Source organism: Paracraurococcus lichenis (genome assembly GCF_030657435.1).
In the GTDB taxonomy this organism is placed as follows: domain Bacteria; phylum Pseudomonadota; class Alphaproteobacteria; order Acetobacterales; family Acetobacteraceae; genus Paracraurococcus; species Paracraurococcus lichenis.
This window is the reverse complement of record NZ_JAUTWS010000006.1, coordinates 1-56,664: the sequence shown is the minus strand read 5'-3', so window position 1 is coordinate 56,664 and position 56,664 is coordinate 1. Positions and strand designations below refer to the sequence as shown.

Genomic DNA, 56,664 nt, shown 5'->3' with positions numbered 1-56,664 from the left:
CTGGATGGTGACGTCGAGCGCCGTGGTCGGCTCGTCGGCGATCAGCAACTTCGGGTTGCAGGCCAGCGCGATGGCGATCATCACGCGTTGCCGCATGCCGCCCGAGAGCTGGTGCGGGTATTCCCGCACGCGGCGCCGCGGCTCCGGAATGCCGACCAGGGTCAGCATCTCCACCGCCTTGTCCTCGGCCTGCTTCGCCGAGAGGCCCTGGTGCAGCCGCAGCGTCTCGCCGATCTGCCGCCCGACCGTCAGCACCGGGTTCAGCGAGGTCATCGGCTCCTGGAAGATCATGCTGATCTCGTTGCCGCGGATGTCGCGCATCTCGCGGTCCGAGAGCTTCAGCAGGTCCCGACCCTGGAAGCGGATGGAACCGGCGATCTTGCCGGGCGGCTCCGGGATCAGCCGCAGGATGGACATGGAGGTGACGGACTTGCCGCACCCCGATTCGCCGACGATCGCCACCGTCTCGCCGGCATTGACGTGGAAGGAGACACCGTCGACGGCGCGGTTGATCCCGTCCGGCGTGCGGAAATGCGTCTGCAGGTTCTCGACCTCGAGAAGCGGGGGCATGCGTCAGATCCTCTTCGCCATGCGCGGGTCGAGCGCGTCGCGCAGGCCGTCGCCGAGCAGGTTCACGGCGAGGACGGTGATGGACAGGAAGACGGCGGGGAAGAAGACGATGTAGGGCTTGACCTGCCAGAGCGCCCTGCCCTCCGCCATGATGTTCCCCCAGGAGGGGATGATGGGCGGCGTGCCGGCGCCGATGAAGGAGAGGATGGCTTCCGTGATCATCGCCGCGGCGCAGATATAGGTCGCCTGCACGGTGATGGGCGCCAGGGTATTGGGCAGGATGTGCCGCCAGATGATGGCCGGCGTGCGCGTGCCCGCGGCGACCGCGGCTTCCACATAGGGCTGCTCCCGCAGCGACAGCACCACGCCGCGCACGAGGCGCGAGACGCGCGGGATCTCGGCGATGGTGATGGCGATGATGACGTTCTGCACGGAGCCGCGGGTCAGCGCCATCAGCGCGATGGCCAGCAGGATCGGCGGGATGGACATCAGCCCATCCATCACCCGCATGATGATGGCATCAGCCATCCGGATATAGCCCGCGACCATGCCGATCGCGAGGCCGACGACGGAGGCGAGGATCGCCACCGAGAAGCCGACGATGAGCGAGACGCGGGCGCCGTACAGCACGCGCGAATAGACGTCCCGGCCCAGCATGTCGGTGCCGAACCAGTACATCGCCGAGGGCTCGCGCGTCCGCCGCGCCGGCGCCAGCGCCGTCGGATCGACGGTCCAGAGCAGCGGCGCGAAGATGGCGACCAGCACCATCAGCAGCAGCAGGAAGGCGCCGATCGCCATGGTCGGATGCCGGCGGATGAAGCCGAGGAGGCCCTTCCGCGGCCTCACCGGCGGCATCACGTCGGGCATCGGCGTGGCGGCCGCGACGTCCTGTTGCGTGGCGGCGGGCGGGGAGAGGACGGTCGCGGAGGCCATCAGTACCGGATCCTCGGGTCGAAGAGGGTATAGGCGAGGTCGATCAGCAGATTGACCAGCACATAGACGAAGCTGAACAGCAGCACGACGCCCTGGATGACCGGGTAGTCCCGCCGCAGGATCGCATCGACGGTCAGCCGGCCGAGGCCGGGGATGGCGAAGACGCTCTCCGTCACCACGGCGCCGCCGATCAGCAGGGCGATGCCGATGCCGATGACGGTCACGATCGGCACGGCGGCGTTCTTCAGCGCGTGCAGGAACAGGATGCTGGTCTGCCCCGCCCCCTTGGCGCGCGCGGTGCGGATGTAGTCCTGCTGCAGCACCTCGAGCATGGTCGCGCGGGTGATGCGGGCGATGAGCGCGATATAGACGCCGCCGAGGGCGATCGCCGGCAGGATCAGGTTCTCGATCCACGGGAAGAAGCCGTTGCTGAAGGCGGTGTAGCCCTGCACCGGCAGCCAGTCGAGCTCGAGCGCGAAGACATAGGCCAGCAGGTAGCCGACGACGAAGACCGGCACGGAGAAGCCGAGCACCGCGAAGGCCATGACCGCGCGGTCGATGATGGTGCCCTGCTTCCAGGCCGCCAGCACGCCCATCGGCACGGCGATGCCGACGGCGAGCAGCAGGGTCAGGATCATCAGCGACAGCGTCGGCTCGATCCGCTGCGCGATCATGGTGGTGACCGGCAGGTTGGTGAAGATCGAGGTGCCCATGTCGCCGTTGAGGATGCCCCAGACCCAGGCGCCGAAGCGCACGAGATAGGGCCGGTCGAGGCCGAGCGAGGCGCGGATGCGCTCGACATCCTGCGGCGTCGCCTGGTCGCCGGCGATCACCGCCGCCGGGTCGCCCGGCGCGATGTAGAGCAATGAGAAGACGAAGAGCGCGACCAGCGCCATCACCGGGATGGTGGCCAGCACGCGGCGGATGATATAGGCGAACATCGTGTCAGTTCCCCGCCTGCGTCACGCCTTGCTCACCCCCCAGGGCACCGGGAAGGGGCCCTTGGCGATGCCCGAGACGTTCGAACGCCAGGCCTGGTAGGTCAGGAAGAAGCCGGTCGGGACATAGAGCACGTTCTCGACCGCAGCCTTGTTCAGCCGCGCGATGGCGGCCTTCTCGGCCTCAAGATTCGGGGCGTCGAACCAGTTCGCCACCTCGGTCTCGACCGCCGGGATGTCGGGCCAGCCGAACCAGGCCTTCTCGCCATTGCCGCGGATGGCGATGTAGACGGCCGGGTTGATGCAGTCGGCGCCGGCATGCCAGGAGTGGAACATGCTCCAGCCGCCCTGCCCCACCGGGTTCTTCATGGCGCGGCGCTGGCCGGTGGTGCCCCAGTCGGTCGCCACGAAATCCACGTTGAAGCCGATGCGCTTCAGCAGGTCGGCGGTGACGTCGCCCTGCGCCTTGGTGATCGGCTGGTCCTGGGCGACGATGCAGGGCACCGGCTCGCCCTTGTAGCCGCTCTCGGCCAGCAGGCGCTTCGCAAGGTCCATCTTCGGCGGGCCCTTCAGCATCTCGCCGCCCTCTTCGGTATAGAGGGGCGTGCCGGGGGTGAAGTAGCCGCCGAGCGTCTTCCAGAGATTGTTGTCGTCGCCCACCAGGGCGCGCATGTAGTCCTCCTGGCTCAGCGCCGCCAGGACCGCCTGCCGTGCCTTCAGGGTGTTGAAGGGCGTGGTGGTATGGTTCATCCGGAAGGTGCCGATATTGCCCAGCGGATCGGCGATGTCGACGCGGATGTTGCGGTTGCGCTTGAGCGTCGGGACGAGGTCGGTGATGGGATTCTCCCACCAGTCCACCTCGCCGTTCTGCAGCGCGGCGGAGGCCGTGGCGGGATCGGGCATGACGAGCCACTCGATGCGCTCGACCAGCATGCGCTTCCCGCCAGCGAGCCAGCTCGCCGGCTCCTGCCGCGGCTGGTAGTCGGCGAAGCGCTCGAACACCGCCTTGGCGCCCGGCACCCATTCGTCGCGCTTGAAGCGCATGGGGCCGGAGCCGATGTATTCGTTGATCTGCTGGAAGGGATCGGTCTTGGCGATCCGCTCCGGCATGATGAAGGCCATGGGCGTGGAGTTCTTGCCCAGCGCCATCAGCATCTTCGGGAAGGGCTTCTTCAGCACCCAGCGGAAGGTCCGGTCATCGACCGCGACCAGGTCCTGCTGCAGCGCCTTCAGCATCAGGCCCATGGAATCGCGCGCGGACCAGCGGGTCAGGCTGGCGACGCAGTCCTTGGCCAGAACCGGGCTGCCGTCATGGAATTTCAGGCCCGGCCGCAGGCGGAAGGTCCAGGTCAGGCCATCGGCCGAGACCTCCTCGGACTCCGCCATCTGGCGCTGCGGGCGAAGCTGCTCGTCGAAGCCGTAGAGCGTGTCCCACACCATCACGGCGGCATTGCGGACGACGTATTGCGTGCCCCAGATCGGGTCGAAATTCGCCAGATTGGCCTGCGGCACGAAGCGCAGCGTGCGCGCGGCGGCGCCCTGGGAGAGCGCCGGCGCCGGCAGCCCACCGCACAGGGCCAGGCCACCGGCCGCGGCGCCGGCCTTCAGGAACGTCCTGCGATGCATCCCTCGTCTCTCCCAGCATCCCCCCGGGCGCCTCCTACGCGCCCGGTTTCGTGCCAGCCTGCCTCAGCCTTGGGCAGCGCGCCAGCACCCCCGAAGGGAGGCCAAGGGGCGGGCCGCGACCGGGCGAGGGCTGGCCCGAACTCGATGCCAGGACTTGCACGCGGCATGCCATCCATGCCGCGCTGCGGCATCAGCCGCGGCGGACGCTCCAGAACACCGCCGGGCCGCCGGTGACGATGCCGGTCAGGCTGCGGCGATAGGCCATGGGCGGCCGCAGCAGGCCGAGCGGGACGAAGGGCGCCTCCTCCCAGACCAGGGCCTGCATCTGCTCGGCGATGCGCTTCTCGGCCGCCTGGTCGGGCGCCTCGAACCAAGCCTCGCGCAGCGCCTCCCGCCGCGGGCTGCTCGCCCAACCGAACCAGCCCTCGGTGCCGTTGCCGCGCAGAGGTTGATGGCTGCCGGGGACGGAGACGTCGAGCCCTTCCCAGGTCGTGACGAAGATGTTCCAGCCGCCCTGCTCCGGCGGCTCCTTCTTCGCGCGGCGCTGCACCAGCGTGCCCCAGTCCATCACCTGCGCATCGACATTGAAGCCGATCCTTTTCAGCGTATCGGCCGCGACCTCCGCCATGGCGTTCAGCGTCGGGAAGTCGCTCGGGACCAGCAGGACCACCTTGCGGCCGTCATAGCCCGCCGCGCGCAGCGCGCGCTTCGCGGCATCGAGGTCGCGCGGGCCGGTCAGCGCCTCCAGCCCCGCCTCATTCGCCAGCGGCGTGCCCGGCGTGAAGGCACCGGCCGGCACCTGCCACAGCGCCGCATCCTCGCCGAGCGCGGCCTGCATGAAGCTCTTCTGGTCGATCGCGGGGAAGACCGCGCGGCGGATCTCCGGCCTGTCGAAGGGCGGGTGCAGGTGGTTGAAGCGCAGCATGCCGAGCGCCCCGGCGGAATTCACCACCTCCACGGCGATGTCGCGATTCTTCCGCAGCAGCGGCAGCAGGTCGGCCAGCGGCGTCTCCCACCAGTCCACCTCGTTGTTCTGCAGCGCGGCCGCGGCGGTCGCCGCATCGGGCATGATCCGCCACTCCACGCGGTCGAAATGCACCTGCTTGCCGCCGGCCAGGAAATCCGCCGGCTCGTCGCGCGGGACGTAATGCGCGCTCCGCTCATAGGCGGCGAGGCTGCCGGGCACCCATTGGCTGGCACGGAAGCGGAAGGGGCCGCTGCCGACATACTCCGTGATCTGCTGGAACGGGTCCGTCTTCGCGACACGTTCGGGCATGATGGCGCAGAGATTGGCGGAGGGCTTGCCGAGCGCCCAGGCGAGGCCCGGCCAGGGCTTCTTGAGGACGATGTCGAACTTGTTATCGGCAGTCGCCCGCATCTCCTCGAGCAGCGCGTTGAGCCGCTGCCCAAGCACGTCGCGCTTCGACCAGCGCGCGACGGAGGCGATGCAGTCCTGCGCCCGCACCGGCTCGCCGTCATGGAAGCGGAGATCGGGGCGGAGCGTGATCGTGTGCGTCAGGCCGTCGGAGGAGACCTCGTGCCCCGCCGCCATCTGCGGCCTCGGCTGGTAATCGTGGCCGAGGCCGAACAGCGTGTCGTAGACCATCAGCGCGTGGTTCCGCGCGATGACGGTGGTGGTCCAGATCGGATCGATATTCGCCAGGTTGCCCTGCGGCACGAAGCGCAGCGTGCGGGCGCTGGTCTGGGCCGAGGCCAGCCGCGGGGCGGCGAGCATGGCGGGGGCGGCTTGCAGCAATATGCGGCGGCGCATCGTTCTTCTCTCCGGCAGCGCCGCGGGTCCCGGCCGCCGCGCACCGGTTCCCTAGCCCCGCCGGGGCCGCCGGTTCAACCCTTGGCGATGTTCCAGAAGACGGTCGCCGGCGCGCGGAAGGCGCCGGTCACGGTCCGCCGCCAGGCCGAGGGCTGCCAGTAGAAGCCGAGCGGGATATAGGGCAGCACCTCCATGGCGCGGCGGTTCAGCGCTTCCGCGACCCGCTTCTGCCCGGCGAGGTCGGGCGCGTCGATCCAGGCCTGGCGCAGCCGCTCGATCTCCGCGTCGCGCGGCCAGCCGAACCAGGCATTGTCGCCATTCGCGCGCAGGAAGAGGTGATAGACCGGCAGGGAGAGCGACTGGCCGGAGGAGGTGGTGTGGATGATGCTCCAGCCCCCCTTCTCCACCGGCTCCTTGCTCACGCGGCGCTGCACCAGCGTGCCCCAGTCGGTGGAGACCAGTTCCAGGTTCATCCCCATGCGCGTCAGCAGGTCGGCGGTGACGAGCGAGAGGGCGTTGATCTGCGGATAGTCGCCGGGCGCGACCAGCACCACCTTCTCGCCGGCATAGCCGGCCTCCTTCAGCGCGGCGCGGGCCTTGTCCACGCTGCGGGTCTTCAGGATGTCGCTGCCGGCCTCGTTCGCCAGCGGCGTGCCGCAGGTGAAGACGCCCTCGCAGGCCTCCCAGCCGTCCTTCTCGTTGCCGGCGACCGCGCGCAGGTAGTCGCGCTGATCCACCGCCATGGCGAAGGCGCGACGGATGGCGGGATTGTCGAAGGGCGGCTGCAGGTGGTTGAAGCGGCAGATGCCGTAGGTGCCGTCCAGCAGGCGCTGCTCCACCACCACCTCGCGGCTGCGGCGCAGCAGCGGCAGCAGGTCGTGCAGCGGGTATTCCCAATAGTCCTGCTCGCCCGTGACCATGGCATTGGCCGCCGTCGCGGGATCGGAGATGATGGTCCATTCCACGCGGTCGAGGCGCGGCGCGCGGCCGCCGGCGAGGCCGTCCACCGGCTCCTGCCGCGGGACATAGCCGTCGAACTTGGTCCAGACCGCGCGCTGGCCGGGATTCCATTCGTTCGCCACGAAGCGGAAGGGACCGCTGCCGATGGCTTCGCGCACCTGCTGGAAGGCGTCGGTGCCGGCGATCCGCTCCGGCATGATGAAGCAGGGGAACTGCGTCTGGCCCAGCGCCATCAGCAGCAGCGGCAGGCGCTTGTGCAGGCGGATGCGGAAGCGCCGGTCGTCCAGCGCCGTGACCTCGGCGACGGAGGGCCAGAGGACCTGCGCGAAGGGATCGCGGCGCGACCAGCGCCGGATGCTGGCGACGCAATCCGCCGCGCGCACCGGCTCGCCATCGTGGAAGCGCAGGCCTTCCCGCAGGGTGAAGGTCCAGGCGAGGCCATCCTCCTCCTCGCGCCAGCCCTCCACCATCTGCGGCCGGATCTCGCCGCTGGCATCCTGGGCGCAGAGCTGGTCATAGACCAGGAAGGCGTGGTTGCGGGTGACGACGGCGGTGGTCCAGACCGGATCGAGGCTGGTCAGGTTGGCCTGCGGCACCACGCGCAGCGTGCGCGCGGCACTGCCTTGCGCGAAGGCAGGCGCGGCGAGCGCCGCGGCCAACGGGGCCTGCAGCAGGGTGCGGCGGTGCATGCGTCAGGCCCTCCGGATGCCCCAGAAGATGGCGAAGCCCTTCACCCGGTCGAGGAGCGTCCGGCGATGGGCGGTGATCGAGTAGTAGGCGCCGGTCGGGATATAGGGCAGGCCCTCCATAGCCGCGGCCTGGATCCGTCGCGCGATCGCCTGCCGCGCGGCGAGGTCCGGCGCCTCCAGCGAGGCCGCGCGCAGCCGCTCGACCTCCGGCAGGTCCGGCCAGCCGGGCGCCGCGGCATCGCCATCCGAGCGAAGCTGGAGGTGCGTGACAGGGTTGATGAAGTCCATGCCCGAGGTGGCGAAGCAGGCCAGCGACCAGCCGCCCTGGTCGAGCGGCCCCTTGTTCATCCGCCGCTGCGCGACGGTGCCCCAGTCCGTCAGCACGATATCGGCATTCACCTCCAGCCGCCGCAACAGGTCGGCCGCGACCTGCGCTTGGGCGGTGGTGGAGACGATGTCGGTGGTGCCCAGCAGGCGGATCGGCTCGCCCCTGTAGCCCGCCTCCTTCAGCGCCTGCCTCGCCCGCTCGATGCTGCGGGGGCCCTTCAGCGGGCCGAGTCCCTCGTCGCTGGCATAGGGGCTGCCGGGGGTGAAGAAGCCGACGCCCGTCTCGTATTTCGCCGGGTCGGGCCCGACGATCGCCGTCATGAAGTCCTCCTGGCTGATGGCATGCAGGAAGGCGCGGCGGATCGCGGGGTTGTCGAAGGGCGGCTGGCGATGGTTGAAGCGGAACTGCCCGGGCAGCGGCAGCGGGTCGATCGGCTCCAGCAGCAGCCGGCGGTCGCGGCCGAGCAGCGTCTGGATCTCGGCCGGCATCTGCTCCAGCCAGTCGATCTCGCCCGCCGTCAGCGCTGCCGCGGCGGTGCCGGCATCGGGGATGATGGACCACTCCACGCGGTCGAAATGCACCAATTTCGGGCCGGCGGTCAGGCCGCTGCCGCCGCCCGGGCTCGGGACATAGTCCGGGTTGCGCTCCCAGACCGCGCGGGCGCCCTGGCGGAACTCCGACAGGACGAAGCGGAAGGGCCCGCTTCCCGTCGGGTCGCGGATCTGCTGGAACGCATCGGTCGCGGCGATGCGCGCCGGCATGATGAAGGGCTGCGGGTTGGACGGCACCGCGAGCGCGTCGATCAGCAGCGGGAAGCGCGACGTCAGGCGGAAGCGGAAGCGCCGGTCGTCCAGCGCCGCCAGTTCCTCGGTGCGCGCCGCCAGCACCTGGCCCATGGGGCTGCGCCGCATCCAGCGCCGCAGCGAGACGACGCAATCCTCCGCGCGGACCGGTTCGCCATCGTGGAATTTCAGCCCGTCGCGGAGGGTGATGGTGACGCTGCGGCCGTCCTCCTCCTCCAGATGCCCGGCCGCCATCTGCGGATGCGCCCGGAACTGGTGGTCCACGCCATAGAGCGTGTCGTAGACCATGTAGCCATGGTTGCGGATGACGTTGGAGGAGATCGCGATCGGGTCGAGCCCGCCGAGATCCGCCTGCGGCACGAAGCGCAGCACCCGCGCCTGCGCCTGGGAATGGGCCGGGGCGGCGAGCGCCGCGCCGCCGGCGGCCAGCAGCGCGCGGCGTCCGATCATGTGCGCCTCAGGTTCCAGAACAGCGCGAAGCCGGGCACCCGCCCCGTCAGGTTCCGCCGCAGCGACGTCATGGCGGTATAGGCGCCGACCGGGATATAGGGCAGATCGTCGAGCGCGGTGAGCTGGATCTCGCGCGCGATGCGGCGCTGCGCCTCGAGGTCCGGCGCATCGAACCAGGCATCGCGCAGTTCCTCCAGCCTCGGCATGGTCGGCCAGCCGAACCAGCCGTTCAGACCATTGCCGCGCAGCGGGTAGTTGTTGGCGGGATCGGCATATTCGAAGCTGGCCGAGGCCGTCAGGAAGACGCTCCAGCCGCCCTTGTCCAGCGGCTCGCGGCTCGCCCGGCGCTGCACCACGCTGCCCCAGTCCGTCAGGACGAAATCGAGATTGACGCCGAGCCGGCGGAACATGTCGCCTGCCACCTGGGTGAGCGCCGCCGGAGCCAGGATGTCGGTCGGGCCGATCAGGCGGATGAGCTGGTTGTCGTAGCCGGCCTCCTTCAGCATCGCCTTGGCGCGGTCGATGCTGCGCGGGCCGGTCAGCACCTCCATCCCCGCATCCGTCACCAGCGGCGTGCCGGGGGTGAAGATGCCCATGGTCTCGTAGAGCGACGGGTCGGTGCCGACGATCGCCTGCATGAAATCCACCTGGTTGATCGCCGGCAGCAGGGCCTGGCGCATCCGCTTGTCGTTGAAGGGCGGATGCAGGTGGTTGAAGCGCAGCAGCGCGGGATTCTTCAGCCGGTCGATCGGCTCCACCGAGATCTGCCGGTTCCGTCGCAGCAATTGCTGGATCTCGGGCGGCGGCTGCTCGTACCAGTCGATCTCGCCGGTCTGCAGCGCGCCGGCGGCGGTCGCGGCATCGGTGATGATGTGCCACTCGATGCGGTCGAAATGCGCGTGCTTGGGGCCGGCCAGCAGGCTGGGCTCGCCCTGCTCCACCGGCCGGTAGTCCGGGTTGCGCTCATAGGCGATGAAGCTGCCGGAGTTGTATTCGCGTGGCAGGAAGCGGTAGGGGCCGCTGCCCACCACCTCGCGGACCTGCTGGAAGGCATCGGTGCGGGCGAGGCGCTCCGGCATGATGAAGGCGGCGGGGTTGGAGGGCGTGGCCAACGCCTCGAGCAGCCGCGGGAAGGGACGGCGCAGGCGCAGCCGGATGCGGCGGTCGTCGGGCGCGGTGATCTCCTCCAGCACCGAGGCCAGCTTCTGCCCCAGGCTGTTGCGCTTCATCCAGCGCTGGAGCGAGGCGACGCAGTCCAGGCCGCGCACCGGCTCGCCGTCGTGGAAGCGCAGCCCCTCCCGCAGGGTGATGGTGCAGAGGCGCCCGTCCTCCTCCATCACATGGCCGGCCGCCATCTGCGGCTGTGGCCGGAATTGCTGGTCCACGGCGTAGAGCACTTCATGGACCATCCAGGCATGGTTGCGCGTGACATTGGCCGTGGTCCAGATCGGATCCAGGCTGGTGAGGTTGGCCTGCGGCACGAATTTGAGCACGCGGCTGCCCGCTTGCTGGCCGATCGCAAAGCTCGGCAGCGCCGCCGCCGCGGCGGCGCCGGCCAACAGGTCACGTCGACGCATCGCCATCTCCCGGTCAGGCGGTCTTCTTCAGGCTCCAGAACAGAGGCATGCCCTTGGGCACGTCCACCAGGCTGCGCCGGAAGGCCGTCGGCTGGAAATACTGGCCGAGCGGCAGGGTCGGCGCCTCCTCGAAGGCCACCGCCTGCATCTCCCGTGCCACCGCCTGCTGCGCCGGCAGGTCCGGCGCGTCGAACCAGCGCTGCCGGAGCGCCTCCAGCCGCTCGGAACTCGACCAGCCCCACCAGCCATCCTTGCCATTGCCGCGCATCGGCTGGTTGACGCCGGGATTGATGTTGTCGAGCCCGGTCCAGAAGGTGAAGAAGAGGCTCCAGCCGCCCTTCTCCGGCGGCTCGCGGCTCGCCCGCCGCGCCACCACGCTGCCCCAGTCCGTGGCGACGAAATCGACGTTCATGCCGCAGCGGCGCAGCATGTCGTTGCCGACCTGCCCCAGCGCGTTCAGCGTGGGGAAGTCGGTCGCGGCCAGCAGCACCACTTTCTCGCCCTTGTAGCCCGCGGCCTCGATCTCCCGCTTCACCCGGTCGTAGTCGCGCGGGCCGCGCAGCACATCCAGGCCGGCATCGCTCGCCAGCGGCGTCTCCGGCGGGAAGAAGCCGACCTCGTCGCGCCAGAGGCTGCGGTCGGTGCCGGTGACCGCGGTCATGTAGTCGGCCTGGCTGACGGCGCCCATCAGCGCGCGGCGGATGCGCGGGTTGTCGAAGGGCGGATGCAGGTGGTTGAAGCGACCCCAGCCGAGCAGCCCGGTCGGGTTCGGCATGTCGATCACGATCTGCCGGTTGCGCTTGAGCAGCGGCATGAGGTCGGAGGTCGGCACCTCCCACCAGTCCATCTCGCCGTTCTGCAGCGCCGCCGCGGCGGTGGAAGGATCGGGCGTCACGATCCATTCGACGCGGTCGATGTTCACGCGCTTGGGGCCGGCGGTCCAGCTCGGCGTGCCGGATTCGCGCGGGGCATAGTCCGCGAAGCGTTCGTAGACGAAGCGGCTGCCCTGCACCCGCTCATCCGCCTTGAAGCGGAAGGGCCCGCTGCCGGTCATCTCCGTGACCGGCTTCGAGGCATCGGTCTGCGCGATCCGCTCCGGCATGATGAAGCAGCAGGGCGTCACCAGGCTGCCCAGCGCCTCGGCCAGCAGCGGATAGGGGCGCTTCAGGCGGAAGACGATGCGGCGGTCGTCCGGCGCCGACATCTCCTCGAGCCGTGCGACGAGTTCCTGCCCCAGCGGGTGCCGCCCGGCCCAGCGGCGGATGGAGGCGATGCAGTCCCGCGCCCGGACCGGCTCGCCATCGTGGAACTTCAGGCCCGGCCGCAGCGTGACGGTCCAGCGCCTGCCGTCCTCCTCCACCACATGGCCCTCGGCCATCTGCGGCGTGCTCCGGAACTCTGCATCCATGCCGTAGAGCGTGTCGAAGACCAGGAAGCCGTGGTGCCGGGTGACGTAGGCGGTGGTGATGTGCGGATCGAGGATGCCGAGGTCGGATTGCGGGATGAACTTCAGCACCCGCGTGCCGGCCGGCTGCGCCAGGCCGGGCGAGGCCAGCGGCGGGGCGGCCAGCGCAAGGCCCGCCCCGCCCAGGAGAAGATCGCGTCGCAGCATGGCCCAGGCTCCCGGCATCCTTGGCGGGAGTAGACCACGGGCCGCCGCCGCTTTCCAGGCGGGGCGGCGGCACCGTGGCGGGTCAGGCCTTCCGGACGCTCCAGAACAGCGGCATGCCGTTCAGCACGCCGCTGATGCTGGTGCGGTAGGCCCATGGCTGCAGGTAGCTGCCGACGGGGATGTAGGGCACTTCCCGGAAGGCCTCGACCTGGATCTCGCGCGCGATCCGCTGCTGCTCCGCGAGGTTCGGCGCGTCGAACCACTGGCTGCGCAATTCCTCCACCTTCGGCATGGTCGGCCAGCCCGGCCAGGCCGCGAGACCATTGCCGCGCAGGCCGAGATGGCCGGCCGGGCTGAAGAAGTCGAGCCCGGTGAAGAAGGTGAGGAAGATGTTCCAGCCGCCCTGGTCCGGCGGGTTGCGGTTGGCGCGCCGCGTGACGATGCTGCCCCAGTCCGTCGCCACGAAGTCCACGTTCATCCCCGACTTCTGCAGCATGTCGAGGCAGACCTGCCCGAGCGCGTTCAGCGACGGGAAGTCGGTGGCGCAGAGGAGGACCACCTTCTCCCCCTTGTAACCGGCTGCGGCGAGGTCGCGCTTGACCTTGTCGTAGTCGCGCTTGCCCTTCAGCGGCTCGAGCCCGGCCTCGGACGCGAAGGGCGTGCCGGGCGGGAAGAAGCCGACATTCTCCTTCCACATGCTCGGGTCGGTGCCGATCACCGCCGTCATGTAGTCCGCCTGGCTGCAGGCGCCGAGCAGGGCGCGGCGGATGGCCGGGTTGTCGAAGGGCGGCTGCAGGTGGTTGAAGCGGCAGAGGCCGAGCAGGCCGGTGGGGTCGTAGGTCTCGACCTTCACGTTGCGGTTGCGCTTCAGCAGCGGCAGCAGGTCGGCCGTCGGCTGCTCCCACCAGTCCATCTCGCCGGACTGCAGGGCGCCCGCGGCGGTGGAGGCATCGGGGATGACGGTCCACTCGACCCGGTCGACATTCACCACCTTCGGCCCGGCGGTCCATTCGGCAGTGCCGCCCGGGCGCGGCAGGTAGTCGGGGTTGCGCTCGTAGACCAGGCGGCTGCCCGGCACCCGCTCATCCGCCTTGAAGCGGAAGGGGCCGGAGCCGAGGTTCTCCTTGATGGCGGTATTCGCGTCGGTCTGCGCGATCCGTTCCGGCATGATGAAGCAGACCGGGCTGCCGGGCTTGGCCAGCGCGTCGAAGAGCAGGGCGAAGGGCTTCTTCAGCCGGAAGACCAGGGTGCGGTCGCCGGTCGCCGAAAGCTCCTCGGTCGCCGCCGCCAGGGCCTGGCCCATGGCGTCGCGCTGCCACCAGCGCCGGATGCTCGCGACCGCGTCCTTCGCCAGGACCGGCTCGCCATCGTGGAATTTGAGGCCCTGGCGCAGGGTGATGGTGACGCGCCGGCCCTCCTCCTCGACCAGATGGCCCTCGGCCATCTGCGGCTGCGGCTTGAACTGCGCGTCGATGCCGTAGAGCGTGTCGTAGATCAGGAAGCCGTGGTGGCGGGTGACATAGGCGGTGGTCAGGATCGGGTCGATCACCGCCACATCCGCCTGCGGGATGAATTTCAGCACCCGGCTTGCGGCGGGCTGCGCCAGGGCGGGCGCGGCGAAGGGCATGGCGGCGGCTCCCGCGCCGCCGATGAGGAAGCTGCGACGATGCATGATCCCGGTTCCGTCAGTGAAGCCGGGGAAAGGCAAGCCCGATACGCGCCGGTTGCGCAAGGGGGCGTGAGGCTCGCCCGTGCTTCGCGCGAGGGTCCCAGGGCTGCCGCATCGCCGTCACATCCCCAGGCCAGACTCGGCGGGGAAGGAGACCCGCGCATGCCGCCACCGCCGCCCTCCCGCGGCCCGGATTGCCGCATTCCATGCTGCGCCGCGGAACGTGACGCGTAACGTGCCGCGTCTGGCCGATAAGCGCCCCTTCGTCACCGCGGCGTGGTTTGTTCGCGCGCGGGGCGGCCGGTAGATCATTCGCTAACGAGATGCATGAGATGACCGCCCTTCCGCTCTCCGAACATCCAGCCCTGACGAGCCTGACCCAGCGCCTGGGGCCGGCGCGCGTCGCCCTCCTGCTGCAGTTCTTCCGCTTCGGCATGGTGGGCACCATCGGGTTCCTGGTGGATGCCGCGCTCCTGCTCGCCGCCCTCGCGCTTGGCCTCGGGCCCTGGCTCGGGCGGGTCCTGTCCTATCTGATCGCCGCCACCACCACCTACATGCTCAACCGTGCCTGGACCTTCCGGGGCACCAAGAGCGACCAGCCGGTGCGGCAATGGGCGCTGTTCCTGCTGGTGAACCTGGTGGGATTCGCCTGCAACTACGGCACCTATGCCGCACTCATCACGCTGGTCCCCTTCGTCGCCGCGAATCCGGTGCTCGGCGTGGCCGCCGGCTCGGTGGCCGGCCTGGCGGGGAACTTCGTCCTGTCGCGACGCTTCGTGTTCGGCCAGGGCGGCGGCGGCCGTCCGTCCCCAAGCTGAAGGACGGCGCCCATGCGCGTGCTGACCGCTTCCTGTGTCCCACCTCACAGCGCCGCCGGCGCGGGGCCTTATGTATGCACGGCATGAGACCCTCCGATCCCGCCCGCAAGGACGCGCCGCTGCTGCCGCCGGTGGCCGAAGCCGCCACCTGGCCCGGCTTCGTCGCGCACCGCCCGCCTGAGGTCCTGCGGCGGCAGGGCCGGCTGCCGCGCCCGGTCTCGCCGACCCTGCTCGCGGCGCTGGTGGCCGGGCTGGACGTGGCGGCGGTGGTGCTCGCGGGGATGGTGCTGCAGTATTTCCCGCTGGAGCGCGGCTACCCGCAGCCGCCGCTGCTCGCCTTCTTCGCCGCCCTGACCGTGAGCCTCGCCGGCTTCGCCGGCGGCTATTCGCATGCCGCGCTGTTCGGCGGCCGCCGGCCGATCGTGGCGGCGCTCGGCGGCCTCGTCAGCGGCGGGATCGGCCTGGCGACGGCGGCGCTGGTGCTCGGCGCCCCCATCACCTTCCGGCCCGGCGCGGCGCTGCTCTGGATGGGCATGGCCGCGCCATTGCTGCTCGCGGGCCGGCTCGGCTCGGCCGCCGCCATGCAGGCCCTGCCCCAGTACACCCGGCAGCGGGCGGTGCTGGTCGGCAGCGGGCCGCAGGCGGCGCGCTTCGCGGCGACGCTGACCGGGCGGCATGACCAGGGGCTGGCCCTGCTCGGGCTGGTGGACAACGACCCGGCGGCGGCGACCTCCAGCGGCGGCCTCGCCTATCTCGGCCCGGTCGCCACGCTGGACGGCATGATCCGGCGCGGCGAGGTCGACCAGGTGGTCCTCTGCATGCCCTGGGCCGAGGAGCGGCGCGTGCGCGACCTGCAGCGCAAGCTCTCGGACTATCCGGTGGACGTCACGCTCGCCCCGGACCTGATGGCCTATCGGCATGACGGGGCGGAGGCGCCGCGCCTGCTCCGCCTCGCCGACCGGCCGATTCGCGGCTGGGCGGCGGTGGTGAAGGCGGCCGAGGACTACAGCCTCGCCCTGGTCGCCCTGGCGCTCGCCGCCGTGCCGATGGCGCTGATCGCGCTGGCGGTGAAGCTGGACAGTCCCGGCCCCGTGCTGTTCCGCCAGCGCCGGACCGGCTTCAACAACCGCGACTTCTCCGTGTTCAAGTTCCGGACCATGTACCACCACGCCGCCGACCATACGGTGCAGCGCCAGGTGGTCGCCGGCGACCCGCGCGTGACCCGGGTCGGCGCCATCCTGCGGCGCACCTCGCTGGACGAATTGCCACAGATCTTCAACGTCTTGAAAGGCGAGATGTCCTTCATCGGCCCGCGGCCGCATGCCCCGGGCACCCGCGCCGGCGGCCGGCCTTTCGAGGAGGTCATGGCGCGCTACGCCGCGCGGCACCGGGTCAAGCCGGGCCTGACCGGCCTTGCCCAGGTGCGCGGCTGGCGCGGCCCGACCGAGACGGAGGACAAGCTGATCAGGCGTGTCGAGAGCGATCTGGAGTATATCGAGACCTGGTCGCCCTGGCTCGATCTCGTGATCCTGGTGCGCACCCTGCTGGCCGTCGCGCGCATGCGCAATGCCTGCTGAGCCCCTGCCCCGCCGGAGACTCCGCGTGCCCGATACCCTTCCCCAGATCCTGCCGGGCCTCGATCCGGACCCGCGCGCCGCGGCGCCGCGGATCGCGGTACTGGTCCCCTGCTACAACGAGGAAGTCGCGATCCCCCGCGTGATCGCCGCCTTCAAGGCCGCCCTGCCGGACGCGGTGGTCTATGTCTACGACAACAACTCGAAGGACCGGACGGTCGAGGTCGCCCGCGCCGCCGGCGCCGTCGTGCGGACCGAGTCGCTGCAGGGCAAGGGCCATGTCGTGCGCCGGATGTTCGCCGATATCGAGGCGGACATCTACGTCCTGGTGGACGGCGACGACACCTACGAGGCCGCGGCGGCGCCGCGCATGGTGGCCAGGCTGGTCGAGGAGCGGCTCGACATGGTCACGGGGATCCGGATCAGCCGGATCGAGGAGGCCTACCGGCCCGGCCACCGCTTCGGCAACCTCATGCTCACCGGCATGGTGCGGACCATCTTCGGCAACCGCATCACCGACATGCTCTCGGGCTACCGGGTCTTCTCCCGCCGCTTCGTGAAAAGCTTCCCGGCGCTGGCCGGCGGCTTCGAGACGGAGACCGAGTTCACCGTCCACGCGCTCGAGCTCATGCTGCCGGTCGGCGAGGTCGAGACCGCCTACAAGGAGCGGCCGGTCGGCTCGGCCAGCAAGCTGCGCACCTTCACCGATGGCTGGCGCATCCTGAAGGCGATCCTCGGCCTGGTGAAGCGGGAGAAGCCGCTCCCCTTCTTCACCGCGATCGCCGGCGCCCTGCTGGTGATCGGCATCGGCCTTGGCATCCCGCTGGTCTTCACCTTCCTCGAGACCGGGCTGGTGCCGCGCTTCCCCACCGCCATCCTGGCGACCGGGCTGGTCCTGCTCTCCTTCCTCTCCTTCACCTGCGGGATGATCCTGGACACGGTCACCCGCGGCCGGATGGAGGCGAAGCGCACCGCCTATCTGGCGATCCCCGCCCCCGACTTCGACGGATACCGCCCCGGATGAGCCTGCCTGCCTATCCGGTGCCGGAGCACGTCGCGGGCGCCGCCGGCCCGGCCGGGCCGGACTACGATGCCGATGTCATCATCCTCGCGCTCGACCGGGCGGAGGAGACGGTGGCCGCGATCGCCTCGGCCCGGGCCCAGGCGGGGCTGGCGAAGCATGTCTGGATCGCGGACCAGGGCAGCCGGCCGGAGAACCTCGCGCGCCTCGCCGCGGCGGTCGAGGGCGCGGCGGACGCCACCCTGGTCCGGCTCGACCGCAACTGGGGCGTCGCCGGCGGCCGCAACCGGGCGACCGCCCTCGGCACCGGGCGCGTCGTCTTCGCCCTCGACAACGATGCCGAGTTCGGGACGGAGGACACCCTCGCCCGCGCCGTCCGGGCGCTGGAGGCGGAGCCGGACCTCGCTGCCATCGCCTGCCGCATCCTGGTCTTCGATACGGGGGCGGACGACCTCTCCTCCTGGGGCTATCCGCCCAGCCTGCTGCCGCGCGCGGCCGAGAGCTTCGACACCATCACCTTCGTCGGCGCCGGCCATGCCATCCGGCGGGCCGATTTCGCGGCGGCGGGCGGCTATGACGACGCGCTCTTCTTCTGCTGGGAGGAGTACGATTTCGCCCTCCGCGCCATCAATCGCGGCCGGCGCATCCGCTACCGCGGCGACATCGCGGTGCGCCACAAGGTGAGCGGCGAGCGGCGCTTCGCCTGGTCCGGCACGCGCTGGTTCCACTTCGTGCGCAACCGCCTCTACATCGCCATGAAATACGGGGACTCCGCGGCGGCGCTGCTGCCGCGCTTCCTGGCCTATCAGGTGAAGGGCGCGCGCAACGGCGTGCTGGCCCAGGGACTGCGGGCCGGGCCGGCGGCGCTCAGCCTCGCCCGCGCCTTCCGGCCGCGGCCGGAAGAGGCCGCGCTCTATCGCCTGACCCCGGCCGCGCGCGACTACATCGCGCGAAACGATGCCGGCCATCGCGGCGGCCTGCCGAACCGCGTCCGCGCCGAGATCCTGGCCGCCCTGCCCGGCACCGCCGCGCGGTAGGAAGCTTCGCCGCCAAAGGTCCATCACTCCGGAGGATTGCCGCAGGCGCCAGCGGCCTGGTGGTGCTGCGGCCTGTCGTCCGATGTCGCGCCGCCCGGTCGGCCAGGGTGCGTGCCGCGCGAAGGACGCGGGGCAGTTTTCACGCCAAACTAGTAACGATCTGCCCGCGCGAGGCGGCGCTGCCGCGCATCGTCCCGGATCAGCAGGAACATCCGCGGGCTGTCCATGAGGTAGCGGCGCGCCAGCCTCTGCGGGTCCTGCGCCAGCCGCCAGGCCCATTCCAGGCCGGCTCGCTGCAAGGCCAGCGGCGCCCGCCGCTCATGGCCGGAGAGGAAGAGCAGGCTCGCCCCGATGCAGAGCCCGGTCCCCGTCGCCCGGCCGCGCCGTGCCACCGCATTCGCCACCCGGCATTGCCGCGGCGAGCCGACGGCGAGGAAGTGGAAGCGGGCCGGATTGTCCTCGATGAAGCGGATCGCGCGCTCCATCTCCGCCGGGTCCTGGTCGAATCCCATCGGTGGATTGTAGTGCGCGATGTTTCGCAGGCCGCAGCGCTCGGCGAGCGCCGCCACGGCCTCCTCCGTCATCCCAAGGATGGTCACCGGCTCCTCGGGCCGGAGGATCCGGCGGACGATGAAGGCCGTCAGGTCGCTGCCCGGCAGCACGGCCGGCACCGGCAGGCCCGCGAGCCGGGCCGCACCGGCGGCCACCCGGCTGTCGAGCAGGCGGAGCATCGCGGCGGTGTAGAGTTGCCGCATCTCGGGCATCCGCTGCATGCGCGCCAGATGATCGGCGTTCGGCGTGACGACATAGCCGAAGCGGGCACCCGCCGGCCGCGCCGCCAGCCAGTTGACGACCGCCGGCAATGGCAGGTTGGCGAAGTCGAGGCCGAAGAGCGGCAAGGTCGGGACCGGGGGCGGCTCCGGCAGCGGCCTTGCGCCGCCGGGCCCCTTGCCGCGCGCCCCGGATGCCTGCGCGGCCCCGGGCTGCGCCAACCTCTCGTCAGAGCGCAACACGTAGACGCAGCAGTACGACGTTTCGATCGTATTCGGGGAAGCTGGTGCTCGCCTGGAGCCGATTCGTGTAGGTGTAGGTGCCGATCACGGACATATTCCGGTTTAACAAATAGCGTGCGTTCAGGCTGAACAACGCGTCAAAGGCCGTCTCGTTGGGATTTTGGTACTCACGATAGTCGGCGCGGAAATCGGCCGAGACGATGACGTTCCGCAGGAACTCGTGGTCCACGCCGAGGCCGCCCTGGGTGCGGTTGAAGCTGACGGCGTTGTTGCGGATGGATTCCTCGATGGTGCGGGAGACGTTGAACCGCATGGTGGTCAGCAGCGTGGGCGCCCAGGTCACCGCCCCCTCGACCGCCGGCCCGCTCAGGGCTTTGAGGTTGGGGTCCCGGTAATTGCGCTCACGCCAGCCGATCGCCAGCCTGCCCTGCCAGACGCCGTCGAAGTCGTAGGTGAGGCCGCCCAGCAACTCCCAGGTGAAGCTGTCGCGCGGATTGGATATCTGCTTCTGGTAGGCGATGTCCTGCACCCGGAAGATCAGATTGGCGTAGCGACCGGGGGCGAAGGCATAGCTGGTGGCGAGGGCGCCGATCACCGTGTCGAAATCGTTGACCGAGACCCGGTTGGGCTGGCCGTTGATCACCACGTCCTCGAACCGATAGGTCCGGTAGAGCACGGTCCCGAGCACCCCGAACCGGCTGAAGGCGGTGTTGCCGGTAATCTGGGCCTCGTCCGAATTATAGGGCACGGGCCGGTTGATGCCAGCGGACTGCACATCGACGCTGTAGACGTCCAGGTGGTCCCGGTAGTGCCGATAACGCCCCTCGACATTGGTCACCGAGGAGAAGTCGTAGCGGCCATAGGTGCCGAGGTCCCAGTCGACCCAGTCGAATTCGCTCCGGGTGAAATGCTGCCGGCTGTCCATGTTGCCGGTGATGCCGAGGGCGTGGCTGGTCCAGTCGCTCTCGAGGCCGGTGGTCACGGACTGGTCGGTGAACCCGTCGGTCTGCCGCAGCCGGTTGTTGCCGAGCAGGTTGTCGTCATAGCCAATGCCGAAATCGCCCTGGGCATTCAGCTTGAATCCCCCCAGCCGGACGCCCGGCGGCGCATAGTCCTGCCGGCTCCGCGATTCCACCGTCACGCCGCGCTGGACGTCCGATGGCGTGATGCCCGGGGCGGACTGCGCCCGGGACTCAGCGACGGAGAACGCTCCCAGCAGGAGTGTCCCAACAGCCAAGACCGGAAATCTCTTGGTCACTTTGATCCCCCAAGTCTGCCCCTCGCGGGGTGCTACCATAGAGAGGGTGCAGCCCGCGATAAAACGCAACGATCACGTTCGGTCGCGCGGTGACCGGGAATTCGCCCTTTATGGGTCTTTGAGAACACATCCTCGGTCATCAGCGGCAGGTTACACTCCGCTAGAGTTGGCGGGTTTAGGCTTGCAATTGATCCCTGCGCACGGGCGTATTCCCCGGGCTGGCACCCGCGCAAGGGTATCATGTGTCCAGCCTTTTTCGCCCCGGACGGGCTGACCCGATCCGCGGCGCAGAGCCGGCCGTCCCGCGGGACGGCTCGAATCGGAGCCTTGTGATGGCCACGACGACGACCCTCCGGCCGGAAGCCTCCGGACCGCCCGAGGCAACCGCCGCAACCATGCTGCCGGATCGTGATCTCGCGAGCTTCCGTGTCGGCACGACGAGTGACGAGAGACTGGTCGATCTGCTGGCCTTCGCCCTCGCGGCGGAGCGGCGGCAACCGGCGACCGAGGACGGCATCGTCACGCTGCGGCAGGAGGCCTCCCGCCTGCTGAGCGAGCATGCCTTCCGCTACCTGCACAACGCCGTCGACCAGATCCGCCGCGACGCGGTCAGCGAGCATCTCGGGCGGTCCGCCCGCCCACCCGGCTTCGGCACGCTGCTGCTGGCGAACCTGCTCGCCCTCGTCGTCGCAGGACTGGCCGCCTTCTGGCTGGCCCTGCACCCCGCAACCCTGGCCGGCCTCGCCGGCCTCCTGTCAGGCTGACGCATGTCCTTATCAACCACTAGCCTTGCCGGGCCCTCGGCCGGGTTCGCGCCGGCGGGCAAGACGCCGCTGACCAAAGCCATCGCCGCCTGCCGCTCCCAGTTGCTGGTGGTCGGCATGTTCAGCGGCGTGGTGAACATCCTGCAGCTCACCACCTCCGTCTACATGATGCAGGTGTTCGACCGGGTGCTGGCCAGCCGCATCCTCGATACGCTGTACTACCTCTCGGCGATCGCGATCGGCGCCACCCTGGTGCTTGCCCTGCTCGAGGCGGTGCGCGGCCAGGTCATGCAGCGCCTCGCGAGCTGGGTGGAGCAGCGGGTCGCGCCCGAGAGCTTCGTCCGGGCGATCGAGAGCACGCTGCGGGGCCGGCCCTACCGGATGGAGGCGCTGCGCGACCTCTCGGTCTGCCGCGGCTTCCTGAGCTCGCCGAGCGCGCTCTCGCTCTATGACGTTCCCTGGGTGCCGATCTACCTGGGCTTCATTTTCCTGCTGCATCCGATCATGGGCTACATCGCCCTCGGCGGCGCGGTGGTCCTCTTCGGCCTGACCCTGGCGAGCGAGTTCACCACCTCCCCCCTGCTGAAGGAGGCGAGCACCGCGGGCATGACCTCGCAGCGGCGGGCCGAGAGCATCACCCGCAATGCTGAGGTCATCGACAGCATGGGCATGCTGCCGGCGGTCATCGGCCGCTGGCGGGAATCGGTCGCCGCCATGGCCTTGCCGCAGCAGCGCGCCGCGGACCGCGCGGCGGTGCTGGTCGCCGCGACCAAGTTCTTCCGCATCGCGGTGCAGATCGCGATCCTCGGCGTCGGCTCCTACCTCGTCCTGAAGCAGGAGCTAACCTCGGGCGCCTCCATCGCCGGCTCCATCATCATGGGCCGGGCGCTGGCGCCGGTCGAGCAGATGATCGGCGGCTGGAAGCAGCTCGTCTCCGCCCGGCAGTCCTTCCGCCGGCTGCAGGCCTTCCTCGCTCTGCCGCGGCTCCGCCCCGCCGGCCTGCCGCTGCCCGAGCCGACCGGCGCCGTCGCGGTCGAGCGCGTCTCCTACGCCTTCCCGGGGCAGAACGCGGCGCTCATCAAGGGCGTCAATTTCTCCCTCGCCCCGGGCGACAGCATGGCCGTGATCGGCCCCTCGGCCGCCGGCAAGACCACGCTGATCCGCATGCTGATCGGCACCCTGCAGCCGAGCGCGGGCACCGTCCGCCTCGACGGCGCCGATGTCTACAACTGGCTGCGCGAGGATTTCGGCCGCTATGTCGGCTACCTGCCCCAGGACGTGGAGCTGTTCGACGGCACCGTCTTCCAGAACATCGCCCGCATGCAGGAGGCCGAGCCGGACGCCGTCTACGAGGCCGCGAAGCTCGCGGGCTGCCATGAGATGATCCTGCGGCTGCCGAACGGCTACGAGACGCAGATCGGCGATGGCGGGCAGTTCCTCTCGGGCGGCCAGCGCCAGCTCGTCGGCCTCGCTCGCGCCATGTTCGGCCGGCCGAAGCTGGTCGTGCTGGATGAGCCGAACAGCAACCTCGACGGCGATTCCGAGGCGCGGCTCTCCCAGGCCATCGCCAGGCTGAAGGAGATGGGCACCACGGTGATCCTGGTCTCGCACCGCCCCACCCTGGTGCAGGTCGTGGACAAGGTGATGCTGCTCAAGGACGGCGCGATCGAGATGTTCGGCCCGCGTGCCGAGGTGCTGAAGCGACTGATGACCCCGCGCCCGGCCGAGGTGGCGGCCGCGCCGCAGCCCGCGGCCCGGCTGGAAGGGAGCGCCGCCTGATGAGCGTGACGACGAACACCGAGACCGCCCTCGCCCCGGCGCTGGCGCCGCGGTCGGTCGCCCTGGCCCGGCCGGGCACGGGCCTGCCGCCCATCCCCTTCCACCCGCTGCTGGATGCGCCGAAGCCGCGCACCCGCGCGCCGCTGCTCTTCGGCCTGGTGATCTTCGTGGTCTTCGTCCTGGGCTTCGTCGCCTGGGCCGGCTGGGCCCCGCTGGCCGAGGCCTCGGTCGCCCCGGGCACGATCAAGGTCGAGGGCACCCGCCGCACCATCCAGCACATGGAAGGCGGCATGGTGCGCGAGCTGCTGTTCAAGGAGGGCGACAAGGTCCGTGCCGGCGACGTCCTCGCCCGGCTCGACATCGTCCAGGCCGACGCCAACCTCGAGACCTTCCGGGCGCAGCGCTGGTCGCTCCTGGCGCAGGACGCGCGGCTGGAGGCCGAGGCGACCAATGCGCAGGAGGTCCATTTCCCGGCCGACCTGCTCGCCAGCACCGAGCCGCGCGCCATGGAGGCGGTGACCGGCCAGCGCGCGCTCTTCGAGGCGAAGAAGGCGAACCTGAACAGCCAGGTCCAGGTGCTGCAGGCCCGCATCGACCAGCAGAACGCCGTCATCGCCGGCGCCCGCGGCCAGCTCACGGCCACCCGCCAGCAGCTCGCCTTCGCCAGGCAGGAGGAGCAGATGCGGCGCGAGCTGGTCGGCAAGGGCCTCGGCCGCCTGCCGGAACTGCTGGCGCTGCAGCGCGCGGTCGCGGCCCTCGAGGGCACGATCCAGGACCTGAACGGCCAGGTGGAGCGCGCCAATGCCTCGATCCTCGAGGCCCGGAAGCAGATCCAGACCACGCTCGACCAGCGCGTGCAGGATTCCTCGAGCGAGCGGCGCGACATCCGCGCCAAGCTGGCCGAGGCCGAGGAGCGGATGAAGGCGGCGAACGACGTGGTGACCCGGCGCGACATCGTGGCGCCGGAGGACGGGACCCTGGTGAACCAGAAGGTCTTCACCATCGGCGCCGTCCTGAAGCCCGCCGATCCGATCGTGGAGCTGATCCCGAGCCACGACCGCTTGGTGGCCGAGGTGAACGTCCAGCCCATGGACATCGACGTGGTCTATCCCGGCCTGCAGGCCGAGGTGCGGCTGCCGGCCTTCAAGCAGCGCCTGGTGCCCTACCTCCACGGCCATGTGACCTGGGTCGCCGCGGACGTGACAACCAACGAACAGTCGCGCCAGCAATACTACCGGTCCTATATCCTGATCGACCCGGACCAGCTTGCGCACCTTCCCAGCGTCTTCCTCACCCCCGGCATGCCGGTGGAGGCCCATATCCAGATCGGCCAGCGGACCTTCTTCCGGTACATGGTCCAGCCGCTCATCGACAGCTTCACGCGGGCCTTCAAGGAGCAGTAACCCCGGTCTCCGTGCCGGCCGCCCCGATGCGGCCGGCACGCCCAGCCCCGTTGCGCTATCCTGGCAGCGGCCCCGGCACCGTCCGGGGCCGCTGCGTCATGCCGGAGATCCATTCATGACCGCTGGACCCACCCTCTTCGCCGACGGCATCCTCGATGCCAGCGTCACCGCGGGGGTCGCCCGCCTCACCCTCGCCCAGACCGCGCCCGACGGTAAGCCCGCCGCGGCCGGCCAGCTCATCATCCCGCTCGTGCAACTGCCCAACCTGGTCAACGGCATGGCCGGCCTGATCAAGCAGGTGGAGGCCAGGATGCGCGAGCAGCAGGCGCAGCAGGGCGGCAGCCCGGGCGACGCGGCCGCGCCCTCCGCCTTCCGCTTCGGCTGAGGGCCAAGGTGCAGCCGGGCGCCCTCCCCCTCTCCCGCCGCGGGCTGATGGCGGTGCCGCTGCTCGCGGCCGGCCAGGCCGCGGCGCAGGCGGCGGATTTCCGCACGCGGCTCGCCCGGCTGCGGGTGGGCGCCAACCTGGAACGCTGGTTCCCCGTCACGCGGGACAACCATGCGCGCCGCCTGGGCCGCGCCTGGTGGCGGGAATTCCGGGCTGCCGGCTTCGACCATGTCCGGTTCATCGTCCCGGCCGACGGCATCGAGCTGTTCGAGATGTTCCATGACGCCATCGCCGATGCGACGGCGGCTGGCCTGCCGGTGCTGCTCGCCCTGCAGGACATCGTGCACCAGGGCTCGCCGGAGTCGCGCGACATCGACGGCCTGGGCCGGCGCGCCCGCTGGTTCGCGGCGCGGACCGACCCGGAGATGGTGGTCTTCGCCCCGGTGAACGAGCCGGCCTTCCAGACCACCGACACCTGGCAGCCGATCCGCGACCGGATGCTGGGGGCGATCCGCAAGGAAGCGCCGCGCCACCTGCTGATGTGGGGCGGCAAGGAGTGGAACAGCATCCGCTCCCTCCCCGAGATGGCGCCGCCCGCCGATCCCTGGACCATCGCCGAGGTGCACGACTATGGCGGCGGCAGCCCAGCCGAGGTGCGCCGCCGCTTCGCCCCGGCCATCGCCTGGCGCGAGCGGTACAACCTGCCGGTGCTCTGCGCCGAGTACAATGCCAGCGGCGACAAGCAGGAACGGCGCGAGCGCTGGATCGAGGACCTGCGCGCCGGCCTGCCCGTGCTCCGGGAGTTGAACCTGCCCGCGACCCTCTGGTCCTACAGCCATGGCGGCTGGTACCGGCTGCAGCCGGAGGACGGGCCGGCGCCCTATCCGGAGGTCCGCCGGCTGCTGGCCCAGTAGGGAGTTCAGTAGGGCGTGCGGTCGGCCTTGGTCAGCCAGTCCGCGAAGGGCTGCTTCCCCTCCTCGGGCAGCAGCGGCCGGGTCGGGACCTGGCGCTGCTCGAGCGGCGCCGCGACCTCCCGGTACAGGAGCTCGTCGTCGAAGCCCGCCGCCGCCGCATCCCAGCGGGTGCCGGCGAAAAAGGCGCCGTCGAGCCGCGCCCAATGGATGGCGGCAAGGCACATCGGGCAGGGCTCGCAGCTCGAATAGAGCGTCAACCCGCGCAGGTCGAAGCGGCCGAGTGCGCGGCAGGCCTGGCGGATCGCCGTCACCTCGGCATGCGCGGTCGGGTCGAGCTCGAGGGTGACGCGGTTGTTGCCCTCGGCCACCACCTCCTCCCCGCGCGCGATGACGGCGCCGAAGGGCCCGCCGCCGGAGGCGACGGAATCGCAGGCGAGGCGGAGGGCGCGCCGCATGTGGCGGATGGCGACGGGATCGGCTTCGGTCATGCGGCGGCCTTCGTGCTGCGGTGGTCGGCGCCGGGCAGCCTGCAAACGGCGTACCGGCGCCGCTGCGACCGCCCTACCCCTCCCCGCGCATCTCGGCAAAGAGGTCGCGGGCGACCAGCAGCGCCTCCCGCACCGTGGGCAGGCCGACATAGCCGCCCATGTGCAGCAGCGCCTCGGTCAGCTCCTCCTCCGTCCAGCCCATGTTGCGGGCCATGCGGAGATGGATCTTCAGCTCCGGCCAGGCATGGATGGCGGTGTCGGAGACGACGCAGACCAGCGCCCGGGTCTTCTTGTCGAGGCCCGGCCGGCCCCAGAGCATGCCGAAGACGGCCTCCGAGGCGTAGTCGCCGAATTTCCGCATGATCGGGTCGTTGTAGACCGTCTCGTCGATCCGCTTCACCGCAGCCTCGCCGATGAGCTCGCGGCGGATCTCCCGCCCCTTCTGGTAGGTCGGGCTCTTCTCCATGGATGCTCTCCTCCCCCGGACCGTGCCGGCCGGGGAGGCTACGACGCCCGCGTCGGATGCGCACGCGGCGGGGTGGCGAGACGGGAGGCGGCCGGCGCGCGGCGCCCCGCCGGCGACATGATCCGGTCCGGCCCCGCTTCACGGCCCGCCCCGGCGGCGCTACGGTTAGCAGCCTACGCATTCATGGGAGAGGAACGCCATCATGGGCATGCTGGACGGCAAGGTCGCGGTCGTGACCGGCTCGGGCGGCGGCATCGGCCGCGAGATCGCGCTGCACATGGCGCAGGCCGGTGCCAAGGTCATCATCAACGACATCGGTGCGAGCCTCTCGGGCGAGGGCCAGTCCGCGACGCCGGCGCAGCAGACCAAGCAGATCATCGAGCAGCGCGGCGGCCAGGCCGAGATCAATACCGACAGCGTGTCCTCCTGGGAGAGCGCCGGGAAGATCGTCCAGTCCGCGCTGGACCATTTCGGCCGCATCGACATCGTGGTGAACAACGCCGGCATCCTGCGCGACCAGATCTTCCACCGCATGACGCCGGAGGAGTGGGACGCGGTCATCGACGTGCATCTCAACGGCTCCTTCTACGTCTCCCGCCATGCGGCGACGCATTTCCGCAAGCAGGAGAGCGGGTCCTACGTCCACATCACCTCGACCTCCGGCCTGATCGGCAATTTCGGCCAGGCGAACTACTCCGCGGCCAAGCTCGGCATCGCCGCGCTGTCGAAGTCCATCGCGCTCGACATGAAGCGCTACAACGTCCGCTCCAACTGCCTCGCCCCCTTCGCCTGGAGCCGCATGACGAGCTCCATCCCGGCGGAGACGCCGGAGCAGAAGGCGCGGGTCGAGAAGATCATGCGCATGGGGCCGGAGAAGAATGCGCCGCTCGCGGTCTTCCTCGCCTCCGACGCGGCGAAGGAGGTCAACGGCCAGATCTTCGGCCCGCGGATGAACGAGCTGTTCCTGTTCAGCCAGAACCGCCCGATCCGCGGCATCCACAGCGGCGAGGGCTGGACGCCGGAGAGCATCGCCGAGCACGCGCTGCCGGCGCTGAAGAGCTTCTTCATCCCGCTCGAGCGCTCGGGCGAGGTGTTCTCCTGGGATCCGCTCTAAGCCGAAGGGCGGGGAGGAGGAGAACCTCCTCCCCGAACCCCACCACCCTTCTTCTGTGAGTCTGACACTCGCCGTGCGGCAGTTCCCGACTCACGGAAGACGGTGAGTGGGGGGCTTGGGGGGGGTGAGCGCCGAAGGCGATCAACGGTCGCCCTCTCTCCCCCCAAGAAGGATCGAACATGCAAGACCTGCATAGGGCACTCTTCCAGCCGCGCCGCATCGCCCTCATCGGCGCTTCCTCCGACCCGAAGCGCCTGACCGCGCGGGCGCAGCTCTACCTCCGCAAGCACGGCTATACCGGCGACATCCTGCCGGTGCACCCGCGCGAGGCCGAGGTGCTGGGCGCGCGGGCCTACCCCACGGTCACCGACATCCCGGGCGAGGTGGACCTCGCCTATATCCTGCTCAACACGCCGCATGTCGAAGGCGTCGTGGACGCGGTCGCGGCCAAGGGCATCCCCGCGGCCTGCGTGCTCGCCGACGGCTTCGCCGAGGCCGGACCGGAGGGCGCGGCGCTGCAGGCCAGGCTGCTGGCGACGGCGCGGCGCGCGGGCCTGCGCATCCTCGGCCCCAACTCCATGGGCGTGGTCAACCTCAACGACCGCATCGCCTGCTCGGTCAATGCCGCGCTCGAGGCCGACTCGCTGCCGGCCGGCCGCATCGCGCTGGTCAGCCAGTCCGGCTCCATGATGGGCGCCATCATGTCGCGCGGCGCATCGCGCGGCATCGGCTTCTCCCACCTCGTCGGCACGGGGAACGAGGCGGACCTGAGCGCCGGCGAGGTCGCCGGCCTGCTGGTGGACGACCCGCAGGTGGACGCCATCCTGCTCTTCCTGGAGGCGATCCGGCAGCCGCAACACTTCGCCGACCTCGCGCGCCGCGCCCATGAAGCGGGCAAGCCGGTGATTGCCTACAAGCTCGGCCGCTCCCCCTATGGCGCGGAACTCGCCACCAGCCATACCGGTGCCCTCGCCGGTTCCGACGCCGCGGCGGAGGCCTTCTTCCGTGCCCATGGCATTCTCCGGGTTACCACACTGGAGGCCCTGATCGAGCTTCCTGCGCTCGCCCGCAGCCGCCGCCCGCCCGCGCAGCCGCATCGCGCCGTCAGCGTGACGACGACGACGGGCGGCGGTGGCGCCATGGCGGTGGACTGCCTCGGCGTCGCGGGGATCGAGGCGCGCGCGCCGGATGCCGCTGCCGGCGCGAAGCTCGACGCCGCCGGCATCCACCATCACGGCCGCCTGCTGGACCTGACGCTGGCCGGCGCGAAGCCGGAGCGCGTGGCGGCCGCGATCGACGCGCTGCAGAACGCGGCCGATACCGACCTCGTGCTCTCCGTCATCGGCTCCTCCGCCCAGTTCCGGCCGCAGGATGCCGTCGCCGGCATCCTCCGCGCGCGGGATGCGGGCGGCGCCAAGCCGGTCGCCGCCTTCCTCGTGCCGCAGGCCGATGCCTCGCTGCGCCTGCTGGCCGAGGCCGGCATCCCCGCCTTCCGCACGCCCGAGAGCGCCGCCGACTGCATCCGCGCCTGGTGCGACTGGCGCGCGCCGCGCCCGGCACCCTCGCTGCCCGCCATCGACCACGCCCTCCCGGCGCGCCCGGACGAGGCCGATGCCCGCCGCCTCTTCGCCGCGCTCGGCCTCGCCAGCCCCTTCGCCGTCCTGCGCCAGCCAAAGGACGCGCCGCCGGACCTGGCCTTCCCGGTCGCGCTGAAGATCCTCTCGCCCGACCTCGCCCACAAGACGGAGGTCGGCGGGGTCCGGCTCGGCATCCCCGATGCCGCGACCCTGGCGCAGGAGGCCGCCGCCATGCAGGGCCGCGTCGCCCGGATGGCGCCGCAGGCGACACTGACGGGCTTCCTCGCGCAGCCCATGGCCAGGGGCCTCGGCGAGGCCATCCTCGGCTTCCGCCGCGATCCGGAGGTCGGGCCGGTCGTCCTGCTCGGCACCGGCGGCGTCACGGCGGAATTGTTCCGCGACGTCACGCTCCGCCTCGCGCCCGTGGACGAAGCCGAGGCGATGGCGATGATCGACGAGGTGAAGGGGCTGCGGCCCCTGGCCGGCTGGCGCGGCCTGCCCCGCGGCGACCTGCCGGCGCTCGCCCGCGCCGTGGTCGCGCTATCGCGTCTTGCCGCGCGCGCCGATATCGCGGAAGCGGAGATCAACCCGCTGATCATCCATGCCGAGGGCCAGGGCGTGACGGTCGCGGATGCCTGGGTGGTGCGCGCGGCCTGATCGGGCGAGGATGACCCGTGGCGGCAACCCTGCGGCCACGATTCGCTGATGACGTCGCAGGCACCCCGGCAGGCGGCCGCCTCGACCAAGGACTTCCCGCATGCGCGCCACCATCATCCCCACCCTGCCCTACCGCGACGCCGCGGCGGCGGTGGACTGGCTCTGCCGCGCCTTCGGCTTCACGCGCCGCCGGCTGCAGACCGATGCGGCGGGGACGGTGGTCTTCGCGCAACTCACCTTCGGCGAGAGCATGATCATGCTCGGCCCGGCCGGCGAGGAGGGAACCGGCGCGATCCAATTGCCCCCGCTCGGCCATGTCACGCAGAGCGCCTATGTGATCGTCCCCGACGTCGACGCGCATATGGCCCGCGCCCGCCGCGCCGGCGCGGAGATCGTCGCGCCGGTCTCGGACGAGCCCTATGGCGGCCGCAGCTATTCCTGCCGCGACCCGGAAGGGCATCTCTGGCACTTCGGCACCTACGACCCCTGGGCGCAAGGCGCCTAGCCTGCCATGCTGCGCGCGCGATGCCCGAGAACGATCCAGACCGGCTGATCCGCGGCCGCTACGGCCTGCGGCCGGAAGAGCCTCTGCCCTTCGCGCCGCCCGCCGAGGTGCCGCCCGGCCTCGCCGCCATCCTCGACCGGCGCGTGACGCGCCGCTACGCGCCGGACCCGGTGCCGGAGCCCCTGTTGCAGACGCTGCTCGCCGCGGCGCAATCGGCGCCGAGCAAGTCGGACCTGCAGCAATACGCCATCATCGTCATCCAGGATGCCGGGAAGATCGCCCGCATCGCCGACTGGATCGGCGGCATGGACTGGATCAGGCAGGCGCCGGTCTTCCTGCTCTTCTGCGGCGACATCCGCCGCGGGCGGCGCGCCTGCGAGATTCACGGCCGCGCGCATGCCAACGACAACGTCGATACCTTCGTCAACGCCACGGCCGATGCCGCGCTCGCCCTCGGCTTCACGGTCATGGCGGCGGAGGCCGCGGGGCTCGGCACCTGCCCGATCTCCTATGTGCGGAACCATGTGGAGAAGATCGGGCCGCTCTGCGGCCTGCCGCCCGGCGTCTATCCGGTGGCAGGGCTGACGCTGGGCTTCCCCATGGGCGAGCGCAACTGGCTCTCGCCGCGCCTGCCGCAGCATGTCGTCGTCCACCGCGAGCGCTACGACGACAGCGGGCTGGCGGCAGCGCTGCCCGCCTACGACGCCGCGCGCCCGCCGGCCAAGCCCCGCTACCCCGAGATCCACGGCGCGAAGCCGGAAGGCTGCGGCTGGTCGGAGAATGCCGCGCGGCAGCTTTCGGTGCCGGAGCGCTTCGGCCTGCGCACCTGGCTGAAGCTGCAGGGCCTCTCGCTTGACTGACGGCCCGGCCCGCCACGAGCCGCCGACCGAGGACAATCCGGGCGCCGAGGCGGATGCGAAGCGCACGACGCCGCAGCGCGTCACGCCGAAGCACGCGGCGAGCGTCATCCTCTGGCGCCAGGGCAAGGACGGGCCGGAGGTGCTGATGGGCCTTCGCCATGCCCGGCACCGCTTCATGCCGAACGCCCTGGTCTTCCCCGGCGGCCGGGTGGACCGCGCCGACCACCGTGCCACGGCGATGCGCGAGTTGCCGGAATTCACCCTCGCCTGCCTCCGGCGGCAGGCGCCGCCCTCCCTCGCCCGCGCCCTCGGCATCGCCGCGGCGCGGGAGCTGCACGAGGAGACCGGGCTGGTGCTCGGCCGGATGGAGGGGCATGCGCTGCTGCCCGATCTCGGCGTGCTCGAGTATCTCTGCCGCGCGGTGACGCCGCCGCGCCTGCCGCGCCGCTTCAATGCCCGCTTCCTCATCGCGCCGGCCGAGGCCGCACATGGCACGCTGCGCGGCTCGGGCGAGCTCGAGGAACTGCGCTTCTTCGGCTTCGAGGACGCCTTCCGGCACCGCATCGCCAGCATCACCGCGAAGGTGCTGGCGGAATTCCGTGAATGGCTGGCGATGACGCCCGAGGAGCGGCTGGCGCGGGAGCTGATCTGCTTCCGCGGCCAGGACACGCGGCTACCGGAGCGCTGAACTGGCGCCATGGTGAAGGCGGTATTCACGACCAAGGTCAACCCCACCTACGACGACCTGCCTACATTCCGGTATCATTTCCCGCGGACCTACCTGAATCAGGCCCGTGCCGCGGTCGGCGATTGGATCGTATATTACGAGCCTCGCCGTAGCAGCGGCGATGAGGATAGCCGTGGCGGCCGGCAAGCGTATTTCGCGACGGCGCGTGTCACGACGATCGAGCCGGACGAGGTACGGCCCGACCACTTCTACGCCTTCGTCACCGACTACCTCGACTTCGATCTGCCTGTCACCTTCAAAGCTGGCAGCCACTATTTCGAGTCAGCGCTGCAGCGCGAGGATGGCGAAACCAACAAGGGAGCCTTTGGCCGCGCCGTCCGTTCTTTGCCCGAACGAGAATTCGATTCGATCCTGCGCGCTGGATTCGCACCGGTGCTTTCGCCCGCACGGCCCGACTTTGTCGTTCCGGGACTGGCGGAGGAACAGGAAGCTTTCGAGCGCCCTATCATAGAGCGCGTCACCAAGCGTTCCTTCCGTGACGCGGCATTCGCTGCCGCGGTAAAGACGGCCTATGACGACACCTGTGCCGTCACGGGCCTACGCCTGATCAATGGCGGAGGCCGTGCGGAAGTCCAGGCTGCCCATATCCGGCCTGTGGCCTCACAGGGCCCTGATACCGTGAGGAACGGCATCGCGCTCTCCGGCACAATCCACTGGATGTTCGACCGGGGCCTTATCTCGATAAGCGAGGACTACTCCATCCTGACGGCCGATCGCCTGCTTCCGGCGGGTGCGCGCGGCGTACTGACCCTAGCACGATCACTTCGACTGCCGGCACGACCGGAATGGCGGCCGCATCCGCAATTTCTGAAGCACCACCGTGAATACGTCTTCAAAGGCTGAGTGGATCCGTCAAAGCGGGCGCCAATTCTCCCCCTCCGCCCGCGCCACCTGTCCTTCCTGTTCCAGCTTGATCAGGTGGCTCAGCAGGCTCCGCCCCGCCGGCCTGACCAGCCGCGGGTCGAACGGCCCGTAGACCGGCCCGACCAGCGCATCCGCCGTCGCGGTGCCGGCCTCGCGCAGCGCCGCCAGCACCCGCGCCTCCCGCTCCTCCCGATGCGCGTGCAGGCCCTTGAGGAAGGGCTTCGGGTCGCGCAGCGCCGGGCCGTGCCCGGGCAGCAGCACGCGGTCGTCGCGCGCCATGACCCGCCCGAGGCTCCGCATGTAGTCCGCCATGTCGCCATCGGGCGGGCTGACCACGCTGGTTGACCAGCTCATCACATGGTCGGCGCTGAACAGCACACCGTTTCCGTCCATGGCGAAGCAGAGATGGTTGGCGCAATGCCCCGGCGTGTGCAGCGCGGTCAGGCGCCAGTCCCCGCCTTCCACCACGCCCCCGTCGGGCACCGCCACGTCAGGCCGGAAGCCATGGTCGCCGCCCTCGCCGCCGGCCTCGGGCGGCGTCATGTGCGGTCCGAAGCCATAGGTCCGCGCGCCCGTTGCCGCGACCAGCGCGGCAGCACCCGGCGAGTGGTCGCGGTGGGTATGCGTCACGATCACATGCGTCACCCGCTCGCCCTCGGTCGCACGCAGGATGGCGGCGAGATGCGCCGCATCCTCCGGCCCGGGGTCGATCACCGCGACCTCGCCGCGCCCGACGATATAGGTATTGGTGCCGCGGAAGGTGAAGGCGGAGGGGTTGTTGCAGACCAGGCGCCGCACGCCGGGCGCCGTCTCCTCCACCGCGCCATGCAGCAGCGGATCGTCCCTGAGGAAGGTCAGACCCATCAGCGTTTCCCTTTCCGGACGAGCTCCCGGTGCAGGATGTACAGGCCGGCCACCACGATCAAGGCGGACCCGCCCAGCATCGCCACCCCCGGCAGGTCGCCGAACACCATCCAGCCCAGGCCGATGGACCAGAGCAGCGCCGAATAGGAATAGGGTGCGACGGCCGAGACCTGCGCGCTCGCCCAGGCCTCGGTCAGCAGCCATTGCGCGCTGCCGCCGACCAGCCCGACCAGGACCAGCAGGCCCAGTTCCGTCCAGCCCGGCGTCACCCAGACGAAGGGCAGCAGCAGCGCCGCATAGGCGCCCATCAGCAGGGACTGCCAGAGCGTGATGGTGGTGCTGCTCTCGGTGGCCGAGAGCTGCCGCACCAGCAGCGTCGTCAGCGCCGAGAACATGCCCTGCGCCACGCCCGCGACCGTGCCCTTCACCAGCTCCGGCGAGACCGCGCCGAAGCCCACCCCCTGCCCGGCCGCGATCAGCAGCACGCCGCAGAAGCCGAGCACGACGGCGCTCCAGCGATGGAGGCCGACCTTCTCGCCGAGGAAGGGGATGGCGAGGATGGTGACGAAGAGCGGCTGCGTGTAGCCGAGCGCCACCTGCTCGGCGAGCGGCAGGACGCCCAGCGCATAGAAGCCGAGCGTCTGCGCCGCGATGCCGGTGCAGGCGCGCAGCGCGTGGCCGCCGAAGCGCTTCGTGCGCAGCGTCGCGCCGCCGGAGCGCGCGCAGATCAGCAGCACCACCGGTAGGGCGAAGGCGCTGCGGAAGAACATCAGCTCGATGACCGGGACGGTCTCGGCCAGGGACTTCACGATCGCGCCCATGGAGGTGAAGAGCGCATGCGCCGCCAGCATGCAGAGGGCGCCGCGGCGGATGTCGTGCCGGAGCGCCATCAGGCGGCCCTGTCCCGGGCCGGCACCGGGCTGCACGGCCCGGCCGCTGCATCGCGCTCCGCCCGCGCCCTCTCCTCGGCGCGGCGCACCCGCTCCCGGTGCACGTTGTAGAGCCCCGCCGCGATCACCACCGTGGCGCCGCCGAGCGTCGTCCAGGCCGGCACCTCGCCCCAGATCAGCCAGCCCAGCGGGATGCCCCAGAGCAGCGGCGAGTACTCGAAGGGCGCGATGGCCGAGACCGGCGCCAGCGCATAGCCGCGGCCGAAGAGCATCTGCGCCAGCGCGTTCAGCGCGGCGAAGCCGGCCAGCGTCGCCAGCGCCCAGGCCGGCGGCAGCAGCGGCGGCGGGCCGCCCGGCGGCCACATGACCGGCCAGGCCAGCAGCGCCGCGCCCACCGGCGCCTGCGCGATCAGCACCCAGAAGGCCATGCTGTCCGGCGTGTCCGTCCGGGTCAGGATGCGGGTCCAGATCCGGCTCAGCGCCATGACCGCGGTCGCCGCCAATAGCAGCGCCGATTCCCAGCGCCACAACTCGCCACCCGGCTGCAGCATGAAGAGCACGCCGGCGAAGCCGACCGCGGTGCTGCACCAGCGCCGCCAGCCCACCGTCTCGCCGAGCAGGGGGATGGCAAGCAGCGTCATCAGCAGCGGCGAGGCGGCGGCGACCGCATAGCTGTCGGCCAGCGAGACGCCGAGCGACCAGGCGAGGTACCAGGCGGCCGAGACGCCCGCCTGCAGCAGGCTCCGCAGCGCCAGCAGCCGCCGGTTCACCGCCCGCAGCGCCCGGCCGCGCGTCAGCAGCAGGACCACCGCGCCGCCGAAGAGCCCGCGCCAGACCATGGCGGCGGCCGGGCCGATCGCCGGCAGCACCCATTTCACCGTGGCATCCGCGACCGAGATCACGGCATAGCCGAGCGCGACCAGGGCAAGGCCCCGGAGCGCTTCCTCCCCCGTCGGCACCGCGCGATGCGCGGCACCCATGCCAGGCGCGTCGCGCATCAGCGCCGCCCGGCCCATTCTTCGGTCATCAGTCCTCGCGGCGCAGCAGCCGATAGCCCTCGATCTCGGCCGCCGGGCGGTAGCGCCGCAGCGTCTCGGCAAAGAGCGGGTGGCGGGAGAAGTATTCCAGGAAATCGAACTCCCGGCCACAGACCGGAATGCCCGGCCGGGTCGAGACCAGGATGGCGGCCGGCGGGGCGCGCGAGATGTCCTCGGCGACGGTGCGGTAGACGTAGAACTCGGTCCGCGACATCTCCCAGGTCTCGCGGTAGCGCGCGCCATCCGCCGGGCAGTCCCGGTAGACGCCCTCGAGCAGCCAGAGATTCATGGTCCTGAGCGTCGACTGCGCATGCGCGTAGTTCAGCGCCGGGTAGACCGGGAAGATGTCGGGCGAGAGGACCAGCAGGCGCTCGCCATAGGCCTCCCGCTTCAGCAGCGCCGTCACCTCCCCGCCGCGGGACCAGGACCAGGTGATCTCCCGCCAGGGCGCCTCGGCGCCGGCGAAGTTGTGGATGCCGATGCCGAAGGCGGCGACCAAGGCGAGCGTCGGCGCCGCGTGGGCGGCGCGCGGCGCCGGCAGCGCACGGTCCAGCCAGCGCGCGGCCATGACCACGGCCAGCAGCCCGGCCAACAGCCGGACCGGCAGGGCGTGGTAGGACCAGCCCTTGTGCTGCACCACCGCCGAGAGCGTGGCGCCGAGCGCCGCCACGGCGATGACCTTCGGCAGCGCCCCCCAGCTCGGCCGCGCCGCGGCAATCGAGAGCGGCAGCAGCAGCATCAGCGCGGTGCCCAGCCGCTCCGTCAGGATCACCTGCCACCAGGCGAAATCCCCGAGGCCGAGATAGTAGTCCCAGACCAGCGGCAGCACCTGGTCGAGATATTCGGGAAAGAGCAGCGGCAGGCTGGCGAGGTAGGCCAGCCAGATCCCGGCCATTGCCCAGGGCACCGGATCCGCCGCCGCCCGCGCCGGGCCGCGCCGGAGGAGCAGCAGCGCCTCCACCAGGGCGGGGATGGCCAGGAAATGCGGCTTCAGCGCGAAGCCGAGCGCGGCCAGCAGCACCGCCCCGCGGCCGAGGCCGGGCGGGGTCGCCTCCCCCTCCATCCGGCGGGCGGCATGGACGAGGTAGGGCAGCGCCGCCACCGCCATCAGGTGCTCCCGCTGGCCGAAGTCGTAGCCGGCGGCGAGCGTCAGCAGCGGCAGGGTGACGGCGAGGCTCGCCGCCTCCACCGGGCCGGGCGGCCGGGCGATGCGCAGCGCCAGCCAGGCCGAGAGGCCGCAGACCGCCAGCAGGCAGAGCAGCAGCCCCTGCACCGCATCCAGCGGCGTCCAGGCGCCGATCGCCGCCGGCAGGAGGTTCAGCACGAAGATCAGCGGCGGGTTGACGTCGATCAGGTCGGCATAGAGGCGTTCGCCGGCCAGCATCCGCTCGGCGAAGTTCAGCACCGCCGCCACATCGTGGTTCAGCGGCGGGGAGAGCGCGACCAGCAGGAAGGCCGCCGCCGGCAGCAGGGCGAGGAGCCGCAACAGCCGCGTGCCGGCGCGCCCGGCCGCGGCCGGCAGGGCGGCGGTCCCGGCCAGGGTGGTGGCGAGCGGCGCGCCGCCGGACCGGCGCGGAGGGGGATCGGGCTGCGTCATGGCCTTCGCGCCATCCTTGAACCGCCGGGGAACGAACCGCAATCATGTGACCAGCCGATTGTGACGGTCCTGCGGCCGCCGCAGGCGCCGGCCGGGGGGATGGTTGCGGAGACGCGCCTTGTTCCCGCCGGTGCCGCCATGCCAGAAGCGCCGCGTGGAACCCGCCGAATACGATCTCATGGACGCGGCCGAGGACGGCATGTGGTGGTATCGCGCCCTGCATGCCCAGGTCCTGGATGCGCTGGACCGCGCCGCGCCCTGGCACGGGCCGCTGCTCGATGCCGGCTGCGGCACCGGCGGCTTCCTCGCCCGGCTGCGCCGGCAGCGGCCGGACCAGCCGGCCGCGGGGGTGGAGTACCACGCGCGGGCGGCTGCCCGGGCGGCCGCCAAGTCAGGGGTCCCGGTCGCGGTCGGCACGGTCAATGCCCTGCCCTTCGCCGATGCCAGCTTCGGTGCCGTGGTCAGCCTGGACGTGCTCTGCCACGCCGCGGTGGAGCCAGGGCGGGCGCTGGCCGAGATGCTGCGGGTGCTGCGGCCCGGCGGGGTGCTGGTGGTGAACCTGCCGGCCTTCGACTGGCTGCGCTCCACCCATGACCTGCGGGTGCAGAACGCACGGCGCTACACCGCCCGCAGCGCCGCCGCGCTGCTGGCCGAGGCCGGCCTGGTCCGGGTCCGGCCGCATTACTGGAACAGCCTGCTGCTGCCCCTGATGGTGCTGCAGCGGAAGGTCTTGGCCCGCGCGCCCGAGGGCCGCTCCGATGTCGCCCCCTTTCCGCCCTGGATCGACCGCAGCCTGCATGCCGTATGCCGGCTGGAAAGGCTCCTCCAGCACGGCGGACTCCCCTTTCCCGCCGGCGGATCGGTGCTCGCCACCGCCCTCCGCCCCTGACCGCGAGGCCTGCCATGGATTCCCAGCCGATGGACGTCGCCGTCCCGCCCGCGGTCGGGCTCAGCATCGTCGTGCCGGTCTATCGCGGCGCCGCCACCGTCGGCCGGCTGGTCGAGGCGCTGTCGCGGCTCGAGCCCGCCGGCGGCATCGAGATCGTGCTGGTCAATGACGGCAGCCCGGACAATTCCGGCGATGTCTGCCGCGCGCTGGCGCGCAACGCGACCGTGCCGCTGACCTATCTGGAGCACGCGCGGAACTACGGCGAGCACAATGCGGTCCTGACCGGCCTGCGGCACGCGCGCGGCGCCTATGTCATCACCATGGACGACGACCTGCAGAACCCGCCGGAGGAGGTGCTGAAGCTCTACAACCACGCCCGGCTCGGCGGCTGGGACGTGGTCTATACCCGCTATGCCGAGAAGCAGCACGAGGGCTGGCGGAACCTCGGCAGCCGCTTCGCCAACCGCGTCGCCGACACGCTGCTCGACAAGCCGAAGGGGCTCTACCTCTCCTCCTTCCGCTGCATGAGCGCGCTGGTGGTGCGGGAGGTCACGAAGTACCGCGGCCCCTACCCTTATGTGGACGGGCTGATCATGCAGGTGACGCAGCGGATCGACAGCATCGAGGTGCTGCACCTCGCCCGCGCCGAGGGGCGGTCGAACTACACGCTGAAGCGGCTGGTGCTGCTCTGGCTGAACCTGGCGACCAATTTCTCGGTCCTGCCGCTCCGCCTGGCCATCGTCGCGGGCGTTGCCATGGGCATCCTCGGCTTCGTCCTCGCCATCCTGGTGATCGCCGAGGCATTGATCACCGGCACGCCCTCCGGCTGGGCCTCTTCCATGACCACCATGCTGCTGATCGCCGGCGTGCAGTTCCTCATCCTCGGCGTGCTCGGCGAATATGTCGGCCGCGCCTTCCTCTCGGCCAATGGCAAGCCGCAGGGCGTGGTGCGGGAGATGCTGGCGCCGCGCGTCGAACGATCCGCGGCCCGCCGGCCGGAGGATGCCCTGCGGTGACGATCCACTGGCTCTCCCTTGCCGCGGCGATCCTCACCTCGCTCGGCGGCCAGGTGCTGCTGAAGACCGGCGCGATCGGCGAGGGCAATTTCATCGTCCAGGTCTTCCGTCCCGCGACGATCATCGGGCTCATCGCCTATGGTGGCGCCGCCTTCCTCTACATCATCGCGCTGCGCAAGATCCCGATGAGCGTCGCCCTGCCCTGCACCGCCGCCAGCTACGTGGCGGTGGCGCTGATCGGCCACTTCATGTTCGGCGAGGCGCTCTCGGCACAGAAGCTCGCCGCCATCGGGCTGATCTGCGGCGGGGTGCTGATGCTGGCGACGGCGTAGCGCGATACGGGCAAGGCCGGGAAGGAAGAGTATATCCTCCCCCTCCTTCTTGTGGGTCGGCTGTTGCCGCGCGGCGGGTGCCAAACCCGGAAAAATAGAAGAGGGGTCCGGGGAGAATACCTTCTCCCCGGTCCTACCATTCGCCGACGGGCGCTCAGAGTACGAGCCGCGCCTCCATCACCTCCTCCTCCTCGGCCGAGCGCTTCAGCGTGAAGCCGAGCGAGCGCACGAAGGCCAGCATCGGCGCGTTGTCCGCCAGCACATGGCCCAGCACTTCCCGCACGCCGTTGGCGCGGCCCCATTCGAACAGCCGCTCCATCAGGTGCCGCCCGAGGCCCTGGCCCTTCATGGCCTTCAGCACGATGACGGCGAACTCCGCCGAGGCCGGCTCGCCCGGGTCGCGGATGAGGCGGGAGACGCCGACCGTCTCCTCCCCCCCGTCCGGCGCCCGCCGCACCGCGACGAAGGCGATCTCCCGGTCGTAGTCGATCTGGGTCAGCCGGGCGACCAGCGTCGGCGCCATCTCCTTCAGCGGGGAGAAGAAGCGCCAGCGGACATCCTCCGGGTCGAGCTTGCGGAAGGCCTCGGCATGCGCCGCGGCGTCCTCGGGACGGATCGGCCGCACCTCCAGCACCTCGCCCGACCGCGTCCGCCAGGGCCGCGCCAGCTCCGCCGGATAGGGCGGGATGGCGAGCACGCCGCACTCGCCCTCCGGCCGCAGCGTCAGGTGGGCATCGACCGCGAGCACCCCGAGCGAATCGGCGAAGAGCGGGTTGACCGTCAGCGTCTCGATCTCGGGGAAGTCCACCGCGATCTGGGAGAGGCGCACCAGCGCATCGGCGACCGCCGCCTGGTTCACCGGCGCATGGTCGCGCCAGCCGCCCATCAGCCGCGCGGTGCGGGAGCGGCCGATGAGCTGCCCCGCCAGCGTCAGGTTCAGCGGCGGCAGGTCATGCGCCTCGTCCTCCGCGAGGTCGGCGGCGGTGCCGCCCTGGCCGAAGCCGATCCAGGGCCCGAACATCGGATCGTCGCCGAGCCGCATGCGGAGCTCGAGCGCGCGGGCCGCCTGGCGCTGCACCAGGAAGCCCTCGATCCTTGCGTCAGGCCGCCTGGCCGTCACGCGGGCCAGCATCGCCTCCGCCTCCGCCTTCACCGCGGCGGTGGAGGAGAGGCCGACAGCGACGCCGCCCACCTCGCTCTTGTGCCGCAGGTCGGGGCTGAGGATCTTGAGGACCACGGGGAAGCCCAGCATGGCGGCGGCATCCGCCGCCTCCTGCGGGCCGGCGGCGAGCCGGCCGGGCACGGTCGGCAGGCCATAGGCCGCGAGCACGCCGAGCGCCTCCTCCTCGGTGAGCGCGCGGCGGAAGCCGGCGCGCGCGGCCTCGAGGATCCGGCGGACGGCGGTGCGGTCCGGCGCCAGCTCCAGCACCTCGCGGGAGGGCAGCTCGGCCGCCGCGGCGCGGTTGCGCCGGTCCCGCGCCAGGTGCAGGGCGCCGCGCACCGCCGCCTCGGGCGTCGGGAAGACGGCGAGGCCGGCCTGCGCCATGGCCTGGCGCTGCCGGCCGGCGGTCGCCTGCCCGGTCCAGGCGACGAAGACCGGTGCGCTGCGCTGGCCGCCGGTGCGGGCGGCGGCGATCATCGCCTCGGCGGCGACGTCGCCGGCCTCCTCCGGCGCCGGGGCATGCACGGCGACCACCGCATCCACCTCCGGCAGGGCGGCCAGCATGGTCGCGGCCTCGGCGATGCGCGGCCCGGTGGCGGGGCCGAGGGAGAGCGGGTTGCCCGGCCGCCAGCCCTCCGGCAGCAGCATCTCGAAGGCGGCCAGCGCCTCGGGCGAGAGCTGCGCCAGCCGCCCGCCGCCCGACAGCACCGCATCGGCGGCAAGCTGGCCGAGGCCGATGCCGTTGGTGACGATGGCGATGCGGTCGCCGCGCGCCGAATCCGGGCCGCCGCCGAGGCGCGGGCGGACCCGCGCCAGGGTCTCGGCGGCGGAGAGGACGTCGTCGAGGGTCGAGACGCGCAGCACGCCGGCGCGGCGCAGCGCCGCTTCCATCACGCAGTCGCCGATGCCGCTGTGGTCGGCGGTGCGGCCGCCGGCGCGGATCGCCACGACCGGCCGGGTGCGGGCAACGGCGCGGGCGGCGGAGACGAAGGCGCGGCGGTTGCGGATGCGCCGGATGTCGAGCAGCACGGCGCCCGTCGCCACGTCCCGCGCCAGCCAGTCCAGCGCCATGGCGAAGCCGATGGTGGCATTGCCGCCGATGCCGATGACATGGCTGAAGCCGACGGATTCCGCCGCCGCCCAGTCCAGCACCGTCCGGGCGAGCGCCGAGGACTGGGTGACGAGGGCGAGCTTGCCGGGGGCGGGCGCGATATGGGCGAGCGAGGCGTTGAGGCCGATCGAGGGCACGCAGAGGCCGAAGCTACCCTGGCCGAAGGCCCTGACCCCGGTGCGGGCGGAGATGGCGGCGAGGTCCGGCGCGGAGCCCGGGACCACGGCGGCGAGGCAGCCGCGGGCGGCAAGCTGCGCCATCGCCGGCTCGAGCAGCGCCGGCGGCAGGCAGAGCACGGCGAGGTCCGGCGCCTCCGGCAGCGCCTCGACGCTCGCGGCCGGGATCAGCCCCTCGGCCGGCAGGCCGATGGCGTAGAGCCTGCCCTTGAAGCCGCCCGCGGCCAGGTTGCGGGCGATGATCGCGGCCTCCGGCGCGGCGGGATCGGCCATCAGCACGACGCTGCGGGGCCGGAACATGGCGGCCGCCCGGAAGCTGGCGGTACCGCGGATGGCGATCATACTGGGCATGGTGCACCGCACAATGCGGGGAATGGCATCGCCGCCGCAAGCATCGGCGCGCGACGATCCGGAGTCTTGCGGCGGAAGCCGGACCCGTTTCCAGTAATTGCCGCTTAGGGGAGGTTGGAATGGCGGACCCGCGACTCGATCCGGAGATGGCGGCCTTCAACGCGATGATGGAGGCCCGGGCGGCGGCGCTGCCGCCAATCCGCCTGACCCTGCCCTTCGACGGCCCGCGCGCCCTGACCGAGGCGCTGAACCTGCCGCTCTCGGAAGGCGGGCCGGTCATGGCCGAGAGCGGCGACCGCTGGGTCTGGGTGCGCGGGCGACGGGTCCAGTGCCGCTACCATCGGCCGGATCTACCCGGACCCCTGCCCCTCCTCCTCTACCTGCATGGCGGCGGCTGGGTCTGGAACAGCATCGACACGCATGACCGGCTGATGCGCGAATACGCCGCGGCCGCCGGCTGCATCGTGGTCGGGCCGGACTATGCGCTGAGCCCGGAGGCGGTCTTCCCGCAGGCGCTCGAGGAAAGCGCCGGCGTCCTCCGCTGGCTGGCCGGGCACGGTGCGGACTGGGGGATCGATACGGGGCGCATCGTCCTCGGCGGCGATTCGGCGGGCGCCAACCTCGCGGCCGGCCTTGCCCTCTGGCTGCGCGACGGGGGCGCGCCGGTGCCGCTGCGCGGGTTGCTGCTGAACTACGGCGTCTTCGATTCCCGCCTCGACACGCCGAGCTACCGGGAATTCGCCGAAGGCTACGGCCTGACGCTCGAGCGCATGCGCTTCTACTGGAGCGTCTATGCCCCGCGCGAGGCCGACCGGCTCAACCCGCTGGCCGCGCCGCTGCGCGCCGATCTCGCCGGCCTGCCGCCCTGCCTGCTGCACGTCGCGGAACTGGACGTGCTGGCCAGCGAGAACCACGCCATGGCCGAGAAGCTGCGCGCGGCGGGCGTGCCGGTGGAGACGCGGCTCTTCCCCGGCACGGTGCATGGCTTCCTGCGGGCGCTTGGCCATGTCGGCCAGGCGCGGGAGGCGGTGGCGGCGGCGGGCACCTGGCTGCGGGCGCGCTTCGGCGAAGCGCCGTAGCCCGGCACGCAGGCTGCGCGGCCGGATTTTCCCGTCCTGACACGGATTGACAGGCAGCGGCCGGCGCGCCGCGGCATTGCCCAGGTGGCGGGACAGGCAGGGAGGGACCCGCCCCGGCGCGCGGGACCGCGCCACCCCCATTGCGAGGACCAGGGACATGCCAGAGAAGGCCCAGGAGCGCATGGCGGAACGGCCGCCGCTGGAGGCCCGGCCGCAGGAGAAGGCAGGCGCGGAACTGCCGGGCCGCCGGGGCACCTTCGAGCGCCGCGCGGCGGAGGCGGTGCCGCGCGCGGAGCCGCCGCAGCCCGCGGTGCAGGACGAGATCGCCCGCGGCATGGCGGCGCTGCTGCAGGAGACGACGCGCGGGATGCGGGCGGCGATGCTCATGCCGGTCGCGCCCGGCGCCGGCTTCGCCGAGTGGCAGGAGGCCATGGGTGAGCTGATCACCGGCATGATGCGCAACAACCTCCACCTGATGCAGGAGGTGATGCGCATCTACGATCCGCAGGAGCATGCGGCGCTGCTGCAGAAGGTGATGCAGCAATGGTTCGATGCCGTCTCGCAGGGCCAGACGGCGGTGCTGCGCATGGCCTGCGAGGGCACCGGCCAGGTGCTGAAGCCGCTGGAGGCGATGGCGGAGCGGCAGGGCGCGACGACGCACTGAGCCGCGCCGCGCCCGGTCAGCGCGGCCGGGCCATGAAGCGCGCGCCCTCGCCGTAGCTGGCGAGGGAAGCCCGGTCGGCGCAGGGCGCGTCGCGGAAGCCGTGGCGCGCCCAGACCTCGCCGGTGCCGGGGATGGCGACCAGCGTCGCCCGCGGCAGCGGCGCGGCGGCGAGCAGCGCGCGCAGCACCGCGGCGGCATGGCCGGCGCCGCGCGCCGCTTCGGCGAGCGCGATGTCGTGGATGTGCCAGGCGACGGGCGCCGGCGGCAGCGCGCCGAGCAGCGTGTCGAGCGCGGGAGGCGCCGCGCCGGTCCAGGGATGGCTGACGGCATAGCCGAGCAGCGCCGCGCCCGTTGCCAGCACGCGGCAGCCTGCGGGTGCCAGCGCCAGGCGCTCGGCGAAGACGGCGGGCGATTCCGGGTGGTGCAGGTGGATGCGGTCGGCCAGCGCCTGCACGGCGGGCAGGTCGGCCGCGGTCATCGGGCGCCAGGCGGGAGAGGTGTTGCCGGGATACATCGCCCGGCGGATAGCGCGGGCGGCCGCGGCATGCGAGCCTGCCGCGCATGAGCATCCGACCCGGCCCGCGCAACCTGATCACCGATGTGGACGGCATCCTGGTGGGCAATGCCGAGGACGACCGCGTCCGCACCGGCGTGACCGTGATCTACCCGGAGGCGCGCTGCGCCGCCGCCGCCGATGTGCGCGGCGGGGCGCCCGGCACCTGGAACATCCAGGCGCTCGACCCCACCAGCCTCGGCAACCAGGTGGACGCCATCACCCTCTCCGGCGGGTCGATGTACGGGCTCGAGGCCGGCTGCGGCGTGGTCGCGGCGCTCGGCGCCCGCGGCCGCGGCGTGGTCTTCGGCGGCGCGGTGGTGCCGGTGGTCCCCGGCGCGATCCTCTTCGACCTGATGAATGGCGGCGACAAGGCCTGGGGCGAGGCGCCGCCCTATCGCGCCCTCGGCCGCGCGGCGCTGGAGGCGGCCGGGCCCGACTTCGCGCTGGGCAATGCCGGGGCGGGGCTCGGGGCGCGGGCCAATGCGCTGAAGGGCGGCCTCGGCAGCGCCAGCACCGTCACCGCGGACGGGGTGCAGGTCGGCGCCATCGTCGCGGTGAACAGCTTCGGGAGTGCCGTCATGCCCGGGACCGACCGGTTCTGGGCCTGGCCGCTGGAGATGGAGGGGGAGTTCGGCGGCCTCGGCCCGCCGCCCGCGGACTGGCGGGGCGAGCCGGAGATGCCGCTGCCGCCGAACTACGCGCTGAACCCGATGGCGAACACGACCATCGCCGTCGTCGCCTGCAACGTGGCGCTGTCCAAGGGCGACCTTCAGCGCTTGGCCATCATGGCGCAGGACGGGCTGGCGCGGGCGATCCGGCCGATCCACACGCCCTTCGACGGCGACACGGTCTTCGCCATGGCGACGGGCAAGCTGGCGCTGAGCAACCCGGCGATGCTGGCGCGCCTCGGGCACCTCGCCGCCGATACGCTGGCGCGCGCGGTGGCGCGCGGGGTGTACCATGCCGAGAGCCTGGGAGATCGGCCGGGGTGGCGGGCGTGGCGGGATGCCGGCTAGCGGCGGGGGGTCTGCCCGGGCGTCAGCGGCCACCGGCAGGCAGGCACGGAGGATTGCGCGCGGCCTGCCGCGGATCATCGCCGCAAGCGAACGCCCTGCCGCCACGGATCGGTGTTCCCAGGGCCGAGCCTCCCCGTGAACCGATCGCGTCCCTCCGCCATCGCCCCGGAGCATTCTCACGCTGACCGCGCAGCGTGAGAATGCTCCAGGCTTTTGATCTGAAGAGCAGATTCACGCCTCCGAGCGTTTCCACTTTGCGGCGATCTGCGTTAGCCGCGGGCCTCCAGCACCATGTTGAAGGGGGTCTCGGCGGCCCGGCGCACGGTCCTGAAACCACCTGCGGCGATGACCTCGCGCAACCTCGCCTCGCCCGCCTGCGCCCCGAGTGCGGCGCCCACCTCCTGCGACAGCGAGGTCGGCACGCAGACCAAGGTCGATGCGGCGTAGTAGAGCCGCCCGACCGGGTTCAGGTTGTCCTCCAGCCGGTCGCCGGCCATCGGCTCCACGATCATCCAGGTGCCGTCGGGCTTCAGCATGCGCCTCACCTGCGTCGCCGCGCCGGCCGGGTCACCCATGTCGTGCAGGCAGTCGAAGAAGGTCACCAGGTCGAAGTCGCCATCTCCGATGTCCTTGGCCGCCCCGACCTCGAACCGCGTATTGGCCTCGACGCCGTGCTCGCGCGCATGGGCCCTCGCATGGTCGATGGACTCCGCATCGTAGTCGTAGCCGACGAAGCGGCTGTTTGGGAACGCCTGGGCCATGATCACCGTGGACCAGCCCCAGCCGCAGCCCACATCCGCCACCGCGGCACCACGCTCGAGCTTGCCCATCACGTCGTCAAGCGCGGGAAGCCACTGCTGGACGAGGTTGTTCAGGTAGCCGGGGCGGAAGAAGCGCGCCGTGGCGCATGCCGCGCATTGCAGGTTTCCCCATGGCACGCCGCCGCCGGTCCGGAATGACCGCTCGACCTGGGCTTGGTTCGAATGCCATGCCTCCATGATGTCGAAGGCCCCCATCAGGTTCACGGGGCTGTCCTCGACAACGAAGACCATCGCCTGCTCGGGCGGAAGCTCGAAGCGACCGTTGGTGGAATCGTAGGACAAGTAACCCGCGGCCGCGTTGTGGGCGAGCCATTCGCGCAGGTAGCGCTCGTGCAGGCAGGTCCGGCCGGCCAGCTCGCGCGGCGTCATCGGGCCGCCTTCGTGCAGCGCCTTGTAGAGGCCGAGCGTGTCGCCGAGCCTGACCATCGGCACGCTCGCCGCGCCGCCGAGGTCGCCCAGCATCCTGCCGACGAACTGGTTCAGCCGATCGGTATTGACTGTCATGGCACGTCTCCCTTCGGGACGGACGCGGCCGGATCGTGCTTCAAGGCACCCTCCCCGCCTTCCCTGCAGGCCTTCCCGGTCGCAATCAAGGGAAGCACAAATGCAGCTTGGCAAATTCCGAAACTTCGCCGAAAATCCCGCCATGGGGGCCTGACGCGCCGCCCTCAGGCGCGTGCGGCGCAGAGGAGGTCGCGCTCGTGACGCGGCGGAGGGTGTACCGTTTCGGCGCCTTCGTCCTCGATCCCGCTGGTGAGGCGCTGCTGGCCGCCGGCGGGGGACGCGTACCGCTCAGGCCGCGGGCCTTCGCGCTTCTGCGGCTCCTGCTCGAGAACGCGGGATGCGTGGTGACACGCGAGGACATCCTGGCGGCGCTCTGGCCACGGGTCTTCGTGACGGATGACAGCATTACGCAATGCGTCCACGACATCCGCCGCGCGCTCGGGCCCGGCGCGGTGGGTGCACTCCGCACGGTGCATCGGCGCGGCTACCTGCTCGCGGCTGACGTCGTGGAGAAAGCACCCCAGCCCCGCACCGAACCCGTGCCTGGGGCACGCCGGAGCACGCTGAGCCTGATGGTTTCCGACGTCAGGGGCTTCACCTCGCTCTGCGAGCGCCTCGCGCCCGCGGCGCTGGCCCGGATCACGGCGGCGTATTTCGACGCGCTGACGGGCGAGTTGCGCTCCGCGGGCGCGACCGTGGTGCGGTGCGTCGGGGACACCGTCGTGGCCTATTGGGGTGGACCCGACGACGATCCACGGCACGCGGCGCATGCGTGCCGTGGGGTGCTGCGGGCACACGCGGCCACCGAGCAACTCGTCGGGCAGTTTGCCGAACGTGGCTGGCCGCCGATGCCGACGACCTTCGGAGTCCATACCGGGCGGGCGGTCGTGAGCGAGGCGGGCCCCGCGGGACGTGCCGTGCTGGGAGCGGCGGTGAACCTGACGGTGCGGATCGAGGCGCTCAACAAGCGCCACGGGACCGCCATCCTCGTCAGCGACGCCACGCGGGCGGCGGCGGGCGCGGCCTTCGTGTTCCGGCAGGTCGGCCTTGTCGCGGACGACGCGGAGGGGTCGGTCCCGGCCTACGCGCTGCTCGGACGACGCTCCGCGGCGGCGGCTCGCCCGGACCTGCCGTGACGGCAGAGGGGCGCGGATCCACGGGGCACATGCCGCATCGCGCGGCGCGGCATGCGCGCCCTCCACCCCGGGCAGGTCGGGCGGTCCGGGCCGCGGCGCCTCGGGAGGCGGACCTCGCCGCCGGTCACCCCCCGCCCAGCGCCCGCTTCGCCACCGCCGCCAGGAACCCGCTCGCCACCGGCAGGATCGCGTCGTTGAAGTCGTAGTTCGGGTTGTGCAGCTCGCACCCGCCCTCGCCCGGCCCGTTGCCGATCCAGACGAAGGCCCCCGGCACCTCGTGCAGGAACCAAGAGAAGTCCTCGCCGGTCATGGCCGGCGGGATGTCCCGCCGCACCGCCGTCACCGTGCCCGCCACCGTCGCGGCCAGGTCACGCTCCGCCGCGTGGTTCGCCGTCACCGGCACGCCGACCTTGAACTCCACCTCCGCCCGGAGCCCGAAGGCGGCGGCGATGCCATCCGCCACCCGCCGCATCCCGGCCTCGATCGCCGCCCCCGTCTCGTCCGATAGCCAGCGCGCCGTCCCCTTCAGCACCGCCCGGTCGGCGATCTGGTTCTGCGCCGAGCCCGCCTCGGCGACCGTGACGCTGACCACGCCCGCCTGCATCGGATCGACGTTGCGCGCCACGATCGTCTGCAGCGCGACGATGCAGTGCCCCGCGCCCAGCATCGGGTCGCGCGTCAGGTGCGGCAGGGCGGCATGGCCGGCATGGCCCTCGAAGCCGATCTCGAAGCGCGCCCCGGCGGCCATCACCGCCCGCTCGTGCACCGCCACCGTCCCGGCCTCGAGCCCCGGCCAGTTGTGCCAGCCGAAGATCCGCTCCATCGGGAAGCGCTGGAACAGCCCATCGGCGATCATGGCGCGGGCGCCGCCGCCGCCCTCCTCGGCCGGCTGGAAGACGAGTTGGACGGTGCCCGACCAGCCCTTGTCCTCAATCAGCAGCGCGGCGGCGCCGAGCAGTGCCGTGGTATGGCCGTCATGGCCGCAGGCATGCATGACGCCGGGCACGGTGGAGCGGTGCGGCAGCCCCGGGTTCAGCTCCTGGATCGGCAGCGCATCCATGTCGCCGCGCAGCCCGACGCTGCGGTTGCCGCCGCGGCGGATGGTGCCGACCACGCCATGGCCGCCCACCCCTTCCGTGACCTCGACCCCCATCTCCCGCAACCGCGCCGCGACGAAGGCGGCGGTCTCGCCCTCCTTCAGCGTGAGTCCCGGATGGGCGTGGAGGTGGCGGCGCCAGGCGGTGAGCGATTGGGCAAGCGTATCATTCATGGCACTGTGGTAACCCGACCCCACCTCCTTCGCCATCCTCGGCGGGAACCGAGCCGCAGGAAACTGCTTCCGCAACCGTGCCAGCACGCTTCCGCCGCCTGCCGCTGCTGCTCCTGCTGCTCGCCGGCTTCGCGCTGGCGCAGGAACCGGCGCCGGCGCCCGACACCCTCCCCTATACGGTGGAGATCGCGCCGACCGGTGACGGGCGGCTGGATGCGGCGCTGCGGGCGGTGTCGCAACTCGTCTCGCTGCGCGAATCCGCCCCCACCACGGCGGGCGGCGTGCTCGGCCGCGCCGATGGCGACCGGGAGAGGCTGCAGCGCGCCCTGCAGTCGGAGGGCTATTGGGCCGGCACCTCCCGCATCGCCATGGCCGGCACGGAGGTGGGCGATCCCACCCTCGGGGAGCGGCTGGACGCGGTGCGGCAGCGGCCGCTGCCCATCCGCATCACCATCGACAAGGGCCCGCAATACCGCATCGCCAGCATCGCGCTGCAGGCCGACACGCCGGCGGGGCAGCGGGCGGTCGATGCCGCCGCGGCGACGCCCTATGGCCTCGCGGTCGGCGACCCGGCGCGGGCCGAGCCGGTGCTGGCGGCGGAGCGGACCCTGCTCGACCGGCTGCTCGCCGCCGGCCATCCGCTGGCCACCGTCGCCGGGCGGCAGACCACGGTGGACCATGATCGGCGGGTGATGGACGTCGCCTGGCGCTTCGCCCCCGGCCCGGTCGCGGTCTTCGCCGCGCCGGCGGTCGAGGGCATGACGCGGGTCAGCGGGGACTTCCTGCGCGCCCAGGCCGCGCGCATCGAGGGCGAGCGCTACAGCCCCGAGGCGCTGGAGAAGGAGCGGCAGAGCCTCATGGCGCTCGGCGCCTTTGGCTCGGTCCGCGCCCGGGCGGCGGATCGGCTGGACGAGGCCGGCCGCCTGCCGGTGACCTTCGCGGTGACCGAGCGGCCGCGGCACGCCCTCGGCGTCAACCTGGCCTACGAGACCAATTACGGCCCGAGCGTCCGGGTCTACTGGGAGCACCGCAACCTCTTCGGCCGGGCGGAGCGGCTGCGGCTGGAGGCCGAGATCGCCCGGCTCGGCACCAATGGCGGGCTCGACCAGTCCACCTACCGCATCGGCGGCACCTATCGCGACCCGGCCGTCTTCGGGCTGAACATCGGCCCGGACTGGGCCTTCATCGGCAGCCTCTACGGGCTGCGGGAGCGGCTGGAGGCCTATGACCGCGACGCCGTGACCTTCTCCGCCCTGCTGGAGCGGCGCTTCTCCGAGCGGCTGACCGGCAATATCGGCCCGGTGCTGGATTTCGGCAGCAGCGGCCCGCCGGGCGGCACCCTCACCCCCTACCAGATCGCAGGCGTGCAGGTCGGCGGCCGCTGGGATGCCGCCGATAGCCTGCTCGACCCGGCGCGCGGCTGGCGGGTGAACGGCACCCTTACCCCCTCCTGGTCCTTCCGGGAGAGCACGCCCTTCGCGCCGCTGCGCATCACCGGCAGCACCTACTGGGACGTGCTGGGGGACCGGCGGACGATCCTCGCCGCGCGCGGCAGCCTCGGCTCGCTGCTCGGCGCCGACCTGCCGAACGTGCCGCGGCACGTCCGCTTCTATGCCGGCGGCGGCGGCTCGGTCCGCGGCTACGACTACCAGTCCATCGGCCCGCGCGATGCGCTCAACCGCCCCTCGGGCGGCGCCAGCCTCGTCGAGGCGAGCCTCGAGCTCCGCCAGCGCATCTGGGGCGATATCGGCGGCGTCGCCTTCGTCGATGCCGGCTCGGTCGGCACCTCCTCGGCGCCGGACACCTCGAACCTCCGCTTCGGCGCCGGCCTCGGGCTGCGCTACTACACGGCGATCGGGCCGATCCGGGCGGATATCGCCGTCCCGCTGGTCAAGCAGCGGGACAATTCCGCCTTCGGCCTCTATGTCGGCATCGGCCAGGCCTTCTGATGCGCCGCGCGGTCCGATGGCTATTGGGCATCCTGCTCGCCCTCATCCTGCTGCCCGTCCTTGCGGTCGGCGCCGGCCTGGTCTGGCTGAACAGCGCCGGCGGCCGGGCGACGGTCGCGCGCCTGGCCGGGGAGCAGGTGCCGGGCCTCACCATCGAGGGGCTGACCGGTCCCATCCCCGGCCATCTCGGCGCCGCGCGGATCACCATGGCGGACAAGGAGGGCGTCTGGCTGACCGTCGAGGAGGCGCGGATCGACCTCGACCTCCTCGCGCTCGCCACCCGCACGCTCCGGATCGAGCGGGTCGAGGCGGCGCGCATCGCCCTGCCCCGGCTGCCCGCGTCGGACCCCGCGGCGCCGGCCGCGCCCGAGCCGCCCTCCGACAAGGTCCTGCCGCAGCTTCCCTCCCTGCCCGTCGCGGTCGCGCTGGAGCGGCTGGCGGTCGGGCGGCTCGAGATCGGCGCGCCCATCCTGCAGCAGGACGCCGCCTTCTCCGTCGCCGGCCAGGCCGCGCTGCAGGCGGGCGCGCTGCGGGCGACGCTCGCGCTGCATCGGCTCGATGCCGAGGGCGGCGCCGACCTCGCCCTCTCCCTCGCGCCGGCCGAGGACCGGCTCTCGGCGAAGCTCGCCCTGCGGGAGGGACCGGGCGGCATCGGGCCGACGCTCGCCGGGCTGAAGGACCAGCCGCTCTCGCTCGACCTGGTGCTGGAAGGACCCGCCGCGGGCGCCGCGCTGGACCTGACGGCGGCGCTCGGGCCGGAGATCGGCGCGACGCTCGGCGGCACGGTCCGCGCCCGGCCGGACGGCGCGCTGGGCGCCACCCTCAAGGGCACGGCCCGCGCCGGGCCGCTACTGCCGCCCGCGGCCGCGCCGCTCGCCGTCCCGGCGAGCCTGGCGCTCGACGCCGATCTCGGCGCCGACCAGCGCCTCGCCCTCCGCGACCTGACGGTGGAGGTGCCCGCCGGGCGGCTGGCCGCCCAGGGCAGCGCCGACCTTGGCAGCGAGGCGCTGGATCTCCGGGCGACCCTCGCCCTCGCCGGCGCCGATCGCTTCGGTGCCCTGCTCCCCGCCGGCCTCGGCTGGGATTCGGTGCGGGCCGAGGCCGCGATCGGCGGCACGCTCGGCAAGCCCTCGATCGACCTGACCCTGGTGCCAGAGGGGCTGAAGACGCCCGTGCCGCAGGCCGATGCGGTGCTCGGGCCGGCGCCGCGCCTCGCGGTGAAGGCCGCGCTGCCGGGGCCGAGCCTCGATGCGACGCTCGACGGCGCCGAGGGAAAGCTGACCGCCACCGGCACGCTGGCCGAGCCCATCGCCCTCGATGCCCGCCTTTCCCTGCCGCGCCTCGCCGTGCTGGGCGGCGGGTCGGAGGGCGCGCTGGAGGCGCGGGTGCAGGCCAGCGGCAGGCTGGCCGATCCCGACCTGGTCGTGACGGCCGAATCCGGCCGCATCGCCGCCGCCGGCCATGTCCTCGAATCCCTCTCGCTGAAGGCCGATATCGCCACCCCGGCCTCCGCCCCGCGCGGCACCGCGACGCTGGACGGCAGGCTGGACGGCCTGCCCCTCGCCCTTGCCTTCCGCGGCCGGCCGGAGGGCAGCGCCGTCGAGGTCGAGCAGGGCGAGGCCCGGCTCGGCCCAGCGCGGCTGGAAGCCACCGGCCGGCTCGACCCCGCCGGCCCGGTCTTCGACGGCACGGCGAAGCTGGAGGCGACCGACCTCGCGCCGCTCGGCAGGCTCGGCGGCGTGACGGGCCTCGCCGGCCGGCTCTCGCTGGACGCGACGCTCGCGCCGCGGGACGGGCAGCAGGGCTTCGAGGCGAAGCTCGATGCGCCGCGCCTCGGCTACAACGGCACCGAGGGCAGCCTGCAGGCGACCGCCGCCGGGACCCCCGCCGCGCTCGACTGGACCCTGAAGGGCAAGGCGACCGAGGGCGCCATCTCCGGCCGCGGCCATGTCGAGCAGCAGAATGGCGGCTGGCGCCTCGACCTCGCGGCGCTGGAGGCGCAGGCGATGGGCGAGGCCGTGCGGCTGGCAGCGCCGACCCGCGTCACCCTCGGCGGCGATGGCGGCATCGCGCTGGCCCCGACCGCGCTCGCCATCGCCCGCGGCGGCCGCATCGAGGCGCGCGGGACCTGGGGCCCGGAGCGGGCGGACATCACCGCGAGCATCGCCGCCCTGCCGCTGGCGCTGGCCGAGCGCTTCGCCCCCGACATCAAGCCGCAGGGCACGATCAATGCCGATCTCCGCGCCACCGGCCCGGTGGCGAGGCCCGAGATCCGCGCCACCCTGACCGGCACCGGCCTCGGCGCCGGGGCGGACTGGGCCAAGGGCCTGCCCGCGCTCACGCTCCGCGCCGAGGGCAGCCTCGCCGGCGAGGCAGTGCAGCTTCGCGCCGACCTCGATGCCGGCGCCGCCGGCAAGCTCGCCGCGACGGCCCGGCTGCCCGGCGGCTTCGGCCCGCGCGGGCCGCTCGCCGCGACGCTCGATGGCGGGCTGAACCTGCAGCCGCTGGCCGCCCCCTTCCTCGCCGCCGGCGCGGACCGTGTCACCGGCCGGCTCACCCTGGCGCTGCGGGCGGAGGGCACGGTGGGCGAGCCGCGGCTCGGCGGCCGCGCCACCCTCTCGGGTGCCGAGTACCGCAACACCGCCCTCGGCCTCCGGGTCTTCGACCTGAACGGCACCGTCACCGGCGAGGGCACGCGGCTGGTCGTCGACCGCATCGCCGGGCGGACCGCCGGCAACGGCACGCTCGAGCTGCGCGGCAGCGTCGATGCCGGCGCGCCGGGCTTCCCGGCCGACCTGACGCTGACCGCGCGCAATGCGAGGCCCGTGGTCTCGGACCTGCTCACCGCGACCTTCGGCGCCGACCTCCGCGTCCAGGGGCCGCTGACCGGCGGGGGCAGCGTCGCCGGCACCGTCCGCATCCAGCATGCCGAGATCCGGGTGCCGACCAGCCTGCCCGCCAGCGTCCCGACGCTCGACAATGTCCGCCAGCGCGGCCGCCTGCCGCCGGGCGTCATCCCGCCCGCGCCGCCGAAGCCCCCCGCCCCGCCGGCGCCGCCGCTGAACCTCGCGGTGACCGTCAGCGCCCCGCGCGAGATCTTCATCCGCGGCCGCGGCATCGATGTCGAGCTCGGCGGCGAGGTGAAGGTCGGCGGCACCGCCGCCGCGCCGGTGCCGAGCGGCACGCTGAACCTGCTGCGCGGCACGCTCGACCTGGTCGGCCGTCCCCTGACCTTCCAGCGCGGCACCATCAGCTTCGCCGCGGGCACGATGCTGCCGCAGCTCGACCTGACGGCACAGTCGCAGGCCAGCAGCACCACCATCCTGGTCAACGTCGCGGGCTCGCCCACCGCGCCCAAGGTCACCTTCACCTCGACGCCCGAGTTGCCGCAGGACGAGGTGCTGGCGCGGCTCCTCTTCGACCGGCCGACGAGCAACCTCTCGCCCTTCGAGATCGCCCAGATCGCCGCGGCGGTGGCGCAATTGACGGGCGTCGGCGGCGGCGTGGCCAATCCGCTCGACAAGGTGCGCGGGCTGCTCGGACTGGACCGGCTGGGTGTCACCTCCGGCGCGCAGCAGCAGAGTTCGACGCCGGGGCAGACCGCGTCCACCACCGGCGGGCAGCAGGGCCCGACGGTGGAGGCCGGGCGCTACGTCGCACCGGGCGTCTTCCTCGGCGTGCGGCAAGGCACGCAGGGGGGCCAGACCGGCGTCGGCGTGCAGGTGGAGATCACGCCGCGACTGAAGCTGGAAGGCCAGACCGCGACCGGCCCGGCCGGCGACCGGCTGGGACTGTCCTACGAATTCGAGTATTGATCGGCCATGCCGACCCAGGGGATCGTCGAGGCGCTCGACCGCTACGATGCCTGGCTCGCCGGGCATTGCGAGGTCATCCCCGCCGAACTGGCGCGCAAGCGCCGGATGATGGCGAGCGACCCCTTCGTCCTGCTGCGCGGCACCGCCTTCCGCTACGCCGCGCGCTTCGCCGCCGCGGAGCCGGCGCTGACCGCGGCGCTGCGCGTGCCGAGTTGCGGCGATGCGCATATCGAGAATTTCGGCACCTGGCGGGATGCCGAGGGGCGGCTGGTCTGGGGCGTGAACGACCTCGACGAGGCCGCCATGCTGCCCTGGACCGCCGACCTCCTCCGCCTCGCGGCCAGCGCCCTGCTCGCCCGCCAGGGCAAGGCGCCGCGGGCGCGCGAGGTCGCGGCGACGATCCTCGAGGGCTATTGCGGCAAGCTCGCCGCGCCCTGCGCCTTCGTCCTCGATGCCCGGCATGCGGCGCTGCGGGCCTTCGTCGCGCCGGCGGGTCCCGCGCGGGCGAAGTTCTGGGCGATGATCGAGGGCCTCCGGGAGGCCACGCCGCCGGCCGCCTTCGACGCGGCGCTGCGGGAGGCGCTGCCGCCTGGCGCCAGCGGGATCCGCTTCGCCCCGCGCACCGCCGGCGTCGGCAGCCTCGGCCGGCCGCGCTTCGTCTGCGCCGCCGAGTGGGGCGGCAGCCCGGTGGCGCGGGAGGCCAAGGCACGGGTGCCCTCCGCCTGGATCGAGGCCGGCTTCCCCGGGGCGCTGGGGGTCGATGCCTTGGCCTTCCCGCCGCCCGGGCGGGTGCCGGATCCCTGGTTCCGGCAATCCGCCACGCTCTCGGTCCGGCGGCTGGCGCCGGACAGCCGCAAGCTCGAGGCGCCGGAGGGCGAGCCCGCCGCCCTGCTGCAGGTGCTCGGCGCCATGGCGGCGGAGCTTGCCAACCTGCATGCCGCGGGCGGCGCGGTGGCGGCGGTGGCGGCCGAGGCGAAGGCGCTGCCGCGGGACTGGCTGCGGGAGGCGGCGAAGCGCGAGGCGGCGGCGAATGCCAGGGACGCCGAAGCGCTGCGGTGAGCCCGGGCCGCGGCGCTCAATCGGACTCAACCGGGTAAAATTGCCATCCGGTCGGCCTCAAGACCGGTATTCGGTAGCAACCGCCACCACGCGGTCATTGTATAACCGGCCTATTCTCTCGACCATGGCGGGATGGAGAACGAGCATGTGTTGGCTGGCCTGATCCGCAAACGCGCGGAAGTGGATGGCGAACTTCGCC

At 72.0% G+C, this 56,664-nt stretch carries 47 protein-coding genes (1 of these 47 only partly in view); 25 read left to right on the top strand and 22 right to left on the bottom strand.

From position 1 onward, the window contains the following. The 10 genes from Q7A36_RS07870 to Q7A36_RS07825 all read right to left on the bottom strand — a co-directional run. Positions 1-570: the 5' portion of an ABC transporter ATP-binding protein gene (locus tag Q7A36_RS07870; RefSeq protein WP_305103126.1), read on the bottom strand. 426 nt of this gene lie to the left of the window's left edge; only the first 570 of its 996 coding nucleotides appear in the window; its start codon is at positions 568-570; the stop codon falls past the left edge of the window. 3 nt (positions 571-573) lie between these two features. Next, positions 574-1,503 carry an ABC transporter permease gene (locus Q7A36_RS07865; protein ID WP_305103125.1) on the bottom strand — a complete coding sequence of 310 codons (930 nt, stop codon included), beginning with the start codon at positions 1,501-1,503 and terminating at the stop codon, positions 574-576. Beyond that, positions 1,503-2,444, bottom strand: coding sequence for an ABC transporter permease (locus Q7A36_RS07860; protein ID WP_305103124.1), 942 nt, complete (start codon positions 2,442-2,444; stop codon positions 1,503-1,505). The genes Q7A36_RS07865 and Q7A36_RS07860 overlap by 1 nt, the downstream gene beginning before the upstream one ends. 21 nt (positions 2,445-2,465) lie before the next feature. Then, positions 2,466-4,067 carry an ABC transporter substrate-binding protein gene (locus Q7A36_RS07855; RefSeq protein ID WP_305103123.1) on the bottom strand — a complete coding sequence of 534 codons (1,602 nt, stop codon included), beginning with the start codon at positions 4,065-4,067 and terminating at the stop codon, positions 2,466-2,468. A gap of 190 nt (positions 4,068-4,257) precedes the next feature. Further along, the gene (locus Q7A36_RS07850) at positions 4,258-5,838 is read right to left on the bottom strand and encodes an ABC transporter substrate-binding protein (RefSeq protein ID WP_305103122.1); all 1,581 of its coding nucleotides are present in this window, start codon (positions 5,836-5,838) and stop codon (positions 4,258-4,260) included. Between the two features lie 74 nt (positions 5,839-5,912). Beyond that, positions 5,913-7,487: an ABC transporter substrate-binding protein gene (locus Q7A36_RS07845; protein ID WP_305103121.1), complete on the bottom strand. Its 1,575-nt coding sequence runs from the start codon at positions 7,485-7,487 to the stop codon at positions 5,913-5,915. A gap of 3 nt (positions 7,488-7,490) precedes the next feature. After that, entirely contained in the window at positions 7,491-9,068 is a 1,578-nt protein-coding gene (locus Q7A36_RS07840) for an ABC transporter substrate-binding protein (RefSeq protein ID WP_305103120.1), read from the bottom strand. Beyond that, positions 9,065-10,645 carry an ABC transporter substrate-binding protein gene (locus tag Q7A36_RS07835; protein WP_305103119.1) on the bottom strand — a complete coding sequence of 527 codons (1,581 nt, stop codon included), beginning with the start codon at positions 10,643-10,645 and terminating at the stop codon, positions 9,065-9,067. The genes Q7A36_RS07840 and Q7A36_RS07835 overlap by 4 nt, the downstream gene beginning before the upstream one ends. A gap of 13 nt (positions 10,646-10,658) precedes the next feature. Then, entirely contained in the window at positions 10,659-12,257 is a 1,599-nt protein-coding gene (locus tag Q7A36_RS07830; RefSeq protein ID WP_305103118.1) for an ABC transporter substrate-binding protein, read from the bottom strand. Between the two features lie 82 nt (positions 12,258-12,339). Beyond that, positions 12,340-13,929, bottom strand: coding sequence for an ABC transporter substrate-binding protein (locus tag Q7A36_RS07825; RefSeq protein ID WP_305103117.1), 1,590 nt, complete (start codon positions 13,927-13,929; stop codon positions 12,340-12,342). A gap of 329 nt (positions 13,930-14,258) precedes the next feature. Between Q7A36_RS07825 and Q7A36_RS07820 the strand changes: the two genes are divergently transcribed. The 4 genes from Q7A36_RS07820 to Q7A36_RS07805 all read left to right on the top strand — a co-directional run bounded on the left by Q7A36_RS07820 (position 14,259) and on the right by Q7A36_RS07805 (position 18,376). After that, positions 14,259-14,744, top strand: coding sequence for a GtrA family protein (locus tag Q7A36_RS07820; RefSeq protein ID WP_305103116.1), 486 nt, complete (start codon positions 14,259-14,261; stop codon positions 14,742-14,744). 83 nt (positions 14,745-14,827) lie between these two features. After that, a complete protein-coding gene (locus Q7A36_RS07815; RefSeq protein WP_305103115.1) occupies positions 14,828-16,321 on the top strand; it encodes an exopolysaccharide biosynthesis polyprenyl glycosylphosphotransferase in 1,494 nt (497 codons plus the stop codon). A 25-nt stretch (positions 16,322-16,346) separates the two neighbouring features. Continuing rightward, positions 16,347-17,342 carry a glycosyltransferase family 2 protein gene (locus Q7A36_RS07810; protein WP_305103114.1) on the top strand — a complete coding sequence of 332 codons (996 nt, stop codon included), beginning with the start codon at positions 16,347-16,349 and terminating at the stop codon, positions 17,340-17,342. Further along, positions 17,339-18,376: a glycosyltransferase family 2 protein gene (locus Q7A36_RS07805; protein ID WP_305103113.1), complete on the top strand. Its 1,038-nt coding sequence runs from the start codon at positions 17,339-17,341 to the stop codon at positions 18,374-18,376. Before Q7A36_RS07810 ends, Q7A36_RS07805 begins: the two co-directional genes overlap by 4 nt. Positions 18,377-18,525: 149 nt before the next feature. Here the strand turns inward: Q7A36_RS07805 and Q7A36_RS07800 are convergent, their stop codons facing one another. Together Q7A36_RS07800 and Q7A36_RS07795 are read right to left on the bottom strand one after the other, a co-directional pair. Then, entirely contained in the window at positions 18,526-19,368 is an 843-nt protein-coding gene (locus Q7A36_RS07800; RefSeq protein ID WP_305103112.1) for a WecB/TagA/CpsF family glycosyltransferase, read from the bottom strand. A gap of 7 nt (positions 19,369-19,375) precedes the next feature. Then, positions 19,376-20,530, bottom strand: a complete 1,155-nt coding sequence (locus Q7A36_RS07795; protein WP_305103111.1) for an outer membrane beta-barrel protein — start codon at positions 20,528-20,530, stop codon at positions 19,376-19,378. 449 nt (positions 20,531-20,979) lie between these two features. On the opposite strand from Q7A36_RS07795, the gene Q7A36_RS07790 reads away from it, so the two are divergent. From Q7A36_RS07790 to Q7A36_RS07770, 5 genes are all read left to right on the top strand, one after another. Then, positions 20,980-21,411, top strand: a complete 432-nt coding sequence (locus Q7A36_RS07790; protein WP_305103110.1) for a hypothetical protein — start codon at positions 20,980-20,982, stop codon at positions 21,409-21,411. Between the two features lie 3 nt (positions 21,412-21,414). Continuing rightward, on the top strand, positions 21,415-23,190 hold the full coding sequence (locus Q7A36_RS07785) for a type I secretion system permease/ATPase (protein ID WP_305103109.1): 1,776 nt from the start codon (positions 21,415-21,417) through the stop codon (positions 23,188-23,190). Then, positions 23,190-24,593, top strand: coding sequence for an HlyD family type I secretion periplasmic adaptor subunit (locus Q7A36_RS07780; protein WP_305103108.1), 1,404 nt, complete (start codon positions 23,190-23,192; stop codon positions 24,591-24,593). Before Q7A36_RS07785 ends, Q7A36_RS07780 begins: the two co-directional genes overlap by 1 nt. Positions 24,594-24,708: 115 nt before the next feature. Beyond that, the gene (locus tag Q7A36_RS07775; protein WP_305103107.1) at positions 24,709-24,978 is read left to right on the top strand and encodes a hypothetical protein; all 270 of its coding nucleotides are present in this window, start codon (positions 24,709-24,711) and stop codon (positions 24,976-24,978) included. Positions 24,979-24,986: 8 nt separating this feature from the next. Next, positions 24,987-25,892, top strand: a complete 906-nt coding sequence (locus Q7A36_RS07770) for a glycoside hydrolase family 5 protein (protein WP_305103106.1) — start codon at positions 24,987-24,989, stop codon at positions 25,890-25,892. Positions 25,893-25,897: 5 nt separating this feature from the next. Here Q7A36_RS07770 and Q7A36_RS07765 read toward each other — a convergent pair whose 3' ends face one another. After that, positions 25,898-26,380: a nucleoside deaminase gene (locus Q7A36_RS07765; protein ID WP_305103105.1), complete on the bottom strand. Its 483-nt coding sequence runs from the start codon at positions 26,378-26,380 to the stop codon at positions 25,898-25,900. Positions 26,381-26,453: 73 nt separating this feature from the next. Further along, complete coding sequence (locus Q7A36_RS07760) at positions 26,454-26,846, bottom strand: carboxymuconolactone decarboxylase family protein (protein WP_305103104.1); 393 nt, start codon at positions 26,844-26,846, stop codon at positions 26,454-26,456. Between the two features lie 202 nt (positions 26,847-27,048). On the opposite strand from Q7A36_RS07760, the gene Q7A36_RS07755 reads away from it, so the two are divergent. The 6 genes from Q7A36_RS07755 (at position 27,049) to Q7A36_RS07730 (ending at position 33,150) form a co-directional block, all read left to right on the top strand. Then, complete coding sequence (locus Q7A36_RS07755; RefSeq protein WP_305103103.1) at positions 27,049-27,960, top strand: SDR family NAD(P)-dependent oxidoreductase; 912 nt, start codon at positions 27,049-27,051, stop codon at positions 27,958-27,960. 179 nt (positions 27,961-28,139) lie between these two features. Next, a complete protein-coding gene (locus tag Q7A36_RS07750) occupies positions 28,140-30,194 on the top strand; it encodes an acetate--CoA ligase family protein (RefSeq protein WP_305103102.1) in 2,055 nt (684 codons plus the stop codon). 100 nt (positions 30,195-30,294) lie between these two features. Further along, on the top strand, positions 30,295-30,699 hold the full coding sequence (locus Q7A36_RS07745; protein ID WP_305103101.1) for a VOC family protein: 405 nt from the start codon (positions 30,295-30,297) through the stop codon (positions 30,697-30,699). A 20-nt stretch (positions 30,700-30,719) separates the two neighbouring features. Next, positions 30,720-31,559, top strand: a complete 840-nt coding sequence (locus tag Q7A36_RS07740) for a nitroreductase family protein (protein ID WP_305103100.1) — start codon at positions 30,720-30,722, stop codon at positions 31,557-31,559. Beyond that, a complete protein-coding gene (locus Q7A36_RS07735) occupies positions 31,552-32,247 on the top strand; it encodes an NUDIX hydrolase (protein WP_305103099.1) in 696 nt (231 codons plus the stop codon). Before Q7A36_RS07740 ends, Q7A36_RS07735 begins: the two co-directional genes overlap by 8 nt. Positions 32,248-32,256: 9 nt before the next feature. Further along, on the top strand, positions 32,257-33,150 hold the full coding sequence (locus Q7A36_RS07730) for an HNH endonuclease (RefSeq protein WP_305103098.1): 894 nt from the start codon (positions 32,257-32,259) through the stop codon (positions 33,148-33,150). A 9-nt stretch (positions 33,151-33,159) separates the two neighbouring features. Here Q7A36_RS07730 and Q7A36_RS07725 read toward each other — a convergent pair whose 3' ends face one another. Genes Q7A36_RS07725 through Q7A36_RS07710 form a run of 4 tightly spaced genes read right to left on the bottom strand, consistent with a single transcriptional unit; the run spans position 33,160 to position 37,559 of the window. After that, positions 33,160-34,035, bottom strand: coding sequence for an MBL fold metallo-hydrolase (locus tag Q7A36_RS07725; protein WP_305103097.1), 876 nt, complete (start codon positions 34,033-34,035; stop codon positions 33,160-33,162). Then, positions 34,035-34,925 (bottom strand): DMT family transporter, encoded by an 891-nt coding sequence (locus Q7A36_RS07720; RefSeq protein WP_305103096.1) that lies wholly within the window; start codon positions 34,923-34,925, stop codon positions 34,035-34,037. The genes Q7A36_RS07725 and Q7A36_RS07720 overlap by 1 nt, the downstream gene beginning before the upstream one ends. Continuing rightward, positions 34,925-35,923, bottom strand: coding sequence for a DMT family transporter (locus Q7A36_RS07715; protein ID WP_305103095.1), 999 nt, complete (start codon positions 35,921-35,923; stop codon positions 34,925-34,927). Before Q7A36_RS07715 ends, Q7A36_RS07720 begins: the two co-directional genes overlap by 1 nt. A 28-nt stretch (positions 35,924-35,951) precedes the next feature. Beyond that, positions 35,952-37,559 carry a hypothetical protein gene (locus Q7A36_RS07710; protein WP_305103094.1) on the bottom strand — a complete coding sequence of 536 codons (1,608 nt, stop codon included), beginning with the start codon at positions 37,557-37,559 and terminating at the stop codon, positions 35,952-35,954. 154 nt (positions 37,560-37,713) lie between these two features. On the opposite strand from Q7A36_RS07710, the gene Q7A36_RS07705 reads away from it, so the two are divergent. The 3 genes from Q7A36_RS07705 to Q7A36_RS07695 are packed head-to-tail and all read left to right on the top strand — an operon-like array spanning position 37,714 to position 39,796. Further along, entirely contained in the window at positions 37,714-38,448 is a 735-nt protein-coding gene (locus Q7A36_RS07705; RefSeq protein ID WP_305103093.1) for a class I SAM-dependent methyltransferase, read from the top strand. A 14-nt stretch (positions 38,449-38,462) separates the two neighbouring features. Further along, positions 38,463-39,464 (top strand): glycosyltransferase family 2 protein, encoded by a 1,002-nt coding sequence (locus Q7A36_RS07700; RefSeq protein ID WP_305103092.1) that lies wholly within the window; start codon positions 38,463-38,465, stop codon positions 39,462-39,464. Further along, positions 39,461-39,796 (top strand): DMT family transporter, encoded by a 336-nt coding sequence (locus tag Q7A36_RS07695; RefSeq protein WP_305103091.1) that lies wholly within the window; start codon positions 39,461-39,463, stop codon positions 39,794-39,796. The genes Q7A36_RS07700 and Q7A36_RS07695 overlap by 4 nt, the downstream gene beginning before the upstream one ends. A gap of 154 nt (positions 39,797-39,950) precedes the next feature. Here Q7A36_RS07695 and Q7A36_RS07690 read toward each other — a convergent pair whose 3' ends face one another. Next, positions 39,951-42,596: a bifunctional acetate--CoA ligase family protein/GNAT family N-acetyltransferase gene (locus tag Q7A36_RS07690; protein ID WP_305103090.1), complete on the bottom strand. Its 2,646-nt coding sequence runs from the start codon at positions 42,594-42,596 to the stop codon at positions 39,951-39,953. Between the two features lie 119 nt (positions 42,597-42,715). Between Q7A36_RS07690 and Q7A36_RS07685 the strand changes: the two genes are divergently transcribed. Continuing rightward, positions 42,716-43,675 (top strand): alpha/beta hydrolase, encoded by a 960-nt coding sequence (locus tag Q7A36_RS07685; protein ID WP_305103089.1) that lies wholly within the window; start codon positions 42,716-42,718, stop codon positions 43,673-43,675. A 157-nt stretch (positions 43,676-43,832) separates the two neighbouring features. Continuing rightward, positions 43,833-44,339 carry a hypothetical protein gene (locus Q7A36_RS07680; RefSeq protein ID WP_305103088.1) on the top strand — a complete coding sequence of 169 codons (507 nt, stop codon included), beginning with the start codon at positions 43,833-43,835 and terminating at the stop codon, positions 44,337-44,339. Positions 44,340-44,355: 16 nt separating this feature from the next. On the opposite strand, the gene Q7A36_RS07675 is transcribed toward Q7A36_RS07680, so the two are convergent. Beyond that, a complete protein-coding gene (locus tag Q7A36_RS07675) occupies positions 44,356-44,817 on the bottom strand; it encodes a GNAT family N-acetyltransferase (protein WP_305103087.1) in 462 nt (153 codons plus the stop codon). A gap of 83 nt (positions 44,818-44,900) precedes the next feature. Between Q7A36_RS07675 and Q7A36_RS07670 the strand changes: the two genes are divergently transcribed. Further along, complete coding sequence (locus tag Q7A36_RS07670) at positions 44,901-45,911, top strand: P1 family peptidase (RefSeq protein WP_305103086.1); 1,011 nt, start codon at positions 44,901-44,903, stop codon at positions 45,909-45,911. 269 nt (positions 45,912-46,180) lie between these two features. Here Q7A36_RS07670 and Q7A36_RS07665 read toward each other — a convergent pair whose 3' ends face one another. After that, complete coding sequence (locus Q7A36_RS07665; protein WP_305103085.1) at positions 46,181-47,236, bottom strand: class I SAM-dependent methyltransferase; 1,056 nt, start codon at positions 47,234-47,236, stop codon at positions 46,181-46,183. Between the two features lie 197 nt (positions 47,237-47,433). On the opposite strand from Q7A36_RS07665, the gene Q7A36_RS07660 reads away from it, so the two are divergent. Then, a complete protein-coding gene (locus Q7A36_RS07660) occupies positions 47,434-48,372 on the top strand; it encodes an adenylate/guanylate cyclase domain-containing protein (protein WP_305103084.1) in 939 nt (312 codons plus the stop codon). A gap of 124 nt (positions 48,373-48,496) precedes the next feature. On the opposite strand, the gene Q7A36_RS07655 is transcribed toward Q7A36_RS07660, so the two are convergent. Further along, on the bottom strand, positions 48,497-49,642 hold the full coding sequence (locus Q7A36_RS07655) for an amidohydrolase (protein ID WP_305103083.1): 1,146 nt from the start codon (positions 49,640-49,642) through the stop codon (positions 48,497-48,499). 77 nt (positions 49,643-49,719) lie between these two features. On the opposite strand from Q7A36_RS07655, the gene Q7A36_RS07650 reads away from it, so the two are divergent. Genes Q7A36_RS07650 through Q7A36_RS07640 form a run of 3 tightly spaced genes read left to right on the top strand, consistent with a single transcriptional unit; the run spans position 49,720 to position 56,465 of the window. Further along, entirely contained in the window at positions 49,720-51,591 is a 1,872-nt protein-coding gene (locus Q7A36_RS07650; protein WP_305103082.1) for an autotransporter assembly complex protein TamA, read from the top strand. Further along, the gene (locus Q7A36_RS07645; RefSeq protein ID WP_305103081.1) at positions 51,591-55,406 is read left to right on the top strand and encodes a translocation/assembly module TamB domain-containing protein; all 3,816 of its coding nucleotides are present in this window, start codon (positions 51,591-51,593) and stop codon (positions 55,404-55,406) included. The genes Q7A36_RS07650 and Q7A36_RS07645 overlap by 1 nt, the downstream gene beginning before the upstream one ends. Before the next feature lie 6 nt (positions 55,407-55,412). Next, complete coding sequence (locus tag Q7A36_RS07640) at positions 55,413-56,465, top strand: DUF2252 family protein (RefSeq protein ID WP_305103080.1); 1,053 nt, start codon at positions 55,413-55,415, stop codon at positions 56,463-56,465. Positions 56,466-56,664 lie beyond the last annotated feature (199 nt).

Excerpts from the sequence above, each read along its gene's own strand:
- Q7A36_RS07840 (WP_305103120.1), bottom strand. The coding sequence starts at position 9,068 with ATGATCGGACGCCGCGCGCTGCTGGCCGCCGGCGGCGCGGCGCTCGCC.
- Q7A36_RS07715 (WP_305103095.1), bottom strand. The coding sequence starts at position 35,923 with ATGCGCGACGCGCCTGGCATGGGTGCCGCGCATCGCGCGGTGCCGACG.
- Q7A36_RS07700 (WP_305103092.1), top strand. The coding sequence starts at position 38,463 with ATGGATTCCCAGCCGATGGACGTCGCCGTCCCGCCCGCGGTCGGGCTC.
- Q7A36_RS07775 (WP_305103107.1), top strand. The coding sequence starts at position 24,709 with ATGACCGCTGGACCCACCCTCTTCGCCGACGGCATCCTCGATGCCAGC.
- Q7A36_RS07845 (WP_305103121.1), bottom strand. The coding sequence starts at position 7,487 with ATGCACCGCCGCACCCTGCTGCAGGCCCCGTTGGCCGCGGCGCTCGCC.
- Q7A36_RS07645 (WP_305103081.1), top strand. The coding sequence starts at position 51,591 with ATGCGCCGCGCGGTCCGATGGCTATTGGGCATCCTGCTCGCCCTCATC.
- Q7A36_RS07720 (WP_305103096.1), bottom strand. The coding sequence starts at position 34,925 with ATGGCGCTCCGGCACGACATCCGCCGCGGCGCCCTCTGCATGCTGGCG.
- Q7A36_RS07745 (WP_305103101.1), top strand. The coding sequence starts at position 30,295 with ATGCGCGCCACCATCATCCCCACCCTGCCCTACCGCGACGCCGCGGCG.
- Q7A36_RS07830 (WP_305103118.1), bottom strand. The coding sequence starts at position 12,257 with ATGCTGCGACGCGATCTTCTCCTGGGCGGGGCGGGCCTTGCGCTGGCC.
- Q7A36_RS07730 (WP_305103098.1), top strand. The coding sequence starts at position 32,257 with ATGGTGAAGGCGGTATTCACGACCAAGGTCAACCCCACCTACGACGAC.
- Q7A36_RS07865 (WP_305103125.1), bottom strand. The coding sequence starts at position 1,503 with ATGGCCTCCGCGACCGTCCTCTCCCCGCCCGCCGCCACGCAACAGGAC.
- Q7A36_RS07860 (WP_305103124.1), bottom strand. The coding sequence starts at position 2,444 with ATGTTCGCCTATATCATCCGCCGCGTGCTGGCCACCATCCCGGTGATG.
- Q7A36_RS07685 (WP_305103089.1), top strand. The coding sequence starts at position 42,716 with ATGGCGGACCCGCGACTCGATCCGGAGATGGCGGCCTTCAACGCGATG.
- Q7A36_RS07835 (WP_305103119.1), bottom strand. The coding sequence starts at position 10,645 with ATGCGTCGACGTGACCTGTTGGCCGGCGCCGCCGCGGCGGCGGCGCTG.
- Q7A36_RS07675 (WP_305103087.1), bottom strand. The coding sequence starts at position 44,817 with ATGACCGCGGCCGACCTGCCCGCCGTGCAGGCGCTGGCCGACCGCATC.
- Q7A36_RS07740 (WP_305103100.1), top strand. The coding sequence starts at position 30,720 with ATGCCCGAGAACGATCCAGACCGGCTGATCCGCGGCCGCTACGGCCTG.
- Q7A36_RS07855 (WP_305103123.1), bottom strand. The coding sequence starts at position 4,067 with ATGCATCGCAGGACGTTCCTGAAGGCCGGCGCCGCGGCCGGTGGCCTG.
- Q7A36_RS07640 (WP_305103080.1), top strand. The coding sequence starts at position 55,413 with ATGCCGACCCAGGGGATCGTCGAGGCGCTCGACCGCTACGATGCCTGG.
- Q7A36_RS07750 (WP_305103102.1), top strand. The coding sequence starts at position 28,140 with ATGCAAGACCTGCATAGGGCACTCTTCCAGCCGCGCCGCATCGCCCTC.
- Q7A36_RS07760 (WP_305103104.1), bottom strand. The coding sequence starts at position 26,846 with ATGGAGAAGAGCCCGACCTACCAGAAGGGGCGGGAGATCCGCCGCGAG.
- Q7A36_RS07805 (WP_305103113.1), top strand. The coding sequence starts at position 17,339 with ATGAGCCTGCCTGCCTATCCGGTGCCGGAGCACGTCGCGGGCGCCGCC.
- Q7A36_RS07665 (WP_305103085.1), bottom strand. The coding sequence starts at position 47,236 with ATGACAGTCAATACCGATCGGCTGAACCAGTTCGTCGGCAGGATGCTG.
- Q7A36_RS07790 (WP_305103110.1), top strand. The coding sequence starts at position 20,980 with ATGGCCACGACGACGACCCTCCGGCCGGAAGCCTCCGGACCGCCCGAG.
- Q7A36_RS07655 (WP_305103083.1), bottom strand. The coding sequence starts at position 49,642 with ATGAATGATACGCTTGCCCAATCGCTCACCGCCTGGCGCCGCCACCTC.
- Q7A36_RS07850 (WP_305103122.1), bottom strand. The coding sequence starts at position 5,838 with ATGCGCCGCCGCATATTGCTGCAAGCCGCCCCCGCCATGCTCGCCGCC.
- Q7A36_RS07825 (WP_305103117.1), bottom strand. The coding sequence starts at position 13,929 with ATGCATCGTCGCAGCTTCCTCATCGGCGGCGCGGGAGCCGCCGCCATG.
- Q7A36_RS07780 (WP_305103108.1), top strand. The coding sequence starts at position 23,190 with ATGAGCGTGACGACGAACACCGAGACCGCCCTCGCCCCGGCGCTGGCG.
- Q7A36_RS07755 (WP_305103103.1), top strand. The coding sequence starts at position 27,049 with ATGGGCATGCTGGACGGCAAGGTCGCGGTCGTGACCGGCTCGGGCGGC.
- Q7A36_RS07820 (WP_305103116.1), top strand. The coding sequence starts at position 14,259 with ATGACCGCCCTTCCGCTCTCCGAACATCCAGCCCTGACGAGCCTGACC.
- Q7A36_RS07690 (WP_305103090.1), bottom strand. The coding sequence starts at position 42,596 with ATGCCCAGTATGATCGCCATCCGCGGTACCGCCAGCTTCCGGGCGGCC.
- Q7A36_RS07785 (WP_305103109.1), top strand. The coding sequence starts at position 21,415 with ATGTCCTTATCAACCACTAGCCTTGCCGGGCCCTCGGCCGGGTTCGCG.
- Q7A36_RS07815 (WP_305103115.1), top strand. The coding sequence starts at position 14,828 with ATGAGACCCTCCGATCCCGCCCGCAAGGACGCGCCGCTGCTGCCGCCG.
- Q7A36_RS07725 (WP_305103097.1), bottom strand. The coding sequence starts at position 34,035 with ATGGGTCTGACCTTCCTCAGGGACGATCCGCTGCTGCATGGCGCGGTG.
- Q7A36_RS07710 (WP_305103094.1), bottom strand. The coding sequence starts at position 37,559 with ATGACGCAGCCCGATCCCCCTCCGCGCCGGTCCGGCGGCGCGCCGCTC.
- Q7A36_RS07765 (WP_305103105.1), bottom strand. The coding sequence starts at position 26,380 with ATGACCGAAGCCGATCCCGTCGCCATCCGCCACATGCGGCGCGCCCTC.
- Q7A36_RS07680 (WP_305103088.1), top strand. The coding sequence starts at position 43,833 with ATGCCAGAGAAGGCCCAGGAGCGCATGGCGGAACGGCCGCCGCTGGAG.
- Q7A36_RS07670 (WP_305103086.1), top strand. The coding sequence starts at position 44,901 with ATGAGCATCCGACCCGGCCCGCGCAACCTGATCACCGATGTGGACGGC.